Source organism: Arthrobacter sp. efr-133-R2A-120, from assembly GCF_030209835.1.
GTDB lineage: Bacteria > Actinomycetota > Actinomycetes > Actinomycetales > Micrococcaceae > Arthrobacter.
The window spans coordinates 1-56,720 of record NZ_JARVRF010000038.1; the positions used below are offsets into that span (position 1 = coordinate 1).

The following is a 56,720-nucleotide window of genomic DNA, read 5'->3' on the forward strand; positions in this document are numbered from 1 at the left end:
GGGAATCAAGCTTCCGGGCCCTCACCGCGATCGGCTACACCGGCCCGATCTCCGTCGAATGGGAAGACGCCGGCATGGACCGCCTCCACGGCGCCCCCGAAGCCCTCGCCAACCTCAAAAAATACGACTACCCGCCCTCGCAAACGTCCTTCGACGCCGCATTCAGCCAGGACTAAGCACCCCTCCGGTTAGCGCGAGTTGGCAGCAGATGACCCCGAAATCCGATTTTGAGGGCATCTGCTGCCAACTCGCGCCCCGAATTCTCCCGAGGAAGCACTGTGATACGAACCCTGCAAAACGGCCAGCGCTGTGAGGTATGGATCGCCTCTGCCGCCGGCACCTCCGAACTGGCCTTCACGACGGACAAGCTGCTGCTGGAAGCACCGAACTGGACGCTCGATGGCCAGGCCCTCATCCTCAACGGGGACGGTGCCCTGTGGCGGCTGGATCTTTCGGGAGGACTTGAAAAGGTAGCCATCACCGGCGTCCCGGACCTCAATAACGACCACGTCCTCGCGCCCGATGGCGCCACCATCTACCTCTCGGCGAATGACGGCCACATTTACCGCGCAGCCCTCGACGGCGGAGAAGCCACCAAGATCACGGACGACGACGGGTGGTTCCATTTTCTCCACGGCGTCAGTCCGGACGGACAGACGCTCGCCTACGTCGGAATAGAAGCCGGGGATTTTTCCCAGCCGGGCCGGCTCATCACGATTCCGGCAGGGGGCGGCCAGACCACCGCGATCGACGCCGATGGCCACTGCGATGGTCCCGAGTATTCGCCCGACGGGGACTGGCTGTACTTCAATACCGAGGCCTTCACCGGCCAGCCGGGCCACGCCCAGCTGGCCAGGGTGCAAAACGGCAACGGCAGCACGCCGGAGCGCCTGCTTGAAAGCGAAACCGTCGACTGGTTCCCGCACCTCACGCCCGACGGGCGCCTGGCCAGCTACATCCGCTTCCCCGGCGGCACGGTAGGCCACCCCGCGGACTTGCCGGTCGACGTCGTCGTCGTTTCCACGAGCGACTGGACAACGCCGCTCCACACGTGGCCCCTCTTCGGAGGCCAGGGAACCCTCAACGTCAACAGCTGGTCACCCGACTCGGAGCGGTTCGCTTATGTTGCCTATCCCGTCAGCAATTCGATTGGAATGCCATGATCCGTCACACGGTTACCTTCTCCCTCATCCACGAGCCCGGTTCCTCCGGCGAACGGGAATTCCTGGACGCAGCAGTCACCACCTTGACCGCAATACCGGTGGTGCAGGACTTCCGCGTTTCCCGCCAGATTTCAGAGAAGAGCCCGCTCAATTTTCAGTTCGAAATGAAGTTCGACGGCGTTGAGGCCTTCAACTCCTACAACGACCATCCCGCCCACGTCGGATTCGTCGAGACCCGGTGGGCGTACGAAGTGTCCGACTTCCAGGAGTTTGATTTCGAACCCTACGGCCCGGAAGGACGGTAGCTCCATGGCCGACATCGCCACCCTTGAAGCATTGGAAACGCTCAAACGCCAGGAGGAGGAGCTGATTTTCGCCTCCTTCGACCATGGAGACGCCTGGAGGCTCGGCTCGCGGCTCACAGGCATGGCACAGGCGGCCGGTCACGCGATCGGCATCGACATCCGGCGTCCCGGGCTCATTCTTTTCCGCGCTGCGTTGCCCGGGATCACACCGGACCAGGAATCGTGGATCGCTCGGAAATCCGCACTCGTTTTGCGGATGGAAGCAAGCAGCGCGCTTGTCGAAGCCCGGTTGTCCTCCGCCGGTATCGATCCGGTAGCCAGTGGATGGCTCGGCGCCGACTATGCCGTGACAGGGGGCTCCTTTCCCGTGAGGGTCCATGGCGTCGGAGTGGTCGCGGCCGTCACCGCGTCAGGCCTTTCATCCCAGGAGGATCATGACCTCATTGTCGAAGGGATCCGGCAACATCTCGCAGCCTAGGCAGAAACTCTTGCCAAAAAATTGTTGAACAATTCCTCCATGTGATGCATCATTGGGTGTAGGCCCCGATTGAGATCGGGATCACAAAGCCCGCCCAACGTTCCATGGAGGAACCATGTCCGCGACCACTTCGCCACGTTCAACACGGCGCAGCAAACCCTCGGCAGGCGCCATCAAGGCCTTCATTGCCAGCGTCACAGGCACCTCCCTGGAGTATTACGACTTCGCGATCTACTCCGTGGCCTCCGCGCTCGTCTTCCCGAAGATCTTCTTCCCCACGAACGACGAAACCACGGGCCTCCTGTTGTCCTTCTCGGCCTTCGCAGTGGGTTACCTCGCCCGGCCCATCGGTGGTGTGGTCTTTGGCCGGCTCGGGGACAAGATCGGACGCAAGAACGTCCTGGTCATCACCCTCGTCCTTATTGGCGCGGCCACGGTCCTCATCGGCGCCTTGCCGGACTACCACACCATCGGCATTGGAGCCACGATCATCCTGGTCCTCCTTCGCCTGGCCCAGGGCATCGGCGTCGGCGGCGAATGGGGCGGTGCCGTCTTGCTGTCCAGCGAGTACGCCAATCCCAACAAGCGCGGTTTCTGGTCTTCCGCAGCCCAAATCGGTCCGCCCGCCGGCAACCTGCTGGCCAATGGCGCACTGGCCGTCCTCGCCGCCGCCATGAGCAACGATGCCTTCATCGCTTGGGGTTGGCGCGTGGCGTTCCTCAGCTCCGCCATCTTGGTTGCCTTCGGGCTCGTCATCCGGCTCAAGCTCGAGGAAACCCCGGTATTCAAGGCTATCGAGGCCACGGGCGAACGGCCCAAGGCTCCCATCAAGGAAGTCCTCACCACCCAGTTCCGCCCCCTCCTTGCCGCCGCGTTGTGCCGGATCTGCCCCGACGTCCTGTACGCCTTGTTCACTGTCTTTGTCGCGGTCTACGCCACCAAGGAACTCGGCATGACCACCGGCAACGTCCTGGGAGCAGTGCTGGTGGGCTCGGCCTTCCAGCTCTTCCTGATCCCGGCTGCGGGAGCAGTCACGGACCGGTTCAACCGCCGGCTGGTCTATGGCATCACCGCCGCGGCCACAGCCGTGTACATCCCGCTGTTCTTCCTCATGATCCAGTCCCGCTCCGTCCTGGTGCTGACCGTCGGCGTCGTGATCGGCCTCGGACTGCACGCCTTTATGTACGGACCGCAGGCCGCTTTCATCACCGAGCAATTCCCGGCCCGGCTTCGTTATGCCGGCAGTTCCCTGGCCTACACGGTGGCCGGCGTCGTGGGTGGAGCGGTGGCACCCTTGATCTTCACGGCCCTCTACGCCGCTACCGGAAACTGGCTCCTGATCGCGGCATACTTGCTCGTCACCGCGGTGGTCACCATCATCGGCCTCGCCTTGGGCCGGGATCCCGAGCCGGACGAGGACCTTCGACTGCTTGCGGAAGCCTCCGCCTAAGCAGCCCGACGGCCCCGCGGGCTGAAAGCTCGGGCGGCCCCCGCCGTCGTAATCCCTGGCCGGAATGCCCCTTAAGATCAGTCTTGAGGGGCATTTTTGCGCCCGCTTGCCTGAGAGGACCCTATGAGCCAGACAATCCGTGAAGCAACAGCGGACGACGCCGGACGGCTGGCGGAGCTCGCCGCCGTCACCTTTCCGCTCGCCTGCCCGCCGGGCTCCTCGCCCGAGGACATCGCGGCGCACCTGCGCAGGACGCTCAGCGCAGAGAAGTTCACGGAATACCTTGCCGATCCGGACGTCACCATCCTGGCCATCGATGCCGCCGGGGAACTCCGCGGCTACAGCATGCTCGTGGCCCGCCCCACGAGCGATACCGACGTCGCTTCGGCCCTGACGCTCAACCCTTCCACTGAACTGAGCAAGTGCTATGTGCATCCGGAACACCACGGACTGGGCGCTGCCGCGGAGCTCATGAAGGCAACCTTGGACCGCGCCGCGGGCTCGGGTGCCGCCGGCGTGTGGCTTGGCGTCAACAGCCAGAATGCCAAGGCTATCCGCTTCTACGAGAAGAGTGGGTTCAGGAAGGTCGGAACCAAGTCGTTCCGGCTGGGCGATACGGTGGAGCACGATTTCGTGATGGAGCGGGCGGTCCAGGGACCCTGGGAACCCTGAGTCGGCCGGTCTGCGACGCGCAAACGGGCCCGCGACGCGCAAAATTCCCAGCGACGCGCAAACCGTTCCACGCAGCCTGAATTCGCGTAGCGCCTGCCTGTTCCTGCGTCGCAGACCATTTTGCGCGTCGTGAACGCGCATGCTGTGACGAGTCCAACAGGCCATTCCGGGAATGTCAGGCCTCGACTTCCGGTTGTCGCGATCATGAAGATTGAGATCTGGTCAGACGTCGCTTGCCCGTGGTGCTACATCGGAAAGCGCCGGTTCGAAGCGGCCCTCGCCGAATTCCCGCACCGCGACTCCGTCGAGATCCAGTGGCGCAGCTACCAGTTGGACCCGAGTATCCCGGATCACTACGACGGCACAGAGCTCGATTACCTGAGCAAGCGCAAGGGCATGAACCCGGCGCAGGTCAGCCAGATGTTCGAGCACGTGGCGTTGCAGGCAAAGGGCGAGGGCCTCAACTACCGTTTCGACGACGTCGTGGTGGCCAACAGCTTCACGGCACACCGCCTCATCCATCTGGCGGCAGCCCACGGCAAGCAGGACGAAGCCAAGGAACTGCTCCTGAGCGGCCACTTTGAACACGGCAAGGACATCGGCAACCAGGAATACCTGGCCAAGCTCGGCAGCGACTTGGGCCTGCCGGAAGCCGAAATCGCCGAGTTGTTCAGCACCGACAAGTACGCAGAGGACGTTCGCGGCGACATCGCCGAAGCCCGGATGCTCGGCGTCACGGGAGTGCCTTTCTTCGTCATCGACCGCAAGTACGGACTCTCCGGAGCCCAGCCCTCCGAGGTCTTCACCCAGGCCCTCACGCAGGCATGGCAGGAAGCGAACCCTCTGGTCGCCGTCGGCAGCCCCGACGCCGAAGCCTGCGGCCCGGACGGCTGCGCGATCTAGGATCCCCCCGCACGAGCTGGCAGCAGATGACCCCAACCGGGCGTTGAGAGGTCACCTGCTGCCAGCTCGCGCCACGCCCACCCAACTTTGCTGACAGATCCCTGTAAAGTGTCTGTATGCCTAGGATTACGGCCGCCACCAATGCGGCGCAACGCGCTGAAACCCGACGCCGGGTCCTGACAGCTTTCGGCGAACTGCTCTTCACCCACGGCCTGCCCGGCTTGACCATGACCGACGTCGCGCGGCACGCTGGCGTCGGGCGGACCGCGGTGTACAACTACTACGCCGACATGGAACAGCTCCTCATCGCGTACGCACTGGACGAGACCGAGCGGTTCCTGGGCGACCTGCGCGAATCCCTCGCCGCACTGCAGAACCCGGTGGACCGTCTGGCCCTCTATGTGCGCGCCCAAGTGGAAGATTTGAGCCGCCGGCATCTCCCTCCGGGCCCCGCGATGGCGGCTGTCCTCTCCCCCGGCTCCTTCGCGAAATTGGCAGATCACGTGGGCGAACTCAACCTGCTGCTCCAGGACATCCTGCGCGACGGAATCGCCGCCGGGTACCTCCCGCCCACCGACGTCGGCCAGCTCGCCAGGCTCATCCATGGAACTCTTTCCTCCAGCGCCGCCCGCGGCAATGCGACCAACGGGGCGGAGCTGGACGAGCTTGAGGAGCGGCTGGTCCAGACTGTGCGTTTCGTCCAGTTGGGCGCGGGAGCAAGGTTCGACGACGACGGCCGGCCCGCGCGCTTGGCGTGACCCGGTCGCGGGGCTGGCGCCGTCTGCGGAAAGGCCAACGCTAAGGCGTCGGCATCACCGGCAGCTTCGCATTGTCCGCAATCCGCTGCTCCAGGCGGGGACAACTGAGCTTCCCCGGGGTGTTGTCCACGAGTTCCGGTGGGACCAGTGCCGAGAAACCGGGGGCGAGGATGAGGTCCACGGAACCATCCGTGCGTTGGTCCTGGACGTAATCGGTGCCGGCGATGTTCTTCTGGATGTTGAACGCTGCCGCCTGCCCACTGGATCCCGAAACGACCACCGCCGGGCCGGTGTAGCTGGTGGTTGAGTTATCAACGGTGCCAACGTTGTATCCCCGGGCTTTCAACTGGTCCGCCACGCTCTTGGCCAGCCCGGCCTTGCCAGCCGCGTTGTAGATATTGACGTTGATTTTGTTGTTGGGCGTGTAGTCGAAAACAGTGGCGGGACATACGGCCGCCGGGGCCTGGCTTGCAACGGCGGAGGGGAAACGGATCACGCCGTTCATGACTGCCCAGGCGCCTACAAGTCCGGCAACGACCAATCCGACGAGCAGTGCGAGAACGATCGCATGCAAGAGGCGGCGGCTGAACCACCCGGGATGGCTTTCAGGCCCGGGAATCTCAGCAAAGGTTGCCCGCAGTTCCGGACCGGTGACGACTCGATGCCCGTGCAGAATCGTCGGGTCTTTCTGACGACGGGGACGTTTCCGGCGCTTACTCGGATCCGCGTTCTCGGGCACTGCCACCTGCTCTTCCGGGATTGTTTCGTTAACCATCTATCACGAGCACCCGGGCGTGGATCGCCGTGCGTTGGTGGAGCGCAGTCCGGACTGCACGGTGGAGCCCGTCTTCGAGATACAGCAGGCCTTGGTACTGCACGACGTGGGGGAAAAGGTCGCCGAAGAACGTCGAATCCTCGGCCAACAATGCTTCCAGGTCAAGGGTGCGCTTGGTGGTGACGAGTTCGTCGAGCCGGACAGGACGGGGTGGCAGCGAGGCCCAGTCCTTGGGCGTGGAAAAACCATGGTCAGGGTACGGGCGTCCCTCGCCCACAGCTTTGAATATCACTTTGCAAGCCTAAAGAAGTAAGTCGTCCAAGGGAACTTGTGAGAAGTCGGCCACCAAGGTTGTGGCCAAAAGGTAACCGTTCACGGACGGTAAACGGCGAAACGGTGCCGCCTGCCGCCGTCGGCCGTCACACCGCTGCCGCCATCACGCCGGACTGACAGAATGGGATCATGACTGCTTCAATGCCGGGCACGCACCCGGCTGCTCCCGCCCTCGCACTCCTCCTCGACGTCGACGGCCCTGTCGCGAGTCCTGTGACGCGCGATGTGAAGCCGGAAATCATCGCCGACCTTGTGGGCTTGGCATCCGCAGGCATCCCTGTCATTTTCAACACCGGCCGCTCGGACGCTTTCATCCGCGAGCAGGTCATGGCGCCCATGATCGCCGCCGGAATGCCTGCGGGAACGGTGGTCCACGCGATCTGCGAGAAGGGCGCAGTCTGGTTCAGCTACACCTCGGGCGGCCCGGGACCCATCCATGTAGACCATGACCTTGCTGTTCCGAAGGCCTACGGCGACGACGTCCGCCGCATGGTGGCAGAGGACTATGCGACGCACATGTTCTTCGATGAGACAAAGCGCGCCATGGTGTCCGTAGAGCAGCATCTCGACGTCTCAAGTGACGACTACCTGGCCGAGCAGAAGCTCTTCGACGCCGATGCCCTGGCGCTCATGGGCAGGCACGGGCTCTCTGCCGCGCTCCTAGACCACCACGCACCAGGGTCCGACGACGCTGCCGACTACCGCCTTGATCCCACCATCATCTCCACGGACATCGAATCCATCCGGCTCGGCAAGGATCTCGGCGCCAGCCGCGCGGTGGAACTCCTCGCCGCCCAAGGAATCACCCCGCAGGCCTGGCGGACAGTAGGAGATTCGCGCACGGACTACGCGATGGCCGATTGGCTCCACCACAATGACCACAGCGTCAAGCACGTCGACGTCCGTCCCGCCGACGGTGTGCCCAACAAGCCCTACGATGTTCTTACAGCCACAGACCTCGGCCTGGGCGAGGACGTCATTCACGACGACGCCGGCGGCGCATTCCTGCGCAGCTGGCGTGAAGCCTTGGTGGGCTGAGTCCGCTAAGCCCACACTTTCCACAACCTTTCGGAGAAAAGCCATCACAGTCATGGACCAGCAAGCGATTTACTTTGGTAGTCCCGCCTCCGACGACGACGCGGTCGTCCCAGAGCCGACGTCGCCCGACGTCGAGGCGCGCCTCAAGCACCGCGCCGACGTCGTCCGCCATCGTGGCCGATACAGCTTGCTGAACCAGAACCGCACCCCGCAGCAGGTGATGGTCGAAGACCTTCTCGTGATCCGCGCCGCACTGGACGCGGCAGGGCTGGACTTCATCCTGGTCCGCGGTAACGACCACCGGCCGGTGATCGCCGTCGACTGGAAGCTCCGGAAGAAACTGCGCCAGGCGTTGGTGTCCGCTTTCCGGAACGAACCGTTCTACTCCATGACCGTTGATGCGCGGAAGAAATCCACGTTGCTGGTGGCTGACGGCGAGCTCTCCAGCAACCGGAAGGCCCGGATCTTCCGGCTCTTCCGCCCACGCGTCGAACCCGGGGGCGGGCTGACGTACGGTCCATCCTTGGGCGTGCAACTGGAATTGTGGGAGTTCGACGGCGAACAACTCGTATTGCCGGTGGAGAACTCCCTGACCCGTCGAACCATGCTGCGCCAGGACGCTGTCCGGGGCACGGTGGAACGCCACGGGCTGAGATGGCCGACTATCGAGAACATGTTCGCGGACCACGCGAGCGACATCGACTTCGACGTCGACATCGTCTTTTCATGGGTGGACGGCAACGACCCCGCGTACATCGCCGCCCGCCGCGAGCAGATGAAAGACGCAGTCCTGGGCGAGGGCGATGCCCACGAGGCCCGTTTCCGGCAGATCAACGAGCTCAAATATGCCCTGCGCTCGGTATACATGTATGCGCCCTGGATTCGCCGGATCTACATTGCCACGGACTCCCCCGTGCCAGAGTGGCTGGCCGAGCACCCGAGCGTCAAGATCGTGCGCAGCGAGGAGTTCTTCAAGGACCCCACAGTTCTGCCCACCCACAACTCCCAGGCCGTGGAATCACAGTTGCACCACATTGAGGGCCTCTCCGAGCACTTCCTGTATTCCAACGACGACATGTTCTTCGGCAGGCCTGTAGCACCGGACATGTTCTTCACTCCGGGCGGAATCACCAAGTTCATCGAGGCCTCCACCCGGATCGGGCTGGGAGAGAACGACGCCGAACGCAGCGGCTTCGAGAACGCGGCCCGCGTCAACAGGAAGCTCCTCTGGGAGCGGTTCGGGCGCATCACCACGCGCCACTTGGAGCACACCGCCGCACCCCTCCGCCGCAGCGTGGTCGCAGAGATGGAGCGCGAGTTCCCGGCCGAGTTCGCCAAGACGGCAGGCAGCAGGTTCCGTGCGGCGGACAACATCTCCGTGACCAACTCGTTCTACCACTACTACTCGCTGCTCACGGGTAGGGCGGTCACGCAGACGGCCGCCAAGGTCAGGTACGTGGACACCACCCTGTGGTCCGGGCTGCACTACCTGCCCACGCTGCTCGCCAAGCGCAATGTGGACTTCTTCTGCCTCAACGATGGCAGCTTCCCCGAGGTGGCCGCCGATGAACGGGCCGGACTCGTGACGGACTTCATGGAGAAGTACTTCCCGGTCAAAGCGCCGTGGGAGAAGTAGTCCGCTAGCGGCGGGTCATCTCCGGGCGCTTCGCGTCAGCTTTGGAACCGCGTTCATGCGTAGGACGCTGGGGGATGCGGATGCCCGCTTCGGCGAGCCGGCGCCTGGTGGCTTCCGGGCTGACGTACTCCCCGACGGTCGGCGACTTGCCCAACGGCACCACCGAATGCACGATCGTCTGCTCGTAAACGTGCACCAGGTTGAATGCCTGGGCGCCGTCCCGGCCGCGGGTGCCGCCCTGCGGAACGTTGAGGTCCTGCGTGTAGCAGCTCGCGGAAGCCACCGATACCGGGACGCCAGCGAACATGGCCGTGGTGGAGTAGTGCAGGTGACCGCCCAGGATGGAGCGGACATCCGAATTGCGTACGACGTCGGCCAGCGCCGCTTGGCCACGCAGCTCCACCAGGATGGATAGATCGAGGACGCTCGGGACCGGAGGGTGGTGGAGGGCAAGGATCGTGCCGTCCGGAGCCGGTGTTGCGAGTTCCGATCCCAACCAGTCGAGCTGGCTCTGGCTTAGTTCACCGTGATGGAATCCGGGCACGGAGGTATCCAGCGTGATGATCCGCAGCCCTTTGACGAAGTAGCTGTGATCCACCGGGGCGTCATTGTCGCTCTGGTCGAAGAGGCCCGCGCGGAAATTCGCCCGGTCGTCGTGGTTTCCCATCGCCCAGATCACCCGCGCCCCCATCTCGCGACAGGCAGGCTCGACGATCGACCGGAGTTTGGCGTAGGCACCGGGCTCACCCTGATCGGCGAGGTCACCGGTGAAGATCACGGCGTCGGGACGGACCTTCGATGCGTGGACTTCCGAAAAGAGTTGCCTGAGATGGGCTTCGCTGTCGACCGCGCCGTAAAGGGGTTCCGACCCTCCCAACAGATGGGAGTCGCTAAGGTGCAGAAGTACGTGTCCTGGCCGCGGATGCTCGGCCTCGATGAGCTCCATTACTACCTTCGGGTCGGTAGGAGACGGCGCCTCCAGTGTCTGCCCCAATAAACCCAATCCAACCAGACAAAAGGCTAACGCAGGGTAACTTACCGTCGGAATGTTGGAAAATTACTCGTGCTCCCCGCCCGACGCCCGCTCACCTTTAAGGCACTTTTCGACGACCCTCGCTCACCTATATAGGCGCTTTCCCTGACGCTCCCTCACTAAAAGGTGAGCGAACGTCCAGGGGTTAACGCGCGACGGCGGGCTGCCGCACCGAAGTGCCGCAGCGCGCCGTCGTCCGCTAGTCAGCCAAACGTGAGCGAGCGTCCGCCCAAAGGGCGATAAACGTGAGCGAGCGTCCGCCGGAAAGTCGACAAACGTGAGCGAGCGTCAAGGGGTACTTGCTCAGCCGGCTGGCGGCATCATGACGAACCACTCCTCGGCGCGGGCGTCGATCGGCGTACCGTTCGCGACGCGCATTTCGCACTTCCGGTTTTCCATGGTGACAGTCGCCAAGGTGGCCCAGCGGTTGCCGAACGTGGCATCCGGCTTGGGAACGCAGCAAATCCCGGGCTGCTCGGGGTCGGAGTAGAGGAAGGGCAGGATGTCGTCGACGCCGGTCGATTCCGGGTACCTGCCTAGTCGCGAATGCACCAACGCCAGCCGGTCCTGCGAGTCGGGGTCGTAGAGACCGGGCTTTTCGCCTTTGCCCAGGGCCTCGTCCAGGAAGTGGTTAGTGTGTGCGAGGGTTCCGTTCTCCGGCAAAACAACCACCACCGACGCGGGGCTGATTTCCACAGTGACGGCCCTTGTTTCATCCATGAGGGTCAGTGCGCTTGAGGTAGTGACGCGAGCGGAGCGGACAATCTCCACACCCTCTTCAACCGAGGACGCATTGGCCAGGATCTCCGCCGAGAGCAGGTGGATCGGCACCCCGCTCGGCCGGTCATCCACATGACCCAAGATGTTCAGGAAAACCGACACCCCGGCGTCGTTCATTCCGATCTTGCTCAGCATGCCGTGCTCGGTCAGCCCTACGAAATTCCGCTTGGTTCCGGCCACGCTTTGAAGATGCCAGTGCGGGTCGAGCTCTTCGTGCCAGTCCCAGGTCTGCACGCCGAAAACATGATCAGCCACCCTGCCGATCGTGGAGCATTCGCCCGGCCTGGTCCCGAGCGCCTGCGACAGGATCTCGGTCCGGGCGTTGAGGGCGCCGATCTGCCAGAGGTCCACGCCAGCACCGGAGGCGACACCCCTCATCTCGTCGAGCAACCGGGGCGACCAGTCCGCCACCTCATCCATGATCCGTTCCGCGTCGGAGCGCACGGTTTCCTGCTTGACGCCGACTGTGTGGAAGAGCTTCAAGTAGAGCTCAATGCCGCCCAGGAGGCTCTCCCCCAGCGCTTCGCTGCGTTGGACTCCCCGCTCAAAGGGACTCAAGGCATCGATGGCGATGATGGCACGTTGGGTCTCGATTTTCTGGTTCATGGATAACTAACTCGCGATCTTTGAATTGAGGTGTTCTATGACTCCGCGCCGCGGCTTCCAGCCAGGCTTCGGCGCGCACTCCAAAAGGAGCCGGGTGTACGGGGACTGCGGACGGTCGAGCACGTCGTCCACCGTTCCCCGCTCAAGGATCTGTCCTTGCCGCATGACAATTACGTCGTCAGCGATGTTGCGCACCACGGAAAGGTCGTGGGTGATGAAGAGGTAACTCAAGCCCTTGTCGCGCCGCAGTTCATGCAGGAGTTCGAGGACCTGCGCCTGCACCGAGACGTCGAGGGCGGAGACAGCCTCATCCAACACGATGATTTTGGGCTCGGCGGCGAAAGCCCGTGCGATCGCCACGCGCTGTTTCTGGCCGCCAGACAAGGCCGACGGCAGGGATTGCGCGTGGGAATCAGCCAGGCCAACGCTCTTGGAGAGCTCCGAAACCCGTTCCTTGCGCTGGGATGCGGTGAGCGGGAAATGCGCACGGAGAACCTCGTCAACGGCGCTGCCCACCGGCAAGCGCCGGTTCAGGGAGCCGTTGGGATCCTGGAAGACCATTTGCACTGCGCGGGCACGGGCACGCTGTTCCTTTCGCTGGAGCGACGTCGTGACAGGAGTGCCGGCAATGGCCACCTCGCCCGAATCCTTCGTCTCAAGCCCGACAAGAACCCGTGCCAAGGTGGTCTTGCCCGAACCGGATTCGCCCACCACCGCCATGCAGCTGCCTTCCCGCACGGCTACGGAGACATCGTCCAAGGCGCGTACAGGCTCGTGCTTGCGGCTGGTCCGGAAGGTCTTGTTGAGGCCTGATATTTCGATGATGTTCGTCATCACAGGGTGCTCCCGATCTCTGTTTCGGCGGGCAGTCCCGCAGCAGAATGCCCGACGCCGGTGCTGTCGCCGTCGTCGTGCGCTTGCGGTGTGGCGCCATTCAGCGTCGGCCGGATGCTCATCAGCATCTGGGTGTACGCGTGCCGGGGGTTGTCTCGGATCTGCTCCGGAGTGCCGATCTCCACGATTTCGCCGTACCGCATGACTGCGAGGCGGTCCGTGACCGCGGCCGCCAGGTCGAGATCGTGCGTCACGAAGATCATGGACATTCCGAGGTCCCGCCGTTTCTCGTCGAGGATCGCCGCGACTTCAGCCTGTGTGGTGACGTCGAGGGCCGTCGTCGGTTCGTCCGCCAGCAGCAGCCCCGGCCTGCCGGAGATGGCGCCGGCGATGACCACGCGTTGGAGCATGCCTCCTGACAATTGATGGGGAAACGCCTTCAGCACGCGGTCAACGCTGCGGATTCCCACCTGCTCAAGCATCTCTCCGGCGCGGGTCCGCGCAGCTTTGGCGTTGCGGCCATGCGCATCCGCCATGCCTTCGAGCAGGTAGGTCTCAATCGGCAACACCGGGTTGAGTGCGGCATGTGGATTCTGGGAAATCAAAGCGATCTTGCTGGCGCGAAGCCCACGCATCCGCTCTCCGGGCAGGGTCCTGAGGTTCTCGCCGTCGAGAACAATGTCCCCGGTGACCACGGAGTTGCGGGGCTCGATCCCAAGGATGCAGCGTAGGGTCATCGACTTTCCACTGCCCGATTCGCCCACCAAACCGATCGCCTCGCCGCGCTTGATACTGAGCGATATTCCCTTAAGTACGGGCTTGTTGGCCCCGGAGTCGGGGTCGATGATGCCCAGCTCCAGGTTGCTGATGTCAATCATTGCTTGCTCCTTCCTGCTGCTGCGCGGCCGCCCAGCCGTTCGCCGATGTAAGCCATCGCCGCGACCGTGGCCACAACGCACAGGCCCGCGTAGAGGCTCTGCCCCGGGAAACCCTGCTGAAGCGATTCTTGGCCGTTGGAGATCATGAGGCCCCAGTCGGCCGCTGGTGGCTGGATGCCGAGGCCCAGGAAGGACAGCGCAGCCAGGTCCACGATGGCGTATCCGAAGTTGATCGTGGACCCCGTGAGGATCTGCGTCCACACATTCGGCAAGATGTGGCGGAGGGTGATGGTGAAGCCGTTGATTCCCTGCAGTTCGGCGGCCTTCACGTAGGGCAGGTTCCGTTCGCGAAGGGCCACACTGCGGATCACGCGGGCGCTGTAGGGGATGTACGCGACAGCGAGGGCGATGGACGCGGTCACGAGTCCCGGCCCGAAGATGGCAACCCCAAGGATAGCCAGCAACAGGCTGGGGAAGGCGAAGAGCACATCGAGGACACGGCCGAGGAAAGCATCCGTTTTCCCGCCGAACCACACTGCCGTGAAGGCCAGCATCGATCCGGCAACCGCCGTGGCGACGACGACGATCAGCGGGCCGACGAGGCTTGTCCGGGCGCCCGCGATCAAGCGGGAGAAAATGTCGCGCCCGGCCTGGTCCGTGCCAAGGAAATGCTCAGCGCTCGAACCAAGGTGCCGCTGCGTGACGGAGCCGACCGTAGGGTCGTAGGGCACGAAGAACTGGCCAACCATGGCGGCCAGCACCACGACGGCGACGATCCCTGCGCAGACCATGCCGATCCAGCCAAGCCGGCGCCGGACCGAGGCGAGGCGTCCTTGGGCTGGTATGCCTGGCGCGGTCGACAGGACCGCGGTTTCGCTTGCTGCCATGACGTTCACTGTCCTTTCTTCAGGCGGACGCGGGGGTCGATGACGGCGTAGAGGAGGTCGACCGCGAGGTTTACGACGCCGAAGGCCACCACCATGATGAGTGCGACTGCCTGGACGACGGCGAAGTCCTTGCGTTGGACCGAATTCACCAGCAAGGCTCCGATCCCGTCCAAGGTGAAGGCGTATTCGACGACGAAGGCGCCCGCGATGAGCCCGGCAATCTGCATGCCGACCGCCGTCGTCACCGGCAGAAGGGAGTTGCGGACGGTATGGCGCCAGAGGACGATCCGCTTCGGCAAGCCGCGCGCGACGGCGATCAGCACGTGCTCCGATTCGCTCTCCTCGACAATCGCGGTCCGCGTGATCCTCGCAACGACAGCGATGGATGGAAGCGACAGCGCCAAGGCGGGCAGCGTGAGGTGCCATACGCGGTCAACCACGCCGTCGCCGGCGCCGAAGACCGGAAACCAGCCCAGCCCCATGCTGAAGACCGACATAAGGACGAGGGCTGCGAAGAACGTCGGGACGGCAATGCCTAGGTTCGATGCGAAGATCACGATCCGCGCAGCCACTCCCCCGCGGGTACCGGCAAGGATGCCGAGCCCGATTCCGGCGACGATGATCAGGACCGCCGCGACGGCCGCGAGCGAGAGAGTCGTGGGAATCCGGCTGGCGATGAGGGTTCCCACATCTTGCTGGGTGAGCAATGAGCGGCCCATGTCTCCTGTGAAGAGTCCGGACAACCAATTCCAGTAGCGGACCGGAAGGGGGTCGTCCAGGGAGTATTGGCTGCGTATTGCTGCCAGTACCTCCGGGCTGACGGTGCGTCCCTGGACGAGGAACTGCTCAGGGCTGCCGGGGGCGAGGTACAGGCCACCGAACACGATCATGCTTGAGGCGATGAGCACTCCACCGAGCGCCAAGAGCCTATGGACGAGGAATCTCAAGTCTGCCGCCTATTTGCCCGTGCCGCCCAGGTCAGCGGCCCAGGGGTAGTAGAGGTAAACGAAGGAGGCCGGAACACCTGTGACGCGCTTGCTCATAAAGAGCCGCGTGGAGCTGTCGACCACCGGCAGCCACGGTTCCTTGTCCATGATCAGGGCTTCGGCCTGCACCGTGAGTTTCGCGCGGGCGTCGTCGTCGGACGTGGCTTTGGCCTTTGCCAGCAGATCGGTGATCTGGGGATCGGAGAATCCGGAGTAGTTCTGCATTCCGTTCGGGCCGGCGATGGCGCCCAGGTGGATAAGGGGATCGGCCACGTTCATGTAGTTCGTGGTGACGAAGGCGTCGGCTCCCGCACGCGCCTTCGGATCGGAGAAGAACGCGCCGAACTGTGCACCCGGCACACCGCTGGGTTCGATCGTCAGGCCGAGTTTGGCGCCCGCGTTGGCGAACTCGGAGATGATGTCGGCGTAGAACGTCCGGTCAATCGGGTAGACGATTTTGATGGGCTTGCTCAAATCGACCTTTGCGTCCTTCAAGACTTTCTTGGCTTCATCGAGGTTTGGCGTCGTCGAAGGAAGGTTCTTGCGCGCATCTTCGAAGATGGTCCCGCTGTAGTTCCAGCCGCCGTTTGGCACTAGCGATTGGGCCGCCGTCGACGCTCCTTCAAATACCGTCTTGGCGATCGCTTCACGATCCGTGGCGAGCGTGAGTGCCTTGCGAACTGCCGGGTCGCCAAGCGTCCCCGTCCCGGTGCTGATAATCGCCATGTTCTGCAGGGACTTGCCGTAGAAGAGCTGGCCTGTGGTGGACTTTGACAGCTGGCTGATGGCGCTCAAGGGAACGTCGTAGCTTCCGTCGATGGCACCGGTGGCGAGGGCGTTGGCGATCGAGCTGGGGTCGGTAATGAACTGGATTTCGATCTGCTTGGTCTTGGCCTTCTTGGCGGTGTTCCAGTATCCGTCGTACCGGTTCAGGGTGATCGAGACTCCTTGCTTCCACTCGCCTACAGAGTAGGGACCGGTGCACATGACGCCGGCGCCGGGGTTGCCATAGTCGACGCCGGCCTTCTCCCGCTGGGCCTGTTCCACGACGGCGCCGATCGGCGTCGCAAGCTGGTTGTTGAAGGTGGCATCAGGGGTTTTGAGCTTGACGGTCACTTCGTTGGGACCGGTTTTGTCCACGGAAGCGATATTGGCCGTGACATCGGATGCCCAGTAGCTGATCTCCTTGGGATCAAGGTGGCGTTTGAGGCTGAAGACGACGTCGTCCGCCGTCATTGGCTTGCCGTCCCAGAACGTCACTCCGCCCTTCAGCTCGTAGACGTAGGTGCTGTTGTCGACGTTTTTGACGCTCTTGGCCAGGTTCGGCTTGATGGAAAAGTCCGGCTGGATCTGGAAAAGGCTCTCGCACAAGTTGGAAACCACGCCGCTTGCGGGGTAGTCGGCGCTCTTGATGGGGTCGATCGACGGCGGCTCACCGAAGTTGTTGTTCCACACGATCTTGTCCAGGTTCGTCGTGGCCGCGGGGGTGGTGACGAGCAGGTCCTTCGGGCTGAGGGCATCCGGGGCCTTGGCGGCGGCGCCACCATTGCACCCCGCAAGAAGGAGCATTAGGCCAGCGGCTCCTGCGCAGATGAGTTTCTTATTCAATGGATCTCCCGTACTTCGTTTGGTAGGGGGCCGCCCCAATCGGCTGCTGATTGCTGTAGTGACGCTAATCACCCAAAACGTTTTGGGCAACATCTTGGCAAAAATTAACAAAACGATTTCGGAAGGACTTCCAGGAGGCATAACCTTGCAGCTATGACGCAGCGAAACGCACGCTCCACCATCCGCGAGGTAGCCCGCGAAGCGGGGGTCTCAGTGACCACCGTCTCCCACGCGCTCAGCGGAAAGGGAATCGTGGCCGAAGCCACCCGAGCGAGGGTGATCGAAACGGCGAGAAGACTGCGCTACCGGCCCAACGCCGTCGCCAGCGGCCTTCGAAGCAATCGGCTGGGAATCCTTGCGCTCGTGCTTCGCCCGCTGGACACCCTTGAGTCGTTCCTCCCGGAAGGCGTGGACTACTTTCTGCGATTTGCCGGAGCCGCCTCGCTCAGCGCCCTGGACCACGGCTACGGACTCATGCTGCTCAGCGACCCCACCTTGCCGGATGCGCCCAGCGTCTCATTGGCGGCCGACGGCTTCATCATTACGGAACCGGTGGAGAACGATCCCGTCATCGACCTGCTTCAGTCCGAAGGAATCCCCTTGCTTACGGTCGGAAAGGACCTCGGCCGTCCCGACTACGTTGCCTGGATCGAGCCCAGCACCGCCAAGATCACCAAGCAGGTGCTCGATCACCTCGAGGAAAACGGGGCACGGCGGGTGGCGATCGCCATCGGCTCCGACCGCAACTCCTGGAACATCACCACGGAAGCCAGCTATCGCGAATGGTGTTCCGCGCGAGGCAAGGAGCCCATCGTCGTGACCCAGAAGGAAACGAGCGGCACCCTTGGCGGAAGGGCAATCGGCGAAGATCTCCTCTCAATGACAGACAGGCCCGACGCCGTCTATTGCCTCACGGGGCGCCATGCGGCCGGGCTGATGGCGCGGCTTGCGGAAGCCGGCGTCATCTCCCCTGAGGACATCCTGATCGTCGCAGGCTCGGACTCGGAACAGACCCGAAACAGCGTTCCACCTATCAGTGCCATCGACCTCGAACCCGAAGTTCTCGCAAGGGCCGCCGTCGCCGCATTGGTGGAACAGTTGGGCGGGGTCCCAAAGAACGGCCAAGGAGGGACCGACGGACGCTTCATCGTTCGAGGCTCCAGCACCCGTTAGCCCAGCACCCAACGCCCGCTCACTTAAGTGGGCGCTTTTTCCCCGACGCTCGCTCACTTATAAGGCCATCCCGCCTAACGCTCGCTCACTAAAGGTGAGCGAGCGTTGACCGAAATGGCGACAAAGGTGAGCGAGCGTCCGAGGTTGGGGCCCGACGTCGGGCTGCCGCACCGGGGTGCCGCCGGCCGCCGTCGGCGTCGTCCCGGTTAGGCGACAAAAATGAGCGAGCGTCTGCCAAAAAAGGCGATAAACGTGAGCGAGCGTTGGCCGTTTGCGTGGGTTCGGAAGCGCGCCCCAGGACAGACCCTCTTGACGCGAACATGTGCCGCCCCTCACAATAAGCGAATGGCTTTCACTAAAGAAGAGGCGGCACTCGTGCCGTCCGCGACCGTCAGCGTTGACGGCGGATTGAAGAAGAACGCAATCGGCACTCGCGACATTGTGTTCATGTTGGTGTCGGCGGCCGCCCCGCTGACTATCGTCGTCGGCATCGCCCCGCTCGCCCTCGCGGTGGGCGGCGTTGGCGCACCCTCCATCTACATCGCCGCGGCCATCGGCCTGGGCCTGTTCGCCATCGGTTTCATGGCGCTCACCCGCCACGTCCGGTCCTACAGCGGCTTCTACGGCTACATCTCGAAAACCCTCGGCCGCGTGGTGGGCCTCGGCTCCGGCCTCACTGCCTGGATGAGCTACAACGGCCTGCAAATCGGCCTCTACGGACTACTGGGGATCCAAGCCAACCTCGCCGTGAAGTCCTTCACCGGCGTGGAACTTCCCTGGTGGCTCTACGCGATCGTGTCGATCGGGGCCGTCTGGTACCTCGGCTGGCGCGGGATCGACGTCGGCGCCAGGGTCCTCGCCGTCCTGCTCACCCTCGAAACCGCGATCGTCGCCCTCGTCGCTGCGTTCGTTTTGGCCCAAGGCGGCGCACACGGCATCAGCTTTGAATCTTTCAGCCCGCAGGCCATCTTCTCCCCGCAGTTCGCCGCCGTCCTCGGCCTGGGCTTCTCCGCCTTCATGGGATTTGAATCCGGAGCCCTGTACCGGGAAGAAGCCCGCGACCCGGACCGCAGCGTCCCGCGTGCCACCTACATTTCCATCGCCTTCATCGGGGCGTTCTACGCCTTCGCCGTCTGGATCATCGTCCAGGCCTTCGGAGCGGACGCCGTCCAAGCGTTCGCTGCGGGCCACCTCGACGCCGGGGACACCGCCTACATCGCAGCGGGCAACTTCGCGGGCGGCTGGTGCGTGAACCTCATGAGCGTGCTGATCGTCACCAGCATCTTCGCCGCCCAGCTCTCCTTCCACAACACCATCAACCGCTACACCTTGTCCCTGAGCCGCGAGGGCATCTTCCCGAAACGCTCAGCTCGGATCAGCCCGCGATACCGCACACCCTCGGTGGCTGGCTTCGACCAGACCCTCCTCGCGCTCGCCCTCGTGATCGGCGCGGCCCTACTCCAGCTGGACCCCTTCACTCAATTCCTGATCTGGACGAACACACCGGGAGTGATCGGCGTCCTCCTCCTGCAGGCACTCACGGGCGTCGGCGTCGTGGTCTTCTTCGCCCGCCTCAAGGACCACGGCCTTCGCTGGTACGTCGTGCCTTCCGCCGTGGCCGCCACCATCATCATGTGCGTGGTGGTCTACCTGATGGCCAACAACGCCCAATTGCTCACCGGCCTCCCGGCCGGGGACCCCGTCAACACCACCCTGCTCATCTTTGCACCGCTCTTGTTTGCGGCCGGAACCGTGCTGGCCCTCGTGCTGCGCAAGGTCAACCCGGCCGCCTACCAGCGGATCGGCCACGCCGAGTGATCCCGGAGCCTAGTCTTGAGGAATGCAGACTCCGAGCAAAACCAGCCAGCTAGGACGGCCCCGGACACCGAGGCTCTCGCGGAAGGCGATCGGCCGCGCGGCGCTTGAGATGTTCGAGGAGGAAGAGAGCCTTTCGATCCCGCGGCTCGCGGAACGCCTGGGCGTCAGGCAGTCATCTTTCTACAAGCACGTCACGGGTCGTCAAGAGATCATCGAACTGGCCCGTGGCGCGCTCGTAGACAGAGCTCCGATGCCCGAGTTGCCGTCCGGCAGCCTCGACGACGTCATCCGCGAGATCTTCGACTCCCTCCGCAAGGCCTACAGCCTAGTACCGGCACTCCTTCCCCTCCTGCTCACGCAGCCGGTGTCACACCCGGCAGCCTTGGAGCGATACGACCAGTTTGTCGAAGCGTTCGAGATTGCGGGGGCGCCACGGCACCTCATCATTCCCGCGTTGGAAACCCTCGACAGCGCAGCGATTGGCGCGAGCCTCGACGCAATGACGATGGAATCCGCATGGAGCATCAACGAAGAGGAGGAAGGCACGTATCCCCATCTGTTCGCGGCAAAGAAAGCCGTGGCAGAGCACCCGGTAGACCGCTTCGCGTTCCTGGCCGATGTCCTTTCGGCCGGATTGAAGGCGGCCATCGACGACGACTGATCCTCACCGGGCGGACGTCGGAAACCCGAACACAATAAGGAGTTACATCTTGACCACGCCCGAGCCCATCGATCTCGTCATCCTCTCGTCCAGCATCCTCCACGGCGAGGCGCTCACAGAGACCGCCGGTTTCGTCGCCATCTCCAATGGCCGGATTGCGCACGTCGGCCGGGCCGACGCCGACACCAACCAAGCCGCCGAATGGACCGCACGAGCCAAACAGGTGTTCGACGTCGGCGACGCAACGGTCTGCCCCGGCCTGGTTGACGCCCACATCCATCCCATCCACGGCGCGGACATCGCCCGTGGCCTTGACCTGGGCGGGATCACCCAGCTCGACGACGTCCGCGCCGCCCTTGCGCGGTACGCCGCTTCCACGCCGCACGCCGTCGGCTCCGATTGGCTGTTCGCTTGGGGCCTCGACCCTGTCATCTTCGGGGATGGGGGCTTCAACAACTCCCTCTTCGACGGCATCCTCGACGACGAACTCGTGTTCATCACCCTGTTCGACGGCCACGCCTCGCTGGTCTCCGAAGCCGCCCTCCAGCTCGCCGGGGTCACTGGAACGGAAGAACTGCCGAGCACCGGCTATGTCGGCGTTGACCAGCTCGGCAAGCCCAACGGCATGCTCTACGAAATTGCCGCCCAGGAGCTTGTCCGCGGCGTCCTCCCCCAACTCTCCTTCGAGCAGCGCGTCGACGACCTCGGGAAACTCCTGCGTTCCATGGCCGAATCCGGACTGGTAGCAGGCCAGATGCTGGACTTCGGGGCCCCGGACACTTTGGAAGTGCTGGAGGCCTTGGAGCGGAGGGGCGAGCTCGCCATCCGGCTGCGGATCTCCCCTTGGGTTATGCCCGGCGCCACCGAGGAGGACTTGAAGGCCATGCTCGCGATGCAGGGCAGGCACGGCAGGCGCTGGCACGTTCACGGCATCAAGCTCATGATGGATGGAACCATCGACAACGGCACGGCGTGGCTCTTTGAGCCCGACACCCACGGAGAATCGCTCCATCCGCTCTGGCACGATCCTGAAGCCCTCGCCGCAGCCATGAAGTTCTTCCACGAACACCGGATCCCCACCACCACCCACGCCATCGGCGACCAGGCCGTTTCCTTCGTCGCGCGGACCATCGGAGCCCTCCCCAAGAACGGCACGGTCCACCGGATCGAGCACATTGAGTCCATCCCGGACTCGGTTTTGGCGGAAATCATCAGCGCGGGGGCCGCTACCAGCCTGCAGCCGACGCATTGCGCCCTCTACAGCCGCGCCGACCACACCGACAACTGGTCCCGCAGGCTTGGCAGCGAACGGGCCAACCACGCGTGGCGGACCCGCGATCTCCGCGACGCAGGAGCCATCGTCGCGCTCGGATCGGACTGGCCCATCGCTCCATTCGACCCGCGGGCGATCATCGCCTCAGCCCAGACGCGCCGCCCGGCCGGCCGGCCCGACGTCGAGCCCGTCCAACCCCAGCAGGCGCTCTCCGCTCGTGCCGCGCTCGAAGGCTACACGAGCCAATACTGGAGGTCTGTCGGTGAAGAAGGTGGAATCGTGGAAAGGGGGGCCCGCGCCGATCTGACGGTGGTCCGGCACAACCCCCTGACCACCGCGCCGGACGAATTTGCGCAGACGCCGGTGATCCTGACCATTGTTGACGGTGAAATCGTTGTTGATAACCGTCAGGCGCTTACGGCGGGAGTCACTCTGGATTCCGTCCAGAGGGCCTAGGCGAGGGCCTCTTCGAGCGCCTCAATGAGCTTCTCGGAATCGGGCTCGACGGCGGACGGGAAGCGGGCGAGCACCTCGCCTTCGCGGCTCACGAGGAACTTTTCGAAGTTCCACTTCACCTTCTGCGGTTTGGAGCCGTCGGCGGTCCGGGTCAGCTCGGCATACAGGGGGTGCTGCTCCTTGCCGCGGACCTTGGACTTGCTCGCGAGCGGGAACGAGACTCCAAAACTGCGCTGGCAGAAGTCCGCGATCTCGGCGTCGGAACCCTGTTCCTGGCCAGCGAACTGGTTGCACGGCACACCCAGAATCTCGAATCCACGGTCACGGTATTTGCCGTAGAGCTCCTCAAGTCCCGAGTACTGGCGCGTGAAACCACACTTCGAAGCCACATTGACTACTAGTACGGCTTTGCCCTCGAAACGCCCGAAGTCGGCCTGGGAGCCGTCGTTGAACGTCAGGGGGATGCTGTAGAGCGGGGACATTGAATCGCTTCCTTACGACGTGGAACGTTGGCAAACTGCCGCATTCGAGTCTACGCGCGGCAGGACGGTTGGGTGCGCGCCAGTAAAGCGATGACTTCTACGGCTTAGGGGAAGCCATTTTGGAAGTTGCAGTGACCGACGGCGTGGGGCTGCTGGGCGCTGGCGTCGCGGGCTCGGTAGGCGCCGACGGCGTGGGCGTCGCGGGCGGAGGCGGAGGCGGAGGCGGGGTTGACTGGGTGTTCGTCACGGTCGGCGCCGGAGCGGGGAGGCTCGACGTCGGGGCCACCGTGGGCGGTGTGGTCAAGGTGGGCGCCTGCGTCACCACAGGCGGAACTATCGCCGTGGGCGGGACTGTCGCCGTCGGCGCCTGCGTCACCACAGGCGCTTGCGTCCCGGTGGGAGCCGGCGACGGCGATGGGCTCGGGGTGCCGCCCGTTGTCTTACTTGGCGTGGGAGTAGCGGTTGTCGAGGGCGTCGGCGTCGCGGTCGGGGTGCCAGTCGGGCTCGGCGTCGGCGTCCCTGTCGGGCTGGGCGTCGCCGTCGGCGAACCGGTCGGCGTCTTAGTCGGGGTGCCAGTCGGGCTGGGCTTCGCCGTCGGCGTCGCGGTCGGGGTGCCGGCCGGCGTCCCAGTCGGGCTCGGCGGCACAACCTTTGTCTCCTGCACCCCGCCGGTCACCGCCTGTCCAGAGGGCACGGCTCCCGGGTCAGTCGGCACGGCCCCGGGGATGGACCAGACAGACCCCGGCGAGGTCGCAGTGGCGGAACCTGGCTGGTAGCTCACCATCGGGATATCGCCGAGGGGATCCACCTGCTTGGTTGGCAGGAACGTCCAGTTCATGGGGTTGGTGTAGACGCCGTTGAGGATCGTCTCGAAGTGCAAGTGGCAACCCGTTGAGGAACCCGTGGTTCCCACCCTGGCAATGACCTCGCCCACCCGGACCGATTGCCCCTTGACGACGGCGATGCCCTGCAGGTGGTTGTACGTCGTAACGAGGCCGTTGCCGTGATCGATTTCCACGCGATTGCCGCCACCCCATGGGTGCCACCCCACTGCCCGGACCACGCCGGAGTCCGCTGCGTAGACGAGCGTGCCGCAAGCCGCGGCGAAGTCCTGTCCCCAGTGGAACTCCCCCGGCAATCCGGTGAAGGGATCTATCCTCAATCCGAAGGGCGAGCTCGGAAACAGCATTTCGAGCGGCGCGTAGAGTTTCCCGGCAGGGGGCCGGTCGAGGGAACTCGACGCGACATTGAGGGTGCCTACGCCGTTCTTGTCGAGGGTTTGGACCGGGGAGCGTTCAAAAGACACCGTGGCTTTGTCACCTGCTTGGACCGGGGCCGATGAGGGGCTTTGAGGCACTGTCTCCTGCGCGCTGGAGGTGGCACCATCCGTGGGCAGCATGCGGGGTTCGACTTGCCCTGTGGCCAAGGATCCGTCACTTGCCTGTCCGCCTAAACCCGGGCCCTGGAAACCAAAAGCGAGGATCACCACGACAGCAAGGAAGCAAGCCGAAAGGATCCGGCCAAATTTTCTTGTGAGCACCAGATCGACAACCTGGCCAGACTCATGATGCTTTCCCACAGCGGCTCCTGAGACGGGCGCTCATCCCCAGTACGGGCGCGCTTGTCCCATTGTGGCCGCTATGAAATCGAATGGGAACACTCGACTTCATACTTGGCCGGTCCGCGAAACACTCGCCGGACCATGGCGGGCTACTCGCCGAGGTTCTCCTTCAGCAAAGCCCGGTGCTCGACGGCGGCATCCGAATGCAGCGCGCGGCCGGCGTCGGTCAGTTCGAGGTACAGCGAGCGCCGGTCATCCGTGCAGGTTACGCGGGAGACCAGTCCGGCTTTCTCCAAGCGGTCAACAACCTTGGAGACGGCGCTCTGGGTCATGGGAGTCCGCTCCCCGAGTGCCTTCATTCGGCAGGCTGAGTCAACGCTTTCGGCAACGAGATCGAGGATTTCGAATTCGTTCAGGCCGATGTCGAACTTGGCTTCGAGGGCGCGGTCGATCGCGGCCGCGGTGCGGAAGTACGAGTTCTGGATGCTGCGCCATTGCTCAACCAGCTGGCGATCCTGCGTTGTTGCCATGGCCCGATTCTAGTCGAAACCCTAAATAAAGTCCACGTCATAAGATTCCTAGTCATATTCCTTGTCATTGAATGACGTGTCATATAGATTGATGTGCATGACTTCACCAAGCACCCTCACTAGATCTGCCGAGCAGCTCCATACAGCCGTCCGCTGGACCCGGGCCCAGTGGCTGCTGCTAATGGTGGTGTGCACAGTTCTGGCCCTCGACGGCCTGGACGTCTCCATGGTGGGCGTAGCCCTTCCCTCCATCGGCCACGAACTCCACCTCGGAACCGATTCCCTGCAGTGGATCGTTTCCGCCTATGTCCTGGGCTACGGGAGCCTGTTGCTCCTAGGCGGGCGGCTTGCCGACCTGCTGGGCCGGCGTCGGATCTTCCTGATCGCCTTGACCGTGTTCGCCGCGGCATCACTCCTCGGCGGCCTCGTGAACGATCCCACCCTCTTGATCGCCACGCGATTCGTCAAAGGCCTGGCCGCCGCGTTCACTGCCCCTACCGGGTTCTCCATCATCACCACCAACTTCGCTGAAGGCCGCGAGCGCAACAAGGCTCTGTCCATCTTCACCACTTTCGGCGCGAGCGGCTTTTCGCTCGGGCTGGTGGTTGGCGGGCTCATGACCAGCTTGAGCTGGCGCTGGACCTTCCTGGTATCGGTACCGATCGCCGTCGCCGTCGTACTTCTTGGCATGCTGTTCATCCCCCGTGACAAGCCATCCACGGAAGGGAGCGGCCATGATGTCTGGGGCGCGGTCACCCTCGCGCTCGGCATGCTTGGCCTCGTGTACACCTTGGTTTCAGCTCCGGAGAAGGGCTGGGGATCTGTGGCAACAATCGCCGGATTCGCCATCTCTGCCGCCGTGCTGGCAACCTTTGCTGTCATCGAAAACCGCGTCAAGCACCCGCTCATCCGCTTCGGCATCCTTCGTGAGGGCTGGGTGGCCCGCGCCAACCTGAGCGCCATTGGATTGTTCGGCTCCTACCTGAGCTTCCAGTTCATCCTCACCATGTACCTGCAGTCGGTGCTCGGCTGGTCTCCCCTGGGCATGGCGCTTGCCTTGCTTCCTACCGGGCTCCTGGTGGCAACGAGCGCGCCCTTCGCGGACAGGTTCATCGAGAAATTCGGCGCTCCGAGGCTCATCCTCACCGGCCTGACCGCCATGGGACTGGGCTACGTCTTGTTCCTCCGCGTTGGAACCTCACCCAACTACGTGCTGGACATCCTTCCCTCGGTCATCCTGCTGGGCATCGGTTTCGCCTTGGCTTTCCCGTCCATCAACGTCCAAGCCACCGCCGGCATCCGGGATTCGGAGCAGGGTCTGGCCGCCGGACTCATCCAGACCAGCACGCAGGTTGGCGCAGCTTTGGTCCTTGCCGTGACGACGGCCCTCGTCAGTGGGCATGACACCGGCGCAGGCACAAACAGCACCGTCAGCGCGGCAGCCATGCTCGATCAGTACCGGCCCGGCCTGGTCCTGAGCGCTGCCGTAGCGATCGCGGCCCTGCTGGTGGCAGCGTCCCCGGCGCGCCGCCGTCGGGCACTTGTTGAGCAACCCGCAGCCTAAGAGGATTCGCGCGAGAGGTGCCGGCCCGCTGTTTCCACAGCGGGCCGGCACCTCGGCGTTCACCCAGCACGTCTGCGTAAACAAGACGGCACCTTGCGCCAACAGAATGCTGCGCAACAATGGACCATGGTCAACTTCCTAAAGAAGTGGCAAGCAGAACTGCGGATGACTTTTACGGGTCACCCGCAGTCCACTCCCGACTGGGTGCTGCAGCTTGAGGAGGGAAACGACCCCGGATACCACCTTCCCGGATCGGCCGTCTGGGCTGTCCACGGTTCCATGTCCACGATCGTCGCGGGAATCCGGGTGCTGCTCATGCAGTCCCTGCACCCCGGCGCTTTGGCGGGCGTGTACGACCATTCAGGTTTCAAAAGGGATCCCCTCGGGCGGCTGGCAAACACCATCCGTTGGATCTTCACCGTGAGCTACGGCTCCATGGATGCCGCGCACACGGCAACCCACTTCGTGCGGCGGGTGCATGACTCCGTCAAGGGCAGCTACGTTGACGCCCAAGGACAGACCCGCGAGTACTCAGCCAACGATCCCGAGCTTCTCCGCTGGGTCCACGTCGCGTACGCGGATTCCTTCGTGGCGGCGCACAGGATCTGGGGTGGGTCGGTCCCCGGCGGCGCCGACGCCTACATCCGCGAGTGGGCGCAGGCGGGCCGCCTGATGGGAGTCGAGGACCCTCCCCTGAGCCTTGCGGAAGTGACGGCGGAAATGGACCGCTGGTACGCGTCCGGACATCTCCGCGCTGACGAGCGGCTCAGGGAAACCATCGATTTCATCAGGTATCCCCCGTTGAAGGCGTCGCTGCAACCCGGTTACCGGATTTTGTTCGCCGCGGCCGTGGCTAGCCTGGAGCCCCGGTATCGGGAACTGTTGGGGCTGGAAAAAGCCCGTTTTGGCCCCATCCCGCTGCCGTCGATTCTCGCCGCGCGGGTGGTCCTCGCCGTCGTGCGCCTGACGTTGGGCCGCAGCGGCCCCAGCGAGCAGGCCGCCCGGAAACGGTTGCGGCGCTTGGGGTACGAGGCGTAAACGCAAAGAAGCCCGGCTGAACGGCTTGTGGCCGTCCCTCCGGGCTTCTTTGACGAATCGCTAGATCAGCGCGTCCGACAGGTGGTTCGGAGTGCCGAAGCGGTGTGCCGTGATGCTGATGGCCTGTTCGTGCAGGAACGGCAGCATCTCGATGCGTCCGGCCGGGGTCACCGTGCCGTGGTAGATCGCGACGTCGGGGCGGCCGCCGGTGGCGGCGCTCAGGGCGCTGCTGTCCCCGCCGATCAGGCGGATGCGGCCACCGTTGATGCCTGCCGCGGAAGCCAGCCATTCGGCGTCGTTCTGGATGCGGGTGCTCACGCCGAGCCCCGCGAACGCTGCGATGACAGCTTCGGGAAGCTCGACGGCGGAGGATACCGTGAGTGCCGAACCCGCCACTGCACCGGCCGCTACGACGCGAAGCAAGTCCACGAGCTTCCCGCCCTCGGACAGGCGGATGGTCACGGGGATGGCCCGGTACCGGAAGACGTTGCGCTCGGCGCTCAGGCCGGAGACGTCCTTGCGGGTGCCGAATTCCGTGGCCCACGCCGCGGCGTCGCTGAAGAGCGCCTTCTGCAGGGCCTCCGCGTCGCTGGCTTCGACAAGCGAGCCTGCGGCCTTGGCTGCGGCCAGGATCGAAGCGGCCGCACCCTTGAGCGTGGCACCGCGCTTGGCGGCCGGCTCCGCGGGGAGCCAGCTGCCCAGTCCCACCAGGTAGTTGGGTCCGCCGGCCTTGGTGCCCGCGCCCACGGCGGACTTCTTCCAACCGCCGAACGGCTGCCGCTGGACGATTGCACCCGTGATGCCGCGGTTCACGTAGAGGTTGCCGGCCTGGATCGTGTCCAACCAGACGCCCATTTCATCGGAATCGAGCGAGTGCAGCCCGGCGGTGAGGCCGTATTCGATCTCGTTCTGGATGGCGATGGCTTCTTCCAAAGTGGATGCCGTCATGACTCCGAGGACCGGGCCGAAGAACTCGGTCAGGTGGAAGTAGGAGCCACGCTTGACGCCGAAGCGGATGCCCGGGGACCACAAGCGGCCGGTCTCGTCGAGCTTCTCGGGCTTCACGGCCCAGGTCTCGCCGTCGCCGAGGGTTGTCAGCGCGTTGAGGAGCTTTCCGTTAGCCGGCTCGATGATCGGACCCATCTGGGTTGTGGCCTGCTCCGGGTAGCCCACCTTGAGCGAGCGGGCGGCGTCAATCAGCTGGTTGTGGAAGCGCTCGGACGTGGCAACGGAACCCACCAGGATCACCAGCGAAGCGGCGGAGCACTTCTGTCCCGCGTGCCCGAATGCCGAGTACACGACGTCCTTGGCGGCGAGATCGAGGTCCGCGTGCGGGGTGACGATGATGGCGTTCTTGCCCGAGGTCTCCGCGAGCAGCGGGAGGTCCTGCCGGAAGGAGCGGAAGAGCTCAGCGGTCTCGTAGCCGCCGGTGAGGATCACGCGGTCAACGCTGGGGTGCGAGACCAGCTGGGTGCCGAGCTCGCGTTCTTCGAGTTGCACGAGCGCCAGCACTTCGCGCGGCACACCGGCCTCCCACAGCGCGTCCACCATGACGGCACCGGAGCGGCGCGCCTGCTTTGCGGGTTTGATCACGACGGCGGATCCCGCCGCGAGTGCCGCCAGCGTGGAGCCGGCGGGAATCGCCACAGGGAAGTTCCACGGCGGGGTCACGACGGTGAGCTTCGCTGGGACGAACGTGGCGCCGTCGACCGTTTCCAGGTCCTTGGCCCGCTCGGCGTAGTAGTGCGCGAAGTCGATTGCTTCGCTGACTTCGGGGTCGCCCTGTTCGATCGTCTTGCCGGTCTCGGAGGCCATGACCTCGAGGAGCTCGGCGCGGCGGGATTCCAGGATGTCGCCTGCGCGGTGCAGGATGGCTGCGCGCTCTGCAGCCGGCATGACTCCCCAGGCTTTGCCGTGTTCCACGGCGGTGGCAATAATGCGGTCCAGTTCCTGGGAATCGCTGACCTTGCTGGCTTCAACAATCGCGTTTCCGGCGGTGGAGCCGGGAATACGGTCCAGGATGGCGCGGCCCCAGGCACGGTTGGCGGGCAAGGCAGGATCGGTGTCCGGAGTGTTGGCAAAGCCCTCTTTGCCCGCCGAGACCGCGGGCTTATTGCGGTCCTGGGTCCGGTTGGGGGCCGGAATAGTGTCGTCCAACTCAGCGAGGGAGGCGAGGAAACGCTGCTTCTCGCGTTCGAACAGGGTTCTGCTTTCTGGGGAGTTCCCCCCAAGCTCGAACACGGCGGACATGAAGTTGTCCTGGCTTGCGCCTTCTTCGAGGCGGCGGATCAGGTAGGCGATGGCGACGTCGAACTCGCCCGGGTGCACTACCGGTGTGTACAACAGGAGGCTGCCGACGTCCTTGCGGACGGCCGTGGCTTGGCCCGTGGCCATACCGAGGAGCATCTCGAACTCAATCGCTCCTTGCCCCTGCGCGGCGATGCCGCGCTCCTTGGCCAGCAGCCACGCGAAGGCCACGTCGAAGAGGTTGTGGCCGGCGACGCCGATCCGGACCGCATCGATATGTTCGGGGGTGAGCGCGTAGTTCAGGACGCGCTTGTAGTTGGTGTCCGAATCCTGCTTGGTGCCCCACGTAGCGAGCGGCCAGCCCTGGATGGACGCCTGGACCTGTTCCATAGGCAGGTTGGCGCCCTTGACGACGCGCACCTTGATGGGAGCGCCGCCGTTTGCCCGGCGGGCCGCAGCCCATTCCTGCAGTTCCTGCATGGCCGAGAGCGCGTCCGGGAGATAGGCCTGCAGCACGATGCCGGCCTCGAGGTTCTTGAATTCGGGCTTGTCCAGGATCCGGGTGAACACGGCCATGGTCAGGCTGAGGTCCTTGTATTCCTCCATGTCCAGGTTGATGAACTTGGGCTTGGGGAAAGATGCGGCCAGCTCGTAGAGCGGGGTGAGCTTCTCCACCACGTGGTCCACGGCCTCGTCGAAGGCCCACAGCGAGTGCGGGGCCACCGTGGAGGACTCCTTGATGGAGACGTAGTCGACGTCGTCACGGGCCAGGAGCTTGAGGGTCCCCTCGAGCCTGCGGCTGGCTTCGCGTTCGCCCAGGACGGCCTCGCCCAGCAGGTTCACGTTCAGGTGGACGCCGTTCTGCTTGATCTTGGCGATGGCCGGGCCGAGCTTGGCATCCGTGGCGTCCACGATCAGGTGGCCCACCATGTCACGGAGGACTTTGCGGGCGATCGGGATGACCACCTGCGGCAGGACCGGAGCCATCACGCCGCCGGTGCGCACAGCAGCGCGCATGTACCAGGGCAGGAAGGCCGGGACCTTGGGGGCCAGCTTGGCCAGGTTGCGGCCGGCGACGGACAGGTCCTCGGGGCGGATGACGCCGTCGACGAATCCCACGGTGAAGTCCAGGCCGTTCGGGTCCTTGAGTACGCCGGCGAGGCGCTGTGCGGAAAGGTCAACGGGCACCTTCGAGGCTTCGGTGAGCCAGTGTCGAACCAGTTGGATGGCTTCGTGGGCCAACTCCTGGAGGTGTCCGGATTCCGGGGTGGATTGTGTCCTGGCGTCGATGCTCGAATCCCGGGTTGGTGTGCTCATGCGCTTCGTTCCTTTGGTGCGGAGAGTCCTTTGTTTCCATCAGTATGGATCTACAATCAGATTAGGAAAAGCGATCTTTTCTGAAGAATATTCATTAGATTTCTCGACCCTTCTGGAGGGCCAATGCTGGACGTCCGCAGGCTGCGCTTGCTGCACGAATTGAAAATCCGCGGAACCCTCGCAGAAGTGGCGGACGCGATGAAGTACAGCCCGTCCTCTGTGTCCCAGCAATTGACTTTGCTGGAGAAGGAAGCCGGCGTGAAACTGCTGAGAAAATCCGGCCGACGAGTGCAACTGACGCCGCAGGCCGAGATCCTCGTGGAGCACGCGGCAGCGGTGCTGGCCACCCTCGAGCGGGCAGAGACGGACCTCGCGGCGTCTCTCTCCACGGTGACCGGCACCGTCCGGCTGGCCGTGTTCCAAACCGCCGCCCTGGCTCTCATGCCGGACTTCCTCACCATCATGAAGAGCGAGTATCCCGAAGTACGCGTCGAAATGATCCAACGCGAGCCGGAGACTGCGCTCTACGAAACGTGGGCCCGCGACTTCGACATCGTGGTAGCCGAGCAGTACCCAGGGCACGCGGCACCGCATCATCCCGGCCTGGACCGGGCCACCCTGACCAGCGACGCCATCAGGCTCGCCACTCCCCCGATTGGCCTTGGCGGCGAATCGATTTCCTCGCTCGCGGACACGGCTGCGCTGCCGTGGGTCATGGAACCGCATGGCGCAGCGTCCCGGCACTGGGCGGAGCAAGCATGCCGCTCCGCCGGCTTCGAGCCCGACGTCCGCTACGAAACTGCCGATCTCCAAGCGCAAATCCGGCTTATCGAGTCCGGCAATGCCGTGGCCCTCATGCCGGACCTCGTCTGGACAGGGCGGACCACGCCGGTCCAACTGCTGGACCTCCCCGGGCTCCCCAAGCGGACAGTCTTCACGTCGACCCGCACCGCCGGCCGGATCCACCCTGCAATCCTGGCGTGCCGGGAAGTGCTGGAACGGGTGGCTGCGGAACGGATGTAGGGCTTTGGGTGGGGATTGGCTCGCGCCGTCGCAGCCAACCCGGCACTTGTTTCTCATCCGGCAGCAACAGGAGCCGGTCCTGGAAACAATCCCCGGTTTCGGCAACGCAGCTCGAGAGGATTCCAAGGCCTGCCCGCGAGCTCGGTTTTAGGGGCCCGGGGAACGCAAAAAGGCCCCGGTCCAAAGACCGGGGCCAAACGCGGAGAATGGGGGATTTGAACCCCCGAGGGCGTTAACCCAACACGCGTTCCAGGCGTGCGCCATAGGCCGCTAGGCGAATTCTCCATGCTTCTGAATCAAAAGCAGACTCCACTGTACCCGAGAATTTCGGCATCGCCCAATCGGGACATTCATGGTGCCGAGTGGGCCCTCCGTGCGCTTAAACGTAAAAATGGACGCCCCCAATGCGTCCATTCCTCCGGCACTCCGTTGAGCTGCTGGGTCCAGCCCCTGAAACCAGGCCCTGCAGCTCACAATCTTGAGATTGCCCCAATCGGTGTACATACCCATAGTCCGCTGCGTTCAACGGTTTGGCAATGGAGATTAGAAACCATCCTTTGACCTGTTTTTGGGCGGCCACTGGGAGGATGGTGCCATGAGCCAACTGCACGCCCTCGTTGTCTACGTCCCGGCATCCCACATTGAGAACGTGCTGGCAGCGATCGGCGATGCCGGGGCCGGCAGAATCGGGGACTATTCGCATTGCTCCTTCACCACTCCGGGCACTGGACGCTTCACTCCAATGCCCGGAGCACAGCCGTTCATCGGAGCCGTGGGGCAAGGCGAAGCAGTGCCGGAAATCCGGGTCGAGTGCGTAGTTGAAGCGGACATGCTCGACGCCGTAGTGCAAGCCCTGCGCTCGGCCCACCCGTACGAGGAGCCAGCGTTCATGACGTGGCCCGTGAACGGCTGGCGCTAACCCACTGGACATGTCCATTTTCTGGCTCTTACAGGGGACATGTCCGCGAATTCGGAGGGCTCGATAACTTCGGGTAAGCTTGTCGACGGCCCCTCATGTGGCGTCATCCTGTTGAACTCCCCCAGGACCGGAAGGTAGCAAGGGTAGATGGGCTCTGGCGGGTGCATGAGGGGTCTCTTATTTAAATGTCAGTCCCTATAGGTAGGTTTCCCCTGTGACTGTTACTACTGCTCTTTACCGCAGATATCGCCCCGATTCTTTCGCGGACGTTATCGGGCAGGAACACGTCACCGAGCCGCTCATGACGGCCCTGCGCAAAAACCGGGTCAACCATGCCTACCTCTTCTCGGGCCCCCGCGGCTGCGGAAAAACCACGTCCGCCCGCATCCTCGCCCGCTGCCTCAATTGCGCCGAAGGCCCCACGGACACTCCCTGCGGCAAATGCAACAGCTGCATCGAACTGGCCCGCGGCGGCTCCGGATCCCTCGATGTCATCGAGATCGACGCCGCCAGCCACGGTGGTGTGGACGACGCCCGGGATCTCCGCGAACGCGCCACCTTCGCCCCTGTGCGGGACCGCTACAAGATCTTCATCATTGACGAAGCCCACATGGTCACCTCTGCAGGCTTCAACGCGCTGCTGAAGATCGTCGAAGAGCCGCCGGAACACATCAAATTCATCTTCGCCACCACGGAGCCGGACAAGGTCATCGGCACCATCCGTTCCCGCACGCACCACTACCCCTTCCGGCTGGTGCCGCCCGAGCCCCTGATGCAGTACCTCGAGCTTCTCTGCCAGCAGGAAAACGTGCCGGTCGCGCCCGGCGTGCTCTCCCTCGTCATCCGGGCCGGCGGCGGCTCGGTGCGGGATTCCCTCTCCGTACTGGACCAGCTCATGGCCGGCGCCGGACCCAACGGCCTGGACTATGAACTCGCCGTCGCGCTGCTTGGATACACCCACGCTTCACTGCTCGACGACGTCGTCGAGGCAATCGCCGCGTCCGATTCCGCCACCGTTTTCCGTGCCGTGGACCGTGTCATCCAAACCGGGCACGATCCCCGCCGCTTCGTCGAGGATCTACTGGAGCGGTTCCGCGACCTCATCATCATCCAGGCCATGCCGGAAAGCGCGCAAGCCATCCTCCGCGGCATGCCGGCGGACCAGATCGCCCGCATGCGTAGCCAGGCCAACAACCTCGGTGCCGCTGAGCTTTCCCGCGCCGCCGATGTCACCAACACCGCACTCACTGAAATGACCGGCGCCACATCGCCCCGGCTGCATCTCGAGCTGCTCTGCGCCCGGATCCTGCTGCCCAGTTCCGAGCAGACCGAACGTGGCATCGCGGCCCGGATCGACCGCGTCGAACGCCGCCTCAACTACGGCGGAGCGCTTCCTCCCGCGGAAGCCCACACGGCGCCGGCTGCTATTGCGGCTCCTTCAACTGCCGCCGCGCCAACTGCCCGCCCAGCGGATCAACCAGTGGAGCTCCCGACGGCGGCAGCCAGCCCCGTTCCCACCTCACCAGTGCTCGACTCACCTGTGTCCAGAGCAACTGCGTCTGGTCCAGCGGAGGTTGCTGAGGCTCCGGCTCCTGTCCATCCGCCTGTTTCCGGGGGATCGCCCAGGGAACAACTGACGCCGCCCCGGGTATCCACTACCGACTGGCCCGTGGACGAATCCAGGCAGCAGGCCAGCCGCCCCGCGCCCGAACCAGCTGCCCAAGCTCCGGCTCATCCAGCGGCAGAACATGACCGATCCCAGCCGGGTGTGGCACCAGCTCAAGCGCCCGCCCCAGCCCCAGCTTCGGCGTCAGCGCCTGCAGAACCGTCAGCGCCCGCACAACAGCCAGCCCCCGCACAGGCCCCGCGGTCCGCTACGGGTGGGGCCGATGTCGAGGTCATCCGGAGAGCTTGGCCCGATATCCTCCAGACGCTGACCAAGATCAAGCGCAGCAGTTGGGCCTTGGTCGGAGCGAACGCGCAGGTTGCACAGTTCGACGGCCAACTTCTGACTCTTGCATTCAGCACTGATGGGCTTGCGAGCGCCTTCAGCCGCGCAGACCATGCCGAGAACCTTCGCCAGGCCATCCATAAGACAATCGGCATCGACTGCCAGATCACTTCGGTCGTTGGCGGCAACAGCTCAGGTAGCTCTGAACCAAACCCAAAAGCACCGGCTGACCCGGCGCCCCCTGTAGGGGGTGGCGCCTCCCCGACTGTGTCGTCCGCCGTGGATAGCGCATGGGGACTTGCCCCTGCAGCACAAAGCCCTGCCGCCCCGGAAGCAGACAAGGCGTCCGCGACACCTGTGGCGCCGGCAGCGTCAGGGCAGGTTCCGCTTGCGCCTGGCGAGGCGTCCGAACGGACACTCGGGTACCAAGCGGCCCAGGCCTCCGAGGCCCCTCCGACCCAAGCCGTTTCCACTGCGCATGGTCCTGCCTCGCAGGTTCCAGAGGCCCCGGCCTCGGCAGCTGCCCCGGTGACGTCCGCCGCAGCAGCTGAGAAGTCCGCAACGGCACCGACAGGCCCGGCCGCGGACTTCTCGTATTCGGACGATGATTGGGGTCCCCCGCGGGACGAGGACGCTCCCCCGCTGGACGAAGAACCGCCCATGGATTGGGAGCCGTCGGCTCCTTCGGGCTTCACTGCCATTCCCACGGCCGGCCCCGCAGCCGTAGCCCAGGCAGCCCCGGCAGTCGGCCCATCGGCCGCCGCTTCGCCACGCGGCGCTTCCGCGCCGAACAGCTCAGTCTCGGCCGCCTCCGCCCCCGCGAGCAAGCGCCCCACCCAAGCATCTCCCGAGAAAGCATCTTCGGAAAAAGCCTCGGAAGATCCGTGGTCCAGGGCTGTCGAGCACGCGCCGGGCTCGTGGGTTGTCGGCACGGAGTCCAACGTTGGTTCCGCGGCTTCGGGCACGTCCGCCGACCCCGGCGGTCAGGCCACTTCATCCGGGCCGGCGACGCCGAGTCCCGTCTATGAACCTGCCGCCGCGCAGATTCCAAACCAACCGCAGGCTTCAGCACCTGCGCAGGCAGCGGCCACCGCGCCCGCCGCCGATTGGTCAACGACGTGGTCGGCGCCCCAGCCCACTGCCTCCAGTCCCGCACCGCCAGCGGGCGCAACCCCAGCAGCCGCACCGCCAGCCGGCACGCCGCCGGCCACAACGACGCCGCCCGGAGGCGAAACCGCGCGTCCGGCCGTTGCACTCGCGCAAGCCACTCCGTCTGCCCCTGCCTCAGCCTCAGCCTCTGCCTCAGAGTCGGCGCCTCCGGGGACCGGGAAACAGAGCCTGTACCAGCGGCTTTCGAACAGCCCCGAAGCCATGGCTGGGCGCGAGAAAGCACCGGCACGGGCCGCCGTCGCTCCCGGCACCGTGGTGGAAGACATCCCGAGTGCCGACGACGAAACCATCGAGGAGTCGGGAGTCTTTGGACGGGCCGCCGTCGAGCGTATTCTGGGCGGAAAGCTACTGGAAGAACGGTCGCTGGACAGCATGCGCCGCTAACAAGCGGACGACGTAACCACACCCTGCGCGGGCCCGCACGGTGTCGGCCGGGGAACCCCATGGAACCCTGCGAGAGCCCGCCGGCGCACAAAAAGGTGCCACCAAACCGCGACGCGTGCCGAACAGCGACGGCGTCCACACCGAACGAACGAGGACATTGTGTACGAAGGCGCAGTACAAGAGCTGATCGACGAGCTCGGCCGGCTGCCCGGCGTCGGGCCGAAGTCGGCGCAGCGCCTGGCCTTCCACATCCTTGAGGCCGATCCCGAGGACATGAAGCGGCTCGTCGCGGCCATCACCACAGTCAAGGAACGGGTGAAGTTCTGCACTGTCTGCGGCAATGTCACCGAGCAGGAGCTGTGCAACATCTGCCGCGATCCGCGACGCGACCCCTCCGTGATCTGTGTGGTCGAAGAATCCAAGGATGTCCTGGCTGTGGAACGCACACGGTCCTTCCGCGGCCGTTACCACGTCCTGGGTGGGGCCATCAATCCGATCGCTGGCATCGGGCCCGACCAGCTCCGTATCCGCGAGCTCCTGACCCGGCTCAACGACGGCGCCATCCAGGAAATCATCATTGCAACCGACCCCAACCTTGAAGGCGAAGCGACGGCCACCTACCTGGCCCGCATGCTGAAGTCGATCGGCATCACCGTCACCAGGCTTGCTTCCGGCCTCCCCGTGGGTGGAGATCTGGAGTACGCGGACGAAGTTACCCTGGGACGGGCCTTCGAGGGTCGCCGCAACGCCCTCATGTAGGCGGCGCGCTGAAAGCCCACCGGCGAGCCACCCGGCTTACGCGATCCGCGTCCCGCTGGCCAGCCGGCTCGCGGGCGTCCGCAGCGAACGCCAGCCAAGCCACATGAGCAGAGCTGTCAGGACCAGTTGCAGGCCTAGTCCCAGCGGCCACAAGGGCGTCGTCTGCTTGAGGTATTGCGGCTGCGGCACGCCGTTGGCGCAAAGGTAGGTGCGTTCCGGGCCAGCGAGCGCGGACCTGGCTCCCTGGCTGATGCCCTCGATCATGCCGACCGAGTAGAACCCTGTCCCGTTCCGGTCCGGATACGGAATGGCGTCAGCCACCACCACGTAGGGATTCAACGCGAGCATCCACGCCATGCGGTCGGTCCGGATGGCCTGGTGCTCCACCAAGGGGCCCTCGCAGGTGTATGCCGGCTGCGCCGGTTCAAGCGGCTGCCCCTGCTGATTCGGCTGCACCGGCGCATACAAAACGCCACGGCCAACGGGAGAGTTGGCCAACACCGTCCCTTGGGCCAATTGCGATCCCAGTCCGAAGGAAATCAGCGATCCGACCACCAGCGCGGCGACTGCCAAGTAGGTCACCACGATCGAGAACAAGGGCCGCCCAGCAAGCGCCGAAATCCCCACTCCGATCCCGCAAACAACGGCCAGTTCCACCGCCAACATCAGCAAGGAAACCACGACGTGCCCCGGGGTCAGCCCGCCTTGGAACATTCCGAAGACAAGGAAGGGGGCACTTGTCGCCAGGAAGGCGAGCGCCGCGAGCCATCCCGCGCAGAACTTGCCCCAGAGAATCTGGCCCGGGGTCAGCAAGGTGATTTGCAGGATGGCGAGTGTGCCTCCGGCCCGGTCCCCGTTGATTGCATTGGCGGACAGCGCGGGCGCAACAAGCAGCGCAAAGAGGAGCACAAAGGCCAGCACGACCTCGAAGATCATGGACCCCGCCCCGTCCTGCGGCGAGAGCGCCGACGGCGGCATCGTGGACCGCCGTGCTTCCATGCTGGCATTCCAGGCGAGCCAGGTCAGCCACGTCACTACGGCGATCACAAAGAACCAGATGCCCAACATGATGTACCAGCCGCGGGAGCGCAGCCGTTGTTTCATCTCAAGGACCACGACGTCGCGTATCCCGCCAAGATAGCCGACGACGGCGTTCCCGCCTCCCGTAGCTCCCTGCGGTCCCGCTGGAGGTCCCGCTGAAACAGGCACGGTTCCAGTCACGTCGCTCATCGTTTCTCCGTATCCAGGTTCATGTACGTCTCTTCCAAGGCACCGGCTGCGGGGGCGAAGGAAACCACGCCGATGCCGGACCGGACGAGTTCGCCCAAGAGTGCGGCAGCGCCGTCGTCGTGCGTCAACAGCAAGGTGACCGACGGGCGGCGGCCGGCTTCCACACGGTATTCCAGCCCTAGTTCGCTGAGCTTTGCTGTGAGGGCCTCGTTGTCGAGGGCTGTGATCGCGTAGCGCCGGCCCTGCAGGGCCGCCTCCTCGAGGGTCTGCTGTTTCACGGTCCGGCCTTGACTGACGAACACCGCTCCGTCCGCGATTTCATCGAGTTCACTGAGCACGTGCGAGGAAACCACCACGGCTTTCCCCTCCCCGGCCAGGCGTCTCAGCAGGTTCCGGAGCTCCACCCGGGATCCCGGGTCGAGGCCGGATGCAGGCTCGTCGAGCAGGAGCACGGAAGGGTCGTGGATGAGGGAACGGGCCAGGCTGAGCCTCTGTTGCTGGCCCCTGGAGAGGACCCGGGCCGGCTGGTCGGCAAGGGTGTCCAGGCGGACAAGTTCGAGCAAGCCGGCAACACGATGGGCAATGCCGTCCTTGGGCAGGCGGTAGAAGCGTGCCATCTGGACCAGGATTTCGCGCGCGGTCAAGGACTCCCACACTCCCAGGGTGTCCGGCATCCAGCCGATCCGAAGCCGCGCGGCGGCGCTGTCATGGACAGGGTCCAAGCCGTTGATCCTGATGGTTCCGGAGTCCGGCCGCAGAAGCGAGGCAAGCATGAGGAGGAGCGTCGTTTTGCCCGCACCGTTGGGCCCAATGAGCGCGGTGACCTTCCCTGCCGGCGCGTGGAAATCGATGTGCTCGACTGCGTGGACCGTGCCGAAGCGGCGTGAGACGCCTTCCGCGGATACGCCGAGGGCGCCACTGCCCGGCACGCTTGAACTTTCAGCTATGGACATGCTCTACTCACCTGTTTCCCCCAAACAGAACAAGTACGCTTCAATCCCGTGAGCCCACATGCCCCCAGGCTGCGTATTTCTTGATCGTACGCCTAGCCGAAACCACCAAGCGTGCACCCAATGGCCGAGATTTGGTCACAATTCCCCCGGCTGCCGCGCCCGGCGATAAACTGGCCACATAAGCCACGTAGCCGTGCCGTTACTTGGCCACGCAACGTATGATCCCCAATTTGATGCAGTGAGGGTGCGCGCATGAGTTTGCCCACTACCGATGTGAAAACCGAAGACCTGAGCGCGCAGACTGCCAAGACCAAGCAGCTGATCGTGCAGAAGTTCGGTGGCTCCTCGGTGTCCGATGCAGAAGGCATCAAGCGTGTTGCCCGCCGCGTGGTTGACGCACAAAAGGCCGGCAATGAGGTTGTCGTGGTGGTATCCGCCATGGGAGACACCACGGACGAACTCCTGGATCTCGCCGCTCAAGTCACCGATTCTGCTCCCGCGCGTGAGATGGACATGCTCCTCTCCGCAGGCGAGCGCATCTCCATGGCCCTGCTCGCCATGGCCATCAACAAGTTCGGCGCCTCCGCCCAGTCGTTCACCGGCTCGCAGGCCGGCATGATCACGGACGGCATTCACGGCAAGGCGCGCATCATCGACGTCGACCCCCACCGCATCCGCACGGCATTGGACAAGGGACACATCGCTATCGTCGCCGGTTTCCAGGGCATGACCCGGAGCACCCGGGAGATCACTACCCTTGGCCGCGGCGGATCGGATACCACTGCGGTGGCACTCGCCGCCGCGCTCGAAGCGGACGTCTGCGAAATCTACACGGACGTCGACGGCATCTACACGGCGGACCCGCGCGTGGTCTCCACGGCCACGAAGATCGACCGTATCTCCAGTGAGGAAATGTTGGAACTGGCAGCTTCCGGCGCCAAGATCCTGCACTTGCGTTGCGTGGAATACGCTCGCCGATTCGGCGTGCCACTGCACGTCCGGTCCTCATTCAGCCAGAACGAAGGCACCTGGGTCCTGCCCAGCGCCGATGACAAGATCACGATTCAAGAGGGAGTTGCCTTGGAGCAGCCAATCATCTCCGGTGTTGCACACGACCGTTCAGAAGCCAAGGTCACCGTGGTCGGCGTCCCGGACATCCCCGGCAAGGCCGCCGCGATTTTCCAGGTCATCGCCAAGGCACACTCGAACATCGACATGATCGTTCAGAACGTGTCCACCCACGGAACCGGCCGCACGGACATTTCCTTCACCCTGCCCATCGTTGAAGGTGCCGATGCCCTCACCGCCCTCCGTGCCGCACAGCCCGAAATCGGCTTCGAAAGCATCGAATACAACGAGAACGTCGGCAAGCTTTCGCTGATCGGCGCCGGCATGCGTTCGCACCCGGGCGTCTCCGCCACCTTCTTCAAGGCGCTCTCCGACGCGGGCATCAACATCAACATGATTTCCACCTCGGAGATCCGCATCTCCGTGGTCACGCACGCCGATCTCCTGGATGACGCCGTGCGCGCCATCCACAAGGCGTTCGAGCTCGACGGCGAATCCGAAGCAACCGTCTATGGCGGCACCGGCCGCTAGCGGACCCCCAGCCGAACCTCGCCGTCGGCACCCGTTGTCGGACGCCGCCGTCGGGCACCCGCCGTCGGGATCTGAAGTACTTGAACGTGAAAGAACCGGAGCTCAAGCTCCGGTTCTTTTGCTTTCCTGCGGCTTTTGGAGCCGCAAGCGGCTTCAGGCGCTTTCCTTGCGGACTCCGTAGTGGTGCCCCTGGTCGTCTGTTTCGACGACGAAATGCCCCAGGTCTTCTTCCGACGCCGTCTCGAAGTCGTCATGCTTGTGGACTACGGGCGCATCAATGTCGCCCCGTGTCGCCGGGCCGAACCAGAAACGCAGTCGATCGGTTACCCTCATGAAGCTATCGAGTGCATGTCCCACAATTCCCACCTCCTTCCCCGCTGCGAGGTCCAGCCGTGCGGTTGGAGCTGAGTGGTTCCAGTGAGGCCAATTTTACGCCCGGAAGCCGTAAAAGGCCCGGGTTGGCGTCCATCGACGAAGGCCGGGAGCTGGGCCCACACCGGCGAGGGCCCCTGCCTGGGGGCCGGTGGCGACTTGCGAAGGCCGGGAGCCGGTGGGGATTAGCGAAGGGACTTGTCGTCCGGGTTCTTGGGGACCACGTAGGTGCTGCCGTCCGGCCTGCGGATCGTTTCCCATTGCTGTGCTTCGGCCTGCCGCCGCACGAGGAGGCGCTTGTTCTCCTCGGTCATTTCATGATCCAGGGAACTGCTGTGTGCCGGCCCGAAAATGATCCGAAGCTTGCCAGTTGCACGCATGAATCTCTGGGTCATGGTCTCTTTGGCCACCGGGTCTACCCTCTCTCAAAAGGATGTTGTGGTTTAAGAGTACACTAACAATTAGTGCACTAACTATCGACCGGGACATTCCGGTCACCGACACGGAACGGAGCAAGCCATGGCTGCCGCAAGCACACCCGTTGCCTCCAAAACCACCGCGCCTCCTGAAGACGACCTCCTACTTGAGCGCCAATTGTGCTTCGCCCTGACCGTGGCGTCGCGGAGCGTGGTGGGCGTCTACAAGCCCGTGCTTGAAAAGATGGGGCTGACCCATCCCCAGTACCTCGTAATGCTCGCCCTTTGGGAACGCAGCCCGCGCACGCTCAAGGACATCAGCGAAGCTCTCCTGCACGAGCCTGCCACCCTTTCACCCATCCTGCGCCGGCTCGAAGAAGCAGGATTCGTTACTCGCAACCGCATACACGGAAACGAACGGGCCCTCGCCATCACCCTGACCGAAGCCGGCGCCGCCCTCAGGCAGCAGGCAACGGCTGTGCCGGGAACCATCATGGAGCGACTCCACCTCACGCGGGCCGAAGTAGCGGAACTGCACCGGGCAATGACCGGGCTCATCGCGGCCACCCAACTCCCGGGGGCGGCCGCCGGGCGATAAACTGGCAGGAATCAAGGAGATCCCCATGCGTTTGCGAATAGTCCGGTACGTTCTGGCTGTCCTCGCCGTCGCCGGGCTCGCCGCCTGCACGCCGGGCACTGGAGGCGGCACGCCCAGCAGCTCGTCCCCGGGCAGCAGCGCGTCGTCCAGCCCCAGCGGACTCCTGCCGGACGAGACGGAATCTCCCAGCGGCAAACCGACTCCTTCGTTCTCCCCCGCGCCCAGCTCCCCCGGCCTCGGAGAAGCCGAGCTTTCCATCATCGTCAAGCTCTCCCCCACGGCAACCCCTGAAAGCTACACCCTCGTCTGCACCGGCGGCGTCCCCTCCGCGGAAAGCCATCACCCCACCGCGGCCGCAGCGTGCGCCGCCCTGAAAAAGAACCCCGCCCTCCTCACACGCACGCCGCGCCCCAGCGACCAAGTCTGCGAGCAGCGTTACGGCGGACCCCAGACGGCAATAGTCACCGGGGCCGTCGATGGCGTGGGAGTCGAGTCCTCCTACAAACTCACTGACGGCTGCGAGATTTCCGCATGGGCGGCCGTCGCCGACATCCTTGGTTCAAGCGGTGCCGGAGCTTAAGTACAAGAACCTCCCGCAAGAGAAATGGCTTGCGATGGAGGCTGCCCACCACGCCCGGGTCGAGCGCTACGCCAAGCCGTACTTGGCCCGGCGCTCCGCAGGCCAGAAGCATCCCGTGGAAGACTTCCTCTTCACCTACTACACCCAGAAGCCCGGCCAGCTGTTGCGCTGGCACCCGGGCGACGGCGTCGTCCTCTCCGGTCCGAAAGCCGCAGAGCGGGCCGGGTGGAAGTATTACCGAGTCCTCGACGACGGCGCGCTGGCTGCCGCCGGGTTGCCCGCCGGTACCGTTGCGGTCACCTTCGATCGCAGCCGGTTTGTGGCCGACCGCACTGAGGCCATCCGCTTCGCCGGCATCATCCTCGCGGGAACCGTTGCCCGGCCCGCCCAGTTTGGTTGCTTCGGACTGCACGAGTGGGCCATGGTCTACCGACAGGACAAGTTCGATCTTCGCCATGAGTACCTCAAGCTGCGTCTCGGTTCCGAAGGCACAGACACCGTTGTGGAAGACAACCGGATCCGTTGCTCGCATTTCGACGCCTTCCGCTTCTACACGCCCGACGCCACCCCGCTCAACGAACTCACTCCGACGCGGGACAACCAGCGCACCATGGAGCAACCCGGCTGCCTGCACGCCAACATGGACCTCTACAAATGGGCGTACAAACTGACCCCCGCCCTGCCGAGCGAGCTGGTGATGGACTGCTTCGAACTGTCCTGGCGGATCCGGGCCATGGACATGCAGGCCTCGCCCTACGACCTTGAGGAGTGGGGATACCCGGCCATCAGGATCGAGACACCGCAAGGCAAGGCCGAGTACGTTGAGTATCAGCGGGCATTCGCCGCCGAGGCCCAAGCGCTCCGTGCGCGGGTCCTCGAGGAGCTGCAGCCGCTTCTGGAACTCCTAGGACAAACACCGGCCCACGAAGGACAGCGATGACTTCAAGCACAGGAAAGTACGACGTCGAACTCACCATCACGCTGACGGAGGCGCCAGGCGCCGTGGAATATGAGTTCGTCCTGCTCGGCTCGGGCGGCGAAGTCTCCGAAGGCTCGACCCTTCCGGACCCCCGCGCGGCGCTTGCCGCCGTCGAGCAATTCGGCGAAGAGATTTTCTTCCCGGTTCCCCGGCCGGACCGGATTTGCACCCAGCAATACGGCGGCCCGCAGGTGGCCATGGTCACGGGCCGGTTCCGCGGGCGCGAGGTCAGCAGCCGCTTCAGCCGGACAGACGGCTGCGAGATCGCCCGTTGGCGAACCATGTCGGCCCTCCTCGGCGGCGTGGCAGGTTCCACGGGAAACATCTAACCCAACGCTCGCTCACAAACAACCGCCCCCGGTCCAACGCTCGCTCACAAACAACCGCCCCCGGCCCAACGCTCGCTCAGATCATCTGAGCGAGGGTTCCACCGTTTGGGCTCATAGGTGAGCGAGCGTCCGCCAAAAGGGACATATATGTGAGCGAGCGTCCGGGGAGGGGGAACAAGAAAGCGGCCGGTGGGATGTCCCGCCGGCGCCCGCCTCGCATATCTGTCAGACCATCACTGCCGCGCTACGGCGCGTTGTTTGGCTGGTCCTCCCCCACGTTCTGCAGTTTGCCCTTGCCGTGCTCGCCTTCCTGGTCATCGTTCGGCACCACGGACACGCTGCCGTTTGCCGCGACCAGGACCGACACGAACGTCGGCGAGCTGGTGCCCGCAAATGTGAGTCGACCGATGTAGGAGCCTGGCGTCAGGTTGTTCCACGCGAAGGTGAGCTTCCCGGATTTGCCGTTCTTCATCTTGATCGGGTTGGGCGTGACCGTGGCGTTGCCTTGGTTTGCGCCTAGGATCGCTACGTCAACGCTGGCCTTGGTGGGCCGGTTGTTGGGGCTGGCATACAGGTTCGCGATGATGGTGTAAGTCCCCGGCTCCGGGTTGTCGAGCGAGAGGGACTCACTGGCACTCGGTGTGGCTGCCGTGAGCAACTGACCTGACGGTGATATCGCATACAGATCGAAATCCGCCGTGGGATCGGAGGAAATCACCGAGAACTTCGCGAAGGCTGTTCCGGGGGCAACCGTGGCTGTCTTGACGAAGTTCGAGGTATTGTTCGCCACAGCCACCGGACCTGGGACAAGCTCCGCGGCCGAGGAGTCTGCCTTGGAGAGGCCGTCAATGGTCACCGCCGTGGGAGAGTCGGAACCGGAGACGATGTTGATGTCCGCCGAACCGTTTGCCTGCTGGGACGTGAAGGCGACGCTCTTGGAAGCCAGTACCGACTGCGGACGGACCGCAATCGGAGAGACAACCGATTTGTTGGCGCCTTCCCATTTCAGCGATCCCATAGCGAACGCCCCGAGTGCCGCGCTCCTGTTTTCGAAGGTCACCTTGAAGGTCTTCTTCTGGCCGACTTCGTTGAAGTTCAGCACGGACGGGGTGACCTTGACGTCAACGCCCGGGACATCGGCTGTGGCCCGGTATTGTCCGGGAGTCAGGGCCGTGACGGTCCGGGTGACCTCGATCTTGCCCGCGAGGTTACCCAGGGCGAACGACGGAAGGTTCATGTCGCGTGGCAGTGTCGACCCAAGTCCCGGCTTGCCGAGATCGACGCCGGTACCCTGGATGAACTTCAGGTAGTCCTCGGTTCCGGCATCGTAGACCAGGCCCGGTTCCAGCACGCTGGCAGGGTTCATCTCTCCCGCACCCGTGGCGAAGACGTCCTGGTTCTTGCTTCCATCGGCCAGCTTGACGTCACTCGCCGTCGTCATCATGGCCGACTTGACCGTTGCAGGTGACCAATCGGGATTCTTCGCCAGGATCAACGCTCCGAAACCTGCGATGTGCGGGGACGCCATGGAGGTACCGGACATGAATCCGTACTCATCGCCTTTGCTGCCGATAGGCGAAACCCCTGCCAGCACGGCAACGCCGGGAGCCGAAATGTCCGGCTTGAGCAGATCCGAATCGGTGGCGAGGAGCGGGCCCCGGGAGGAGAATCCGGCGATCTGCGGCTGGGCCTCGAGCGGAAGCCCGGTGGTGTCGTGGTCAACCAGGGAAACCGTAATTCCAGGGTTGGCCGCTACCTTGTCCTTGATGGCCTGCGAGGCCGGAGGATTGACGTGGACTGTGGGCACTGCGTGCTTGTCCGTGTCCAAGGAGGAGTTGGTGAGGTTCACGAGGATCATGCCCACACCGCCGCCGCGGAGCACCTCGGCGCTCTTGGCGACGCGGTCAACCACCCCGCGGTCACACACCACTACTTTGCCGACGATTTTCGCCGGGTCGAGTGAGCCCGGCGCGCAGAGCGCTGCGTTACCGGTACCCGAGGCAGCGTTTGCGGAAAGCACGACGCCGGCCCCGCTCACCTGGTGGTTCATGATGCTGGCTCCGCGGAACTTGGTGCCGTCGGAGAATTCGACGGTTCCCTGGAGTTCCTGGGAGAAGGAACTAGCCGCAACCGTGGTCATCCAGGGTGCGCCATGGTTGACGGTGCTGGCCTGCGGACCCGAGTTACCGGCGGACGCGGCCACAAAGATGCCGGCCGACGCAGCAGAGAGAAATGCGAGCGAGACCGGGTCGGTGGTGGTGTCCGTAGCGCCCGAAATGGAGTAATTCAGGACGTCCACGCCGTCGGCAATGGCCTGGTCAATGGCGGCGATGGCCGCGGAACTGTAGCAACCGCCCGAATTGGGGTCGGTGTCTTCCCAGCAGACCTTGTAGATGGAGAGCTTGGCAGCCGGTGCCACGCCGCTCGTCTTGCCGAAGCTGCGGCCATCGACGAACGTTTCCACACCCGGGTTGCCTGCGGCGGTGCTGGCAGTGTGCGTGCCGTGGCTCACGATGTCGATGGGCGAGATCTGTTCCTGGGGTGCCCGTTGGGCGGGCGGAACCGTTTGCAGGAAGGCATCTGCGAAGTAGTGGGCGCTGAGGACCTTGGAATTGCAAGCGGTGCCGTCAAAGGCCGCCCCCGTGTCGGTACCTTTCTGGCACTCGCCCACGAACGTATCTCCGTTGGCCTTCAGCATGGCGATCTTGCCGTCACTGGTGCGATACGGGACGCCTACCTGGGGGTCCCCGACCAGCGGCTGGACGGGATCTCCTGCGAAGAACTTGCTTGTGGGCGTGTAGCCGGTGTCGATGACGCCCACCACGGTGCCCTTGCCGGCCTGGTCCTGGCCACCGAACTGGGTATTCCAGATCCCGTTCGGTCCACTGAGGTTGAGGAAATCGGTGGTGGAGTAGTCAGGAGCGGACTGGGTGTCAGGGGCCACGAGGAGGACATCGGGATTCTTCGCGAGATTGACGGCCTGGTTCGCGGAAAGGGTGGCGCTGAAGCCGTTGATCGCCGTGGTGTAGTCGCGATTGATGCTCACGCTCTGCTGCTTGGCCACGTCCTGCTGCTTCTGCTGCAGGTGGGCCTGGTACTGCTTCACTTCGGCCTTGCCGACGTCCAGTTTCTTGCCCGCCTGCGGCTTGGTAGGCACGTAGCCGGGCGTTCCGCCGTCGTAAGTGGCCGCTGGCTTCTCTGCCAGCACCACAACGTAGCGGCCATCCTGATAAGAATTGGGGTCGACATTCCGGGCAACCCCCGCGACCGTTGATCCGAAGACCGATGAGCCGGAAGCGGGCGCAGCTTGAGCGGGTGTCAACGCCACTGAGGAGAGCAGAACCGGTAGTCCGACGGCTAGCGCCGCAGCTTTTCGAAGCCCCCCGCTTCCAATGAAGCTCTTTCCTTGTGAATTCACGAGTGATTGCACCTTTCCGGGCGATCGTGGCGGTCATGTCAAGATCAATCAACTAAGGATGGACACCGATTGACAGTTCTTGTAATCAGGTAAAGCCCAGCCGATTCATAGAGTACAGAGCGATAGCTGAATATTACATAGGACACATTTCACGTTTTTTGTCATGTCATTTGGCATCAGAATACATCCGCGCGCAGCAGCGGGCACGCCCCCGTCGGGAGGGGACGTGCCCGCTGTGCGGATATTCAGATATTTAGGCGAAGGCGGGCTGAGAGGAGCCTCAGGCGTGTTGGTACGTCAAGCAATCAGCCGCCTCGGCACCAGGGCCGATCCGGACATCGTGGGCCTCGCACATGAGGTTGTTGTTGTGTGTGCATTCCGAGCGCTGGCAGGCACCGACATGCGCCAGGACCTTGGGGAGGCCTCCCATGAGCGTCGTGTCAATGAAGGTGGCACAGGATGCGTGATCCGCGGTTCCGCCAATCGTGATTCCGAAGGCGGTGCAGCCATGATGGTTGAATCCGCAGCTGCCAACGCTGCATGCGGACACTTCGGCGACGTGTTCGGTCATTGCTCCTCCAGTTGGACGGGGAATTTCCTTGACAGCAATTCCAAACTACTCCCGAATACGCACCTTTAACCCGGAGGATTAGCGCATTTGCGCGTACCCTATTGCGCTCCAGTTGCTGTCAGCGGACAGTCCGCACTAAGAATGGATCCCTCGCAACGCATCGCTGATTTTGGCCCTTGTCGAAGCGTCAGGCGGGACGGAAATGCGGTTTTCCCGGGCCGCCCTGTCTGCCATGATCCTTTGGAAAACCATCCTCCCAAGGCCGGCAAAAACGGCGGCAAGGACCACGGGCAAAACCATCGACTTAGCGTTCTCGGCCATGCCGCAATCCTAGTGACGCAAACCACCCCCGGCCAGAGCCGCCGTCGTGCAGTGCCCCGGGCCGCCGTCGGGCATTGAAAACCCCCGACGACGGCGGGTGGTCGCCGCGAATTGGCGCGTACCTTTTGCTTGGTAGCCACCTCTTCACCGATCTCCCGCAAATAGGGTATGTAGCGATTTGGCCGGTAGAATGGGCATGCAAGCTCGCGGAGCGCCCCCCTTATTCCGTAAGACCCTGCCGGTAAACACTGTTGCTGAACGCTGTTTAGAGGCAGTTCCGGCGTGAGACGGCACCACTCCGCGGCAGCCTTTAACCAAGGTTTAACCAACGCTCACGCACAGGAGTTACCGGATGCCCCGGATCGTCGTCGACGTCATGCCCAAGCCCGAGATTCTGGACCCTCAGGGGAAGGCCATCGTGGGCGCACTGCCCCGCCTCGGCTTCACCAGCTTTAGCGCAGTCCGCCAGGGCAAGCGCTTCGAACTGACCGTCGACGGCGAGGTGACCGACGCCATCCTCGCCCAGGCCCGTGAGGCCGCCGAGACCCTGCTGTCCAACCCCGTGATCGAAGACGTCGTCAACGTTGAGGTCGTCGAGGCCTGACATGACTGAACTTCCTTTGATCGGCGGAGCCCCCGTGGCCGTCGAACCCCATTTGGGCGGGGCCAAAATCGGCGTCGTCACCTTCCCCGGCACCCTTGACGACCGCGACGCCGCCCGTGCGGTCCGCCTCGCAGGCGGCACCGCCGTCGCGCTCTGGCATGCGGACACCCACCTTGCCGACGTGGACGCCGTCGTCATCCCGGGCGGTTTCTCCTACGGCGACTACCTGCGCGCCGGCGCCATTTCGCGCTTCGCTCCGCTGATGTCCCGCATCATCGATGCTGCCAACAGCGACGCCAAGCTGCCCGTGTTGGGTATTTGCAACGGCTTCCAGATCCTGACCGAGTCGCACCTGCTCCCGGGCTCCATGATCAAGAACGACCACTTGAAGTTCTTGTGCCGCGACCAGGTCCTGCGCGTGGAGAACAACAACACCTTGTGGACCTCGGACTACGAGGCCGGTCAGGAAATCACGGTTCCACTGAAGAACCAGGATGGCCAGTACATCGCGGACGACAAGACCCTGGACGCCCTTGAGGCAGAGGGCCGCGTCGTGTTCCGCTATGTCGGCTGGAACCCGAACGGTTCACGCCGCGACATTGCCGGCATCAGCAACGCCGCCGGCAACGTAGTGGGCCTCATGCCGCACCCAGAGCACGCGGTGGAGCCCGGGTTCGGTCCGGAGTCCAACGCCGGCACGGATGGCTTGGGCTTCTTCACTTCCGTCCTGAACAAGATCGTGGGAGGCGCACAGTGACCACCTCAGCTGAAACCGTTGGCAAGAAGTTCAACATCGACACCGTCGAGAACGCCGCGAAGACCCCGGACACCGAGCTCCCCTGGGCCGAACTCGGCCTCAAGCAGAACGAGTTCGACGAGGTCGTCAAGGTCCTGGGCCGCCGCCCCACCGGCGCCGAGCTCGCCATGTACTCCGTCATGTGGAGCGAGCACTGCTCCTACAAGTCTTCGAAGAACCACCTGCGCCAGTTCGGCGAAAAGGTGACCGAGGAAATGAAGAAGGACATGCTCGTGGGCATCGGCGAAAACGCCGGCGTCACCAACCTTGGCGACGGCTGGGCCGTGACGTTCAAGATCGAGTCCCACAACTCGCCGTCGTTCGTGGAGCCCTACCAGGGTGCTGCGACCGGCATCGGCGGCATTGTCCGCGACATCATCTCCATGGGCGCCCGCCCGGTGGCCGTGATGGATCCGCTGCGTTTCGGCGCCATCGACCACCCGGACACCGCCCGTGTGATGCACGGTGCAGTGGCTGGCATCGGTGGCTACGGCAACTCGCTAGGCCTGCCGAACATTGGCGGCGAAATGGTGTTCGATTCCGTGTACCAGGGCAACCCGCTGGTCAACGCTCTGGCCGTCGGCGTCATGCGCCACGAAGACATCCGCCTGGCCAACGCCTCCGGCAAGGGCAACAAGGTGGTCCTGTTCGGTGCACGCACGGGCGGCGACGGCATTGGCGGCGCCTCGGTGCTGGCCTCGGAGTCGTTCGACGACACCAAGCCCTCCAAGCGCCCCGCCGTCCAGGTGGGCGACCCCTTCGCCGAGAAGGTGCTCATCGAGTGCTGCCTGGAACTGTTCAAGGGTTCGCTCGTTGAGGGTATCCAGGACCTCGGCGCTGCGGGCATCTCCTGCGCCACGTCCGAGCTCGCTTCCAACGGCGACGGCGGCATGCAGGTTGAGCTGACCTCAGTCCTGCTGCGTGACCCCACCCTGACCCCGGGCGAAATCCTGATGTCCGAGTCGCAGGAACGCATGATGGCTGTTGTCACTCCTGAGAACATCGCCGCGTTCGAAGCTGTCATGGACAAGTGGGCCGTGGAGTACTCCTGGCTGGGCGAAGTGACCGACACCGGCCGCCTGATCATCACGTGGGAAGGCGAAGTCATTGTCGACGTCGACCCGCGCACCGTTGCCCACGACGGTCCGGTCTACGACCGCCCGTTTGCCCGCCCCTCGTGGCAGGATTCCGTGCAGGCCGATACTTTCACGGGCTCCGTGCAGGACGCCGGCCGACCCTCCACCTCGGGGGAACTGGCCGCGGCCATCACAGAGCTCATTGCTTCGCCGAACATGTGCAGCAAGGCCTGGATCACCAAGCAGTACGACCGCTACGTCGGCGGCAACACCGCCATGGCGTTCCCGGACGACGCCGGCGTGGTCCGCGTGGACGAGGAAACCGGCCTGGGCGTGGCTCTCGCTACCGATGCCAACGGCCGCTACACCTACCTCGACCCGTACCACGGTGCACAGCTGGCATTGGCCGAGGCGTACCGCAACGTCGCCACCTCCGGCGCGGTCCCGATGGCCGTCAGCGACTGCCTCAACTTCGGCTCCCCCGAGGATCCGGACGTCATGTGGCAGCTGGCCGAGTCCATTCGTGGCCTGTCGGACGCGTGCATGGAACTGGGCGTCCCGGTCACCGGCGGCAACGTCTCGCTGTACAACCAGACCGGTACCGTGCCGATCCACCCCTCCCCCGTGGTCGCCGTGCTGGGCAAGCTCGACGACGTCGCGCGCCGCACCCCGTCCGGCTGGAAGGAAGATGGCCAGGCCATCTACCTGCTGGGCACCACGGCCGCGGAACTGGACGGTTCGGAATGGTCCAACCTGCGCGGACACCTCGGTGGCTTGCCGCCGAAGGTTGACCTGTCCATCGAGCGCCAGCTAGGCGAAATCCTCATCAACGCTTCGCGCGACGGCATGATCGACGCCGCGCACGACCTCTCCGAGGGTGGCCTTGCCGCTGCGCTGGTGGAATCCGCACTGCGCTACGGCGTCGGCGCCCGGATTGCGCTGGAGGAACTCCTGGAGCGCGATGGCGTGGACCTGTTCACGGCGCTGTTCTCCGAGTCCCAGGGCCGGGCCATTGTGTCCGTTCCGCGCTCCGAGGAAGTACGCTTCAAGGACATGTGCACCGCCCGCGGCTTCGCCCACCTCCGGATCGGCGTCGTCGACGCTGCCGGCGGCAAGCTGGAGATCAACGGCGTGGACGAACTGTCCGTGGACGCTCTCAACGAAGCCCACGAGGCCACGCTGCCGAAGTACTTCGGCTAGCACCTGGCAACCCCCAACGCGGGGTCACTTACGGCCCAAGAATCCCCTCGGGATGGGCCGTAAGTGACCCCGCGTTGTGTTTTCAGTCTTCGCTGTGGAGGTCCCGGCGCCGGGCGCTCAGGAGCTCCAGTTCGGGGCGCGCGGCAACGAAGCGTTCGACGGCGTCGAGCACCTCCACGAGATGCGCGCGGTCTGCTGCCACGGCGCCTGCGCCGATGAGCGCACGGCGGTGCTGGTCCAAGTGCCCGGTCTCGGCGGCAGAGACCTCGAAACGCCGTTTCAACTCGGCGATCAGCGGACGCACGAGCGAGCGTTTCTCCTTCAGGCTGTGCACCTCGCCGAGGAGGATGTCGAACTCGATCCAGGCGATCCACATGCGCCCATCGTATCCACTAGTCGCGCGCCCTCCCGCACCGGAGCCCGCGGTGGCAAGATGAGGGCAGACCAAAGGAGTTCCCATGGGCGCAGACGATCATACGAACAAGGCCCGCAACGCAGTTTCCCGGGGCGCCGACTCGGTAGAAGACGCGGTAGACGACGCCAAGGATTCGCGGACCGTCCGGGTAGTGGCGCGGGCCGGCTTCGTCGCCTTAGGGCTGATACATCTCCTGATCGGGGCCATTGCTTTGGGGATCGCGCTGGGTGCATCCGGCCAAGCCGACCAAAGCGGTGCGGTCGGCCAGTTGGCTGCCACGCCTGGCGGCGTCGTCCTTCTGTGGGCAGGACTGGTGGCCTGCGGTGTGCTCGCGCTCTACATGGCGAGCGACGCCGTGATGGGGTGGAGCGGGGGCGGCAGCTCGAAGCCTTGGATGAATCGGCTCAAGGCTGCCGGACAGGCGATCGTCTTCGCTGTGGCGGCGGCGACCTTCGGCAGCTTTGCGCTCAGCCGTCCGAGCAGCAGCAGCGAGAAATCCCGCTCGGCCAGTGCGGACCTCATGTCCAGCACTCCCGGCACCGTCCTCCTGGTGATCATCGGGGTGGCGCTGCTGGCAGCCGCAGGCACGTACATTTTCCTGGGGATCACTCGCAAGTACGAAAAGAACCTGAGGGGAAAACCGTCCGGACTCCTGGGAGATGCGTTCACGGTGCTGGGCGTAGTGGGCTATTGCGCAAAAGGAGTGGCGCTCGGCGCCGTCGGCTTGCTCATCCTGATCGCCACAGCGGCGCACGACCCTTCCCAACAAGGCGGCCTCGACTCGGCCCTCAAGGCCTTCCTCAAACAGCCCTTTGGCGGATGGGTCCTGGTGTTCGTGAGCCTCGGACTCATGGCCTACGGTCTCTACTCCCTGTTCCGTTCCCGCTACCAGCGGCTCTGAAGGCGGGCGCTGTGCCTGTCGGCAGCTGGCAGAAACGCCCGACGGCGGTCCTCACCAAAGGTGGGAACCGCCGTCGGGCGCTTATCTAGCTAGGTTGTGCTACTTGGATGTGCCTTGAGACACGGATCCCTGAAGCTGGCGCTGGAAGATGATGTAGACGATCAGCACCGGAACAACCGTGACGGTGACGGCCGCGAACAGGGCGCCGAAGTCCACCGCGTAACCCATCTGGCCAGCGAAGGCCGCGAGGCCCTGGGACAGCACGCGCGGTCCGGCCGCGTTGATGGCCACCGGAATCAGGAACTGGTTCCACAGGCCCAGGAAGTTGAAGATGGCCACGGAGGCGAGTCCCGGCTTGGCCATCGGCAACATGACCTGGAAGAACGTCCGCCACTCGCCTGCTCCGTCCAAAGCGGCCGCCTCCGTGATTTCGTGAGGGAGCGACTTGAAGAAGGAGAAAAGGAAGAACACCGTGAACGGAAGCGCGAACCCGACGTACACCAGGATGAGGCCCGGCAAAGTGTTCAACAAGCCGATGTTCCGCATGACGAAGAACAACGGCACCATGGCTAGGAAGATCGGGAAGGTGAGCCCGGCAAGCATGAGGTAGTAGATCGCTTTGCTGCCGAAGAAGACATAACGCCCCAGGACATAGGCACACATGGCGCCGAGCACCATGACAATCACCAAAGCGGACCCGACGACGATCACAGAGTTGAGGAAGTAGCTCCCGATTCCAGCCTCGGTCCACGCCCGGACGTAGTTGTCGAAACGCCATTGCGAGGGCAAAGCAAACGGCGAGGCGAAGATCTCGCTCGATGTCTTGAAGGAGGACATGAAAGTCCACAGCAGTGGCAGGATCACGATGAGCGACCAGATACTGAGGGCCGTATGCGAAACGGCGCCCACCGCTCTGTCTCCCTTGGTCATGGCTGGCTTGCGGGGGTTGAAGTGCAAGGACTTCATTTCCTGGCTGGCAATTTTTGTAGTCATCAGAGGGACACATCCTTGTCGCCACCAGTGAGCCTGTTGACCAGGAACACGAGGCCGGAGAAGATCAGGGTGGCTACGGCGAGCACAACGCCCATGGCGCTGGCCAGGCCGAACTGGCCCTTGGTGAAGGCGGTGAAGAAGAGCTGCTGGGACATCACCAAGGTGGAGTTGTCCGGTCCACCGCCGGAGTTCAGGGCCGCCATGTAGACGAAGGCGTCCAGCGCCAGGATTCCCATGTAGATGTAGGCGGTCTGGATGTTGTCCCGGATCAGCGGGATAGTGATGGACACTGCAGTGCGGAAACGCCCTGCCCCGTCAATCCTGGCGGCCTCGAACAGCTCGGCAGGTATCCCCTTGATGCCCGCGACGAACAGCACCATGTAGAAGCCGATGAAGCCCCACACGATCACGAACATCGTGGCGATCATGGCGGTGTTCTTGTCGCCGAGCCATGCGTAGGACTTGAACTGGTCCATGCCCAGGGACGTGAGGATGCCGTTCAGCAGGCCTCCGGAAGGATCGTAGATCTGGCCCCACATGATGCCGATGGCAATTGCGGGAATCGTGTAGGGGAAGAAGGAGACAACCCGGTAGAAACTGGAGTTGCGCAGGCCCTTGATCTGGCCTTTGCTGCTGCCCCCCACGGTCACCAAGGTGGCCAGCACCAGGCTGAGGACGATGGTAATGATGGGCAGGAAGATGACCAACAGGATGTTGTTCCCCATGGCCTTCATGAAGATGTCGTCCGTGAAGAGCTTCTGGTAGTTCTGAAGTCCGATGAAGTTTTGCTTGGGGGAGAAGCCCGACCAGTCGGTCAGGGAGTAGCCGAAGGCCTGGATGAATGGCCAGATCACAAACAGGAGGTAGATGGCCAGGGGTACGCCAAGGAAGACCACAAAGAAGCTGATCTTGTCGAACGTCAGGGGCTTGCGCCGCCTCTTGTAGACGGGTGGTGCGGTATCCGGAACGACGACGGCGGACGCACCGTCGCCGACCCGGAGTGTTTTCGCTTTCACTAAAGTCACTTCACTTCAATCTTCGTGACCGAGCTGTCGTTGCGGACCTTGTCGGTAATCTTCTGCAGGTCCGACGTCAGCGTGGCGACATCGGACTTTCCATCGAGGAACGTGTTCCACACAACCAATTGGTCCTTGTTCATCCCATAGAGGTCAACAAAGTTCCACGTGAAGATGTTCGATCCAGCATCGCTGAGCAGCTTGGTCTGGGAAACCAGGGCGGTGGAACCGAAGCCATCGGCGGGAACGGTGTCCTTGACGATGGTAGGGGCCAGCTTGGTCTTGGCGAAGTTGGTGGCAGCATCCTTGGACAGCATGACACGCAGCAATTCCTTGCCGCCAGCAACGTTTTTGCCCTGGGAGGGAACAACGAAGGGCTCGCCGGAAGCGCTGTGCATGGCCTCGTACGGAAGTTTGGATCCCGAGGTCACGGTAGGAACAGGAACGCCGGTCATCTTGAATCCGGACTTGGTCTGGTCCTTCATCTCGTTTTCGATCCACGATCCGGACGGGTAGAACACGGCTTCCTGGGCGTTGCTCCACTGCGCCTGCGCTGCGGTGAACTGCGTACCCGAGCCACCTGGCTTGAAGTGGCCCGCTTTGACGATCTTGCCCAAGGCGGTGAAGACGCTCTGGATCGCCGGGTGGGACCAAGCGTCCGCCTTGAGGTTTTCGAGGCCAAGGCGAACGTCGTTGCCTCCTTCCTTGATGGCGGAGGCGATAGCCATTTCCTGGTAGTAGGTGGCTGCTTCCTTGCCCCAGACGAACAGGTACTTGCCTTTGGCCTTGGCCTGTTCGCCGAGTGCGTACATCTCATCCCAGGTCTTCGGCACGGTCCAGCCGTTGTCCTTGAGGAATGAATCCGAGTACCACATGGCGTAAACAGTCAGCACGTAGTTCAGGG

52 protein-coding genes, 1 tRNA gene, 1 other RNA gene and 2 pseudogenes (1 of these 56 running past the window's edge) are annotated in these 56,720 nt (G+C 64.0%); 31 read left to right on the plus strand and 25 right to left on the minus strand.

Annotated features, from left to right (window positions below; translation table 11 throughout):
• The 8 genes and pseudogenes from QRN52_RS17240 to QRN52_RS17275 all read left to right on the plus strand — a co-directional run.
• Positions 1-176, plus strand: a pseudogene (locus QRN52_RS17240) (sugar phosphate isomerase/epimerase); the annotation flags it as partial.
• 102 nt (positions 177-278) lie between these two features.
• The gene (locus QRN52_RS17245; protein WP_284754535.1) at positions 279-1,163 is read left to right on the plus strand and encodes a TolB family protein; all 885 of its coding nucleotides are present in this window, start codon (positions 279-281) and stop codon (positions 1,161-1,163) included.
• Positions 1,160-1,468, plus strand: a complete 309-nt coding sequence (locus tag QRN52_RS17250; protein WP_284754537.1) for a Dabb family protein — start codon at positions 1,160-1,162, stop codon at positions 1,466-1,468. The genes QRN52_RS17245 and QRN52_RS17250 overlap by 4 nt, the downstream gene beginning before the upstream one ends.
• 4 nt (positions 1,469-1,472) lie before the next feature.
• Positions 1,473-1,946, plus strand: a complete 474-nt coding sequence (locus QRN52_RS17255) for a heme-degrading domain-containing protein (RefSeq protein ID WP_284754538.1) — start codon at positions 1,473-1,475, stop codon at positions 1,944-1,946.
• Positions 1,947-2,061: 115 nt separating this feature from the next.
• Positions 2,062-3,396, plus strand: coding sequence for an MFS transporter (locus QRN52_RS17260; protein WP_284754539.1), 1,335 nt, complete (start codon positions 2,062-2,064; stop codon positions 3,394-3,396).
• A 123-nt stretch (positions 3,397-3,519) separates the two neighbouring features.
• A complete protein-coding gene (locus QRN52_RS17265; protein WP_284754541.1) occupies positions 3,520-4,068 on the plus strand; it encodes a GNAT family N-acetyltransferase in 549 nt (182 codons plus the stop codon).
• 204 nt (positions 4,069-4,272) lie between these two features.
• Positions 4,273-4,971: a DsbA family oxidoreductase gene (locus QRN52_RS17270; protein ID WP_284754542.1), complete on the plus strand. Its 699-nt coding sequence runs from the start codon at positions 4,273-4,275 to the stop codon at positions 4,969-4,971.
• Positions 4,972-5,087: 116 nt separating this feature from the next.
• Complete coding sequence (locus QRN52_RS17275; RefSeq protein WP_284754543.1) at positions 5,088-5,729, plus strand: TetR/AcrR family transcriptional regulator; 642 nt, start codon at positions 5,088-5,090, stop codon at positions 5,727-5,729.
• Between the two features lie 40 nt (positions 5,730-5,769).
• Here QRN52_RS17275 and QRN52_RS17280 read toward each other — a convergent pair whose 3' ends face one another.
• Together QRN52_RS17280 and QRN52_RS17285 are read right to left on the minus strand one after the other, a co-directional pair.
• Positions 5,770-6,504, minus strand: coding sequence for a LytR C-terminal domain-containing protein (locus tag QRN52_RS17280; protein WP_284754544.1), 735 nt, complete (start codon positions 6,502-6,504; stop codon positions 5,770-5,772).
• Positions 6,497-6,796: a type II toxin-antitoxin system VapB family antitoxin gene (locus QRN52_RS17285; RefSeq protein ID WP_059388531.1), complete on the minus strand. Its 300-nt coding sequence runs from the start codon at positions 6,794-6,796 to the stop codon at positions 6,497-6,499. The genes QRN52_RS17280 and QRN52_RS17285 overlap by 8 nt, the downstream gene beginning before the upstream one ends.
• A 170-nt stretch (positions 6,797-6,966) precedes the next feature.
• On the opposite strand from QRN52_RS17285, the gene QRN52_RS17290 reads away from it, so the two are divergent.
• Both QRN52_RS17290 and QRN52_RS17295 read left to right on the plus strand, forming a co-directional pair.
• On the plus strand, positions 6,967-7,875 hold the full coding sequence (locus tag QRN52_RS17290; RefSeq protein ID WP_284754546.1) for a hypothetical protein: 909 nt from the start codon (positions 6,967-6,969) through the stop codon (positions 7,873-7,875).
• A 52-nt stretch (positions 7,876-7,927) separates the two neighbouring features.
• On the plus strand, positions 7,928-9,511 hold the full coding sequence (locus QRN52_RS17295) for a stealth family protein (protein ID WP_284754547.1): 1,584 nt from the start codon (positions 7,928-7,930) through the stop codon (positions 9,509-9,511).
• A gap of 4 nt (positions 9,512-9,515) precedes the next feature.
• Here the strand turns inward: QRN52_RS17295 and QRN52_RS17300 are convergent, their stop codons facing one another.
• From QRN52_RS17300 to QRN52_RS17330, 7 genes are all read right to left on the minus strand, one after another.
• Entirely contained in the window at positions 9,516-10,457 is a 942-nt protein-coding gene (locus tag QRN52_RS17300; protein WP_284754548.1) for a phosphodiesterase, read from the minus strand.
• A gap of 390 nt (positions 10,458-10,847) precedes the next feature.
• Complete coding sequence (locus tag QRN52_RS17305; protein ID WP_284754549.1) at positions 10,848-11,930, minus strand: C45 family autoproteolytic acyltransferase/hydrolase; 1,083 nt, start codon at positions 11,928-11,930, stop codon at positions 10,848-10,850.
• A gap of 6 nt (positions 11,931-11,936) precedes the next feature.
• A complete protein-coding gene (locus QRN52_RS17310; protein ID WP_284754550.1) occupies positions 11,937-12,764 on the minus strand; it encodes an ABC transporter ATP-binding protein in 828 nt (275 codons plus the stop codon).
• Entirely contained in the window at positions 12,764-13,642 is an 879-nt protein-coding gene (locus QRN52_RS17315; protein WP_284754551.1) for an ABC transporter ATP-binding protein, read from the minus strand. Before QRN52_RS17315 ends, QRN52_RS17310 begins: the two co-directional genes overlap by 1 nt.
• A complete protein-coding gene (locus QRN52_RS17320) occupies positions 13,639-14,529 on the minus strand; it encodes an ABC transporter permease (RefSeq protein ID WP_284754552.1) in 891 nt (296 codons plus the stop codon). The genes QRN52_RS17315 and QRN52_RS17320 overlap by 4 nt, the downstream gene beginning before the upstream one ends.
• Positions 14,530-14,534: 5 nt before the next feature.
• Complete coding sequence (locus QRN52_RS17325) at positions 14,535-15,476, minus strand: ABC transporter permease (protein WP_284754553.1); 942 nt, start codon at positions 15,474-15,476, stop codon at positions 14,535-14,537.
• A gap of 9 nt (positions 15,477-15,485) precedes the next feature.
• A complete protein-coding gene (locus QRN52_RS17330) occupies positions 15,486-17,123 on the minus strand; it encodes an ABC transporter substrate-binding protein (RefSeq protein ID WP_284754555.1) in 1,638 nt (545 codons plus the stop codon).
• A 153-nt stretch (positions 17,124-17,276) separates the two neighbouring features.
• On the opposite strand from QRN52_RS17330, the gene QRN52_RS17335 reads away from it, so the two are divergent.
• From QRN52_RS17335 to QRN52_RS17350, 4 genes are all read left to right on the plus strand, one after another.
• Positions 17,277-18,296: a LacI family DNA-binding transcriptional regulator gene (locus QRN52_RS17335; protein ID WP_284754557.1), complete on the plus strand. Its 1,020-nt coding sequence runs from the start codon at positions 17,277-17,279 to the stop codon at positions 18,294-18,296.
• A 345-nt stretch (positions 18,297-18,641) separates the two neighbouring features.
• Positions 18,642-20,114, plus strand: a complete 1,473-nt coding sequence (locus tag QRN52_RS17340; protein WP_284754559.1) for an APC family permease — start codon at positions 18,642-18,644, stop codon at positions 20,112-20,114.
• 22 nt (positions 20,115-20,136) lie between these two features.
• A complete protein-coding gene (locus QRN52_RS17345) occupies positions 20,137-20,775 on the plus strand; it encodes a TetR/AcrR family transcriptional regulator (protein ID WP_284754561.1) in 639 nt (212 codons plus the stop codon).
• Positions 20,776-20,824: 49 nt separating this feature from the next.
• Positions 20,825-22,504, plus strand: a complete 1,680-nt coding sequence (locus tag QRN52_RS17350; RefSeq protein WP_284754563.1) for an amidohydrolase — start codon at positions 20,825-20,827, stop codon at positions 22,502-22,504.
• Here the strand turns inward: QRN52_RS17350 and QRN52_RS17355 are convergent.
• The gene (locus QRN52_RS17355; RefSeq protein WP_284754564.1) at positions 22,501-22,986 is read right to left on the minus strand and encodes a glutathione peroxidase; all 486 of its coding nucleotides are present in this window, start codon (positions 22,984-22,986) and stop codon (positions 22,501-22,503) included. The genes QRN52_RS17350 and QRN52_RS17355 overlap by 4 nt on opposite strands.
• A gap of 119 nt (positions 22,987-23,105) precedes the next feature.
• Between QRN52_RS17355 and QRN52_RS17360 the strand changes: the two genes are divergently transcribed.
• On the plus strand, positions 23,106-23,762 hold the full coding sequence (locus QRN52_RS17360; protein ID WP_284754738.1) for a hypothetical protein: 657 nt from the start codon (positions 23,106-23,108) through the stop codon (positions 23,760-23,762).
• Positions 23,763-23,836: 74 nt separating this feature from the next.
• Here the strand turns inward: QRN52_RS17360 and QRN52_RS23965 are convergent.
• Together QRN52_RS23965 and QRN52_RS17370 are read right to left on the minus strand one after the other, a co-directional pair.
• A pseudogene (locus QRN52_RS23965) lies at positions 23,837-24,385 on the minus strand (M23 family metallopeptidase); the annotation flags it as partial.
• A 311-nt stretch (positions 24,386-24,696) separates the two neighbouring features.
• Entirely contained in the window at positions 24,697-25,077 is a 381-nt protein-coding gene (locus QRN52_RS17370) for a MarR family winged helix-turn-helix transcriptional regulator (RefSeq protein WP_234752616.1), read from the minus strand.
• A 97-nt stretch (positions 25,078-25,174) separates the two neighbouring features.
• Here QRN52_RS17370 and QRN52_RS17375 point away from each other — a divergent pair, with 97 nt between their 5' ends.
• Both QRN52_RS17375 and QRN52_RS17380 read left to right on the plus strand, forming a co-directional pair.
• Entirely contained in the window at positions 25,175-26,641 is a 1,467-nt protein-coding gene (locus QRN52_RS17375; RefSeq protein ID WP_284754568.1) for an MFS transporter, read from the plus strand.
• 126 nt (positions 26,642-26,767) lie between these two features.
• Positions 26,768-27,679 carry an oxygenase MpaB family protein gene (locus QRN52_RS17380; protein WP_284754569.1) on the plus strand — a complete coding sequence of 304 codons (912 nt, stop codon included), beginning with the start codon at positions 26,768-26,770 and terminating at the stop codon, positions 27,677-27,679.
• Positions 27,680-27,739: 60 nt separating this feature from the next.
• On the opposite strand, the gene QRN52_RS17385 is transcribed toward QRN52_RS17380, so the two are convergent.
• Positions 27,740-31,243 (minus strand): proline dehydrogenase family protein, encoded by a 3,504-nt coding sequence (locus tag QRN52_RS17385; RefSeq protein WP_284754571.1) that lies wholly within the window; start codon positions 31,241-31,243, stop codon positions 27,740-27,742.
• A gap of 123 nt (positions 31,244-31,366) precedes the next feature.
• Here QRN52_RS17385 and QRN52_RS17390 point away from each other — a divergent pair, with 123 nt between their 5' ends.
• A complete protein-coding gene (locus tag QRN52_RS17390; protein WP_284754573.1) occupies positions 31,367-32,266 on the plus strand; it encodes a LysR substrate-binding domain-containing protein in 900 nt (299 codons plus the stop codon).
• Between the two features lie 200 nt (positions 32,267-32,466).
• Here the strand turns inward: QRN52_RS17390 and QRN52_RS17395 are convergent.
• Positions 32,467-32,551 (minus strand) — tRNA-Ser (locus tag QRN52_RS17395).
• Positions 32,552-32,861: 310 nt separating this feature from the next.
• Here QRN52_RS17395 and QRN52_RS17400 point away from each other — a divergent pair.
• The 4 genes from QRN52_RS17400 to recR all read left to right on the plus strand — a co-directional run bounded on the left by QRN52_RS17400 (position 32,862) and on the right by recR (position 37,449).
• Positions 32,862-33,185 (plus strand): YqfO family protein, encoded by a 324-nt coding sequence (locus QRN52_RS17400; RefSeq protein ID WP_284754575.1) that lies wholly within the window; start codon positions 32,862-32,864, stop codon positions 33,183-33,185.
• A gap of 84 nt (positions 33,186-33,269) precedes the next feature.
• An RNA gene (gene ffs / locus QRN52_RS17405) (signal recognition particle sRNA small type) lies at positions 33,270-33,366 on the plus strand.
• Positions 33,367-33,399: 33 nt separating this feature from the next.
• A complete protein-coding gene (locus tag QRN52_RS17410; protein WP_284754577.1) occupies positions 33,400-36,690 on the plus strand; it encodes a DNA polymerase III subunit gamma and tau in 3,291 nt (1,096 codons plus the stop codon).
• Positions 36,691-36,849: 159 nt separating this feature from the next.
• Positions 36,850-37,449 (plus strand): recombination mediator RecR, encoded by a 600-nt coding sequence (recR, locus tag QRN52_RS17415; protein WP_284754578.1) that lies wholly within the window; start codon positions 36,850-36,852, stop codon positions 37,447-37,449.
• A gap of 36 nt (positions 37,450-37,485) precedes the next feature.
• Here recR and QRN52_RS17420 read toward each other — a convergent pair whose 3' ends face one another.
• Positions 37,486-38,679: an ABC transporter permease gene (locus tag QRN52_RS17420; RefSeq protein WP_284754580.1), complete on the minus strand. Its 1,194-nt coding sequence runs from the start codon at positions 38,677-38,679 to the stop codon at positions 37,486-37,488.
• Positions 38,676-39,632: an ABC transporter ATP-binding protein gene (locus QRN52_RS17425; protein WP_284754582.1), complete on the minus strand. Its 957-nt coding sequence runs from the start codon at positions 39,630-39,632 to the stop codon at positions 38,676-38,678. The genes QRN52_RS17420 and QRN52_RS17425 overlap by 4 nt, the downstream gene beginning before the upstream one ends.
• A gap of 252 nt (positions 39,633-39,884) precedes the next feature.
• Between QRN52_RS17425 and QRN52_RS17430 the strand changes: the two genes are divergently transcribed.
• A complete protein-coding gene (locus tag QRN52_RS17430; protein ID WP_284754584.1) occupies positions 39,885-41,231 on the plus strand; it encodes an aspartate kinase in 1,347 nt (448 codons plus the stop codon).
• 153 nt (positions 41,232-41,384) lie between these two features.
• Here the strand turns inward: QRN52_RS17430 and QRN52_RS17435 are convergent, their stop codons facing one another.
• Entirely contained in the window at positions 41,385-41,564 is a 180-nt protein-coding gene (locus tag QRN52_RS17435; RefSeq protein WP_284754587.1) for a hypothetical protein, read from the minus strand.
• Positions 41,565-41,788: 224 nt separating this feature from the next.
• Positions 41,789-41,998: a hypothetical protein gene (locus QRN52_RS17440; RefSeq protein WP_284754589.1), complete on the minus strand. Its 210-nt coding sequence runs from the start codon at positions 41,996-41,998 to the stop codon at positions 41,789-41,791.
• A 124-nt stretch (positions 41,999-42,122) separates the two neighbouring features.
• Here QRN52_RS17440 and QRN52_RS17445 point away from each other — a divergent pair, with 124 nt between their 5' ends.
• From QRN52_RS17445 to QRN52_RS17460, 4 genes are read left to right on the plus strand one after another with little or no spacing between them, the layout of a single operon-like run.
• On the plus strand, positions 42,123-42,617 hold the full coding sequence (locus QRN52_RS17445; RefSeq protein WP_284754591.1) for a MarR family winged helix-turn-helix transcriptional regulator: 495 nt from the start codon (positions 42,123-42,125) through the stop codon (positions 42,615-42,617).
• 25 nt (positions 42,618-42,642) lie between these two features.
• Positions 42,643-43,197 carry an SSI family serine proteinase inhibitor gene (locus QRN52_RS17450; RefSeq protein WP_284754593.1) on the plus strand — a complete coding sequence of 185 codons (555 nt, stop codon included), beginning with the start codon at positions 42,643-42,645 and terminating at the stop codon, positions 43,195-43,197.
• Between the two features lie 34 nt (positions 43,198-43,231).
• Entirely contained in the window at positions 43,232-44,137 is a 906-nt protein-coding gene (locus QRN52_RS17455) for a 3-methyladenine DNA glycosylase (RefSeq protein WP_284754731.1), read from the plus strand.
• Complete coding sequence (locus QRN52_RS17460; protein ID WP_284754595.1) at positions 44,134-44,505, plus strand: serine protease inhibitor; 372 nt, start codon at positions 44,134-44,136, stop codon at positions 44,503-44,505. Before QRN52_RS17455 ends, QRN52_RS17460 begins: the two co-directional genes overlap by 4 nt.
• A gap of 244 nt (positions 44,506-44,749) precedes the next feature.
• Here the strand turns inward: QRN52_RS17460 and QRN52_RS17465 are convergent, their stop codons facing one another.
• The 3 genes from QRN52_RS17465 to QRN52_RS17475 form a co-directional block, all read right to left on the minus strand.
• The gene (locus tag QRN52_RS17465) at positions 44,750-47,923 is read right to left on the minus strand and encodes a S8 family serine peptidase (protein ID WP_502869724.1); all 3,174 of its coding nucleotides are present in this window, start codon (positions 47,921-47,923) and stop codon (positions 44,750-44,752) included.
• A 280-nt stretch (positions 47,924-48,203) separates the two neighbouring features.
• Positions 48,204-48,494: a DUF1540 domain-containing protein gene (locus QRN52_RS17470; protein WP_059388517.1), complete on the minus strand. Its 291-nt coding sequence runs from the start codon at positions 48,492-48,494 to the stop codon at positions 48,204-48,206.
• A 135-nt stretch (positions 48,495-48,629) separates the two neighbouring features.
• On the minus strand, positions 48,630-48,815 hold the full coding sequence (locus QRN52_RS17475; RefSeq protein WP_059388516.1) for a hypothetical protein: 186 nt from the start codon (positions 48,813-48,815) through the stop codon (positions 48,630-48,632).
• 352 nt (positions 48,816-49,167) lie between these two features.
• On the opposite strand from QRN52_RS17475, the gene purS reads away from it, so the two are divergent.
• The 3 genes from purS to purL are packed head-to-tail and all read left to right on the plus strand — an operon-like array spanning position 49,168 to position 52,491.
• Positions 49,168-49,419, plus strand: a complete 252-nt coding sequence (purS, locus tag QRN52_RS17480) for a phosphoribosylformylglycinamidine synthase subunit PurS (protein WP_028265707.1) — start codon at positions 49,168-49,170, stop codon at positions 49,417-49,419.
• A 1-nt stretch (position 49,420) separates the two neighbouring features.
• Positions 49,421-50,176 carry a phosphoribosylformylglycinamidine synthase subunit PurQ gene (gene purQ / locus QRN52_RS17485; RefSeq protein ID WP_284754603.1) on the plus strand — a complete coding sequence of 252 codons (756 nt, stop codon included), beginning with the start codon at positions 49,421-49,423 and terminating at the stop codon, positions 50,174-50,176.
• Positions 50,173-52,491: a phosphoribosylformylglycinamidine synthase subunit PurL gene (gene purL, locus QRN52_RS17490; protein WP_284754606.1), complete on the plus strand. Its 2,319-nt coding sequence runs from the start codon at positions 50,173-50,175 to the stop codon at positions 52,489-52,491. The genes purQ and purL overlap by 4 nt, the downstream gene beginning before the upstream one ends.
• An 82-nt stretch (positions 52,492-52,573) precedes the next feature.
• Here purL and QRN52_RS17495 read toward each other — a convergent pair whose 3' ends face one another.
• Entirely contained in the window at positions 52,574-52,867 is a 294-nt protein-coding gene (locus QRN52_RS17495; RefSeq protein ID WP_284754607.1) for a DUF503 domain-containing protein, read from the minus strand.
• An 82-nt stretch (positions 52,868-52,949) separates the two neighbouring features.
• Between QRN52_RS17495 and QRN52_RS17500 the strand changes: the two genes are divergently transcribed.
• Positions 52,950-53,807 carry a DUF1206 domain-containing protein gene (locus QRN52_RS17500; RefSeq protein ID WP_284754608.1) on the plus strand — a complete coding sequence of 286 codons (858 nt, stop codon included), beginning with the start codon at positions 52,950-52,952 and terminating at the stop codon, positions 53,805-53,807.
• A gap of 99 nt (positions 53,808-53,906) precedes the next feature.
• Here QRN52_RS17500 and QRN52_RS17505 read toward each other — a convergent pair whose 3' ends face one another.
• The 3 genes in view from QRN52_RS17505 to ngcE are tightly spaced (at most 5 nt apart) and all read right to left on the minus strand, a layout consistent with a single transcriptional unit that may run on beyond the window.
• Positions 53,907-54,800, minus strand: coding sequence for a carbohydrate ABC transporter permease (locus QRN52_RS17505; protein ID WP_284754609.1), 894 nt, complete (start codon positions 54,798-54,800; stop codon positions 53,907-53,909).
• Complete coding sequence (locus tag QRN52_RS17510; protein WP_459342923.1) at positions 54,800-55,816, minus strand: carbohydrate ABC transporter permease; 1,017 nt, start codon at positions 55,814-55,816, stop codon at positions 54,800-54,802. Before QRN52_RS17510 ends, QRN52_RS17505 begins: the two co-directional genes overlap by 1 nt.
• A gap of 5 nt (positions 55,817-55,821) precedes the next feature.
• A protein-coding gene (ngcE, locus tag QRN52_RS17515; RefSeq protein ID WP_284754614.1) for an N-acetylglucosamine/diacetylchitobiose ABC transporter substrate-binding protein crosses the window boundary here: on the minus strand, positions 55,822-56,720 show its 3' portion. The gene runs 511 nt beyond the window's last position; only the last 899 of its 1,410 coding nucleotides appear in the window; its start codon lies beyond the right edge, outside the window — the gene reads right to left on this strand; the stop codon is at positions 55,822-55,824.

Excerpts from the sequence above, each read along its gene's own strand:
- QRN52_RS17435 (WP_284754587.1), bottom strand. The coding sequence starts at position 41,564 with ATGAGGGTAACCGATCGACTGCGTTTCTGGTTCGGCCCGGCGACACGG.
- QRN52_RS17495 (WP_284754607.1), bottom strand. The coding sequence starts at position 52,867 with ATGTGGATCGCCTGGATCGAGTTCGACATCCTCCTCGGCGAGGTGCAC.
- QRN52_RS17390 (WP_284754573.1), top strand. The coding sequence starts at position 31,367 with ATGCTGGACGTCCGCAGGCTGCGCTTGCTGCACGAATTGAAAATCCGC.
- QRN52_RS17280 (WP_284754544.1), bottom strand. The coding sequence starts at position 6,504 with ATGGTTAACGAAACAATCCCGGAAGAGCAGGTGGCAGTGCCCGAGAAC.
- QRN52_RS17385 (WP_284754571.1), bottom strand. The coding sequence starts at position 31,243 with ATGAGCACACCAACCCGGGATTCGAGCATCGACGCCAGGACACAATCC.
- QRN52_RS17440 (WP_284754589.1), bottom strand. The coding sequence starts at position 41,998 with ATGACCCAGAGATTCATGCGTGCAACTGGCAAGCTTCGGATCATTTTC.
- QRN52_RS17460 (WP_284754595.1), top strand. The coding sequence starts at position 44,134 with ATGACTTCAAGCACAGGAAAGTACGACGTCGAACTCACCATCACGCTG.
- QRN52_RS17265 (WP_284754541.1), top strand. The coding sequence starts at position 3,520 with ATGAGCCAGACAATCCGTGAAGCAACAGCGGACGACGCCGGACGGCTG.
- QRN52_RS17305 (WP_284754549.1), bottom strand. The coding sequence starts at position 11,930 with ATGAACCAGAAAATCGAGACCCAACGTGCCATCATCGCCATCGATGCC.
- QRN52_RS17370 (WP_234752616.1), bottom strand. The coding sequence starts at position 25,077 with ATGGCAACAACGCAGGATCGCCAGCTGGTTGAGCAATGGCGCAGCATC.
- QRN52_RS17345 (WP_284754561.1), top strand. The coding sequence starts at position 20,137 with ATGCAGACTCCGAGCAAAACCAGCCAGCTAGGACGGCCCCGGACACCG.
- QRN52_RS17470 (WP_059388517.1), bottom strand. The coding sequence starts at position 48,494 with ATGACCGAACACGTCGCCGAAGTGTCCGCATGCAGCGTTGGCAGCTGC.
- QRN52_RS17340 (WP_284754559.1), top strand. The coding sequence starts at position 18,642 with ATGGCTTTCACTAAAGAAGAGGCGGCACTCGTGCCGTCCGCGACCGTC.
- QRN52_RS17255 (WP_284754538.1), top strand. The coding sequence starts at position 1,473 with ATGGCCGACATCGCCACCCTTGAAGCATTGGAAACGCTCAAACGCCAG.
- QRN52_RS17475 (WP_059388516.1), bottom strand. The coding sequence starts at position 48,815 with ATGGCCGAGAACGCTAAGTCGATGGTTTTGCCCGTGGTCCTTGCCGCC.
- QRN52_RS17315 (WP_284754551.1), bottom strand. The coding sequence starts at position 13,642 with ATGATTGACATCAGCAACCTGGAGCTGGGCATCATCGACCCCGACTCC.
- QRN52_RS17290 (WP_284754546.1), top strand. The coding sequence starts at position 6,967 with ATGACTGCTTCAATGCCGGGCACGCACCCGGCTGCTCCCGCCCTCGCA.
- QRN52_RS17295 (WP_284754547.1), top strand. The coding sequence starts at position 7,928 with ATGGACCAGCAAGCGATTTACTTTGGTAGTCCCGCCTCCGACGACGAC.
- QRN52_RS17455 (WP_284754731.1), top strand. The coding sequence starts at position 43,232 with ATGGAGGCTGCCCACCACGCCCGGGTCGAGCGCTACGCCAAGCCGTAC.
- QRN52_RS17310 (WP_284754550.1), bottom strand. The coding sequence starts at position 12,764 with ATGACGAACATCATCGAAATATCAGGCCTCAACAAGACCTTCCGGACC.
- QRN52_RS17275 (WP_284754543.1), top strand. The coding sequence starts at position 5,088 with ATGCCTAGGATTACGGCCGCCACCAATGCGGCGCAACGCGCTGAAACC.
- QRN52_RS17380 (WP_284754569.1), top strand. The coding sequence starts at position 26,768 with ATGGTCAACTTCCTAAAGAAGTGGCAAGCAGAACTGCGGATGACTTTT.
- QRN52_RS17300 (WP_284754548.1), bottom strand. The coding sequence starts at position 10,457 with ATGGAGCTCATCGAGGCCGAGCATCCGCGGCCAGGACACGTACTTCTG.
- purS (WP_028265707.1), top strand. The coding sequence starts at position 49,168 with ATGCCCCGGATCGTCGTCGACGTCATGCCCAAGCCCGAGATTCTGGAC.
- QRN52_RS17500 (WP_284754608.1), top strand. The coding sequence starts at position 52,950 with ATGGGCGCAGACGATCATACGAACAAGGCCCGCAACGCAGTTTCCCGG.
- QRN52_RS17355 (WP_284754564.1), bottom strand. The coding sequence starts at position 22,986 with ATGTCCCCGCTCTACAGCATCCCCCTGACGTTCAACGACGGCTCCCAG.
- QRN52_RS17400 (WP_284754575.1), top strand. The coding sequence starts at position 32,862 with ATGAGCCAACTGCACGCCCTCGTTGTCTACGTCCCGGCATCCCACATT.
- QRN52_RS17505 (WP_284754609.1), bottom strand. The coding sequence starts at position 54,800 with ATGACTACAAAAATTGCCAGCCAGGAAATGAAGTCCTTGCACTTCAAC.
- QRN52_RS17445 (WP_284754591.1), top strand. The coding sequence starts at position 42,123 with ATGGCTGCCGCAAGCACACCCGTTGCCTCCAAAACCACCGCGCCTCCT.
- QRN52_RS17335 (WP_284754557.1), top strand. The coding sequence starts at position 17,277 with ATGACGCAGCGAAACGCACGCTCCACCATCCGCGAGGTAGCCCGCGAA.
- QRN52_RS17270 (WP_284754542.1), top strand. The coding sequence starts at position 4,273 with ATGAAGATTGAGATCTGGTCAGACGTCGCTTGCCCGTGGTGCTACATC.
- QRN52_RS17430 (WP_284754584.1), top strand. The coding sequence starts at position 39,885 with ATGAGTTTGCCCACTACCGATGTGAAAACCGAAGACCTGAGCGCGCAG.
- QRN52_RS17425 (WP_284754582.1), bottom strand. The coding sequence starts at position 39,632 with ATGTCCATAGCTGAAAGTTCAAGCGTGCCGGGCAGTGGCGCCCTCGGC.
- QRN52_RS17375 (WP_284754568.1), top strand. The coding sequence starts at position 25,175 with ATGACTTCACCAAGCACCCTCACTAGATCTGCCGAGCAGCTCCATACA.
- QRN52_RS17250 (WP_284754537.1), top strand. The coding sequence starts at position 1,160 with ATGATCCGTCACACGGTTACCTTCTCCCTCATCCACGAGCCCGGTTCC.
- QRN52_RS17260 (WP_284754539.1), top strand. The coding sequence starts at position 2,062 with ATGTCCGCGACCACTTCGCCACGTTCAACACGGCGCAGCAAACCCTCG.
- purQ (WP_284754603.1), top strand. The coding sequence starts at position 49,421 with ATGACTGAACTTCCTTTGATCGGCGGAGCCCCCGTGGCCGTCGAACCC.
- QRN52_RS17420 (WP_284754580.1), bottom strand. The coding sequence starts at position 38,679 with ATGAGCGACGTGACTGGAACCGTGCCTGTTTCAGCGGGACCTCCAGCG.
- QRN52_RS17320 (WP_284754552.1), bottom strand. The coding sequence starts at position 14,529 with ATGGCAGCAAGCGAAACCGCGGTCCTGTCGACCGCGCCAGGCATACCA.
- QRN52_RS17450 (WP_284754593.1), top strand. The coding sequence starts at position 42,643 with ATGCGTTTGCGAATAGTCCGGTACGTTCTGGCTGTCCTCGCCGTCGCC.